48 protein-coding genes (2 of these 48 cut by a window edge) are annotated in these 57,671 nt (G+C 58.3%); 28 read left to right on the forward strand and 20 right to left on the reverse strand.

Features of this window, described 5'->3' with window-relative positions:
* Positions 1-967, reverse strand: partial view of a glycerol-3-phosphate dehydrogenase gene (gene glpD / locus QLG07_RS21230; RefSeq protein WP_048917709.1) — the 5' portion only. It extends 545 nt beyond the left edge of the window; only the first 967 of its 1,512 coding nucleotides appear in the window; its start codon is at positions 965-967; its stop codon lies off the left edge, out of view.
* A gap of 239 nt (positions 968-1,206) precedes the next feature.
* On the opposite strand from glpD, the gene glpE reads away from it, so the two are divergent.
* The 3 genes from glpE to QLG07_RS21245 all read left to right on the forward strand — a co-directional run bounded on the left by glpE (position 1,207) and on the right by QLG07_RS21245 (position 3,215).
* Positions 1,207-1,530 (forward strand): thiosulfate sulfurtransferase GlpE, encoded by a 324-nt coding sequence (glpE, locus tag QLG07_RS21235; protein WP_187497916.1) that lies wholly within the window; start codon positions 1,207-1,209, stop codon positions 1,528-1,530.
* Between the two features lie 99 nt (positions 1,531-1,629).
* A complete protein-coding gene (glpG, locus tag QLG07_RS21240) occupies positions 1,630-2,460 on the forward strand; it encodes a rhomboid family intramembrane serine protease GlpG (protein WP_048917707.1) in 831 nt (276 codons plus the stop codon).
* Entirely contained in the window at positions 2,457-3,215 is a 759-nt protein-coding gene (locus QLG07_RS21245; RefSeq protein ID WP_048917706.1) for a DeoR/GlpR family transcriptional regulator, read from the forward strand. The genes glpG and QLG07_RS21245 overlap by 4 nt, the downstream gene beginning before the upstream one ends.
* Positions 3,216-3,315: 100 nt before the next feature.
* Here QLG07_RS21245 and malT read toward each other — a convergent pair whose 3' ends face one another.
* Entirely contained in the window at positions 3,316-6,033 is a 2,718-nt protein-coding gene (gene malT, locus QLG07_RS21250) for an HTH-type transcriptional regulator MalT (RefSeq protein ID WP_282470119.1), read from the reverse strand.
* A 514-nt stretch (positions 6,034-6,547) separates the two neighbouring features.
* On the opposite strand from malT, the gene malP reads away from it, so the two are divergent.
* Together malP and malQ are read left to right on the forward strand one after the other, a co-directional pair.
* Positions 6,548-8,950: a maltodextrin phosphorylase gene (gene malP, locus QLG07_RS21255; RefSeq protein WP_282470120.1), complete on the forward strand. Its 2,403-nt coding sequence runs from the start codon at positions 6,548-6,550 to the stop codon at positions 8,948-8,950.
* Positions 8,951-8,960: 10 nt separating this feature from the next.
* The gene (gene malQ / locus QLG07_RS21260) at positions 8,961-11,030 is read left to right on the forward strand and encodes a 4-alpha-glucanotransferase (RefSeq protein ID WP_282470121.1); all 2,070 of its coding nucleotides are present in this window, start codon (positions 8,961-8,963) and stop codon (positions 11,028-11,030) included.
* Positions 11,031-11,139: 109 nt separating this feature from the next.
* On the opposite strand, the gene fabF is transcribed toward malQ, so the two are convergent.
* The 3 genes from fabF to gntX all read right to left on the reverse strand — a co-directional run bounded on the left by fabF (position 11,140) and on the right by gntX (position 13,906).
* Entirely contained in the window at positions 11,140-12,423 is a 1,284-nt protein-coding gene (gene fabF / locus QLG07_RS21265; RefSeq protein ID WP_282470122.1) for a beta-ketoacyl-ACP synthase II, read from the reverse strand.
* Positions 12,424-12,588: 165 nt separating this feature from the next.
* Positions 12,589-13,164 carry a Fe-S biogenesis protein NfuA gene (gene nfuA, locus QLG07_RS21270; protein ID WP_048917701.1) on the reverse strand — a complete coding sequence of 192 codons (576 nt, stop codon included), beginning with the start codon at positions 13,162-13,164 and terminating at the stop codon, positions 12,589-12,591.
* 58 nt (positions 13,165-13,222) lie between these two features.
* Positions 13,223-13,906 (reverse strand): DNA utilization protein GntX, encoded by a 684-nt coding sequence (gntX, locus tag QLG07_RS21275; protein ID WP_099753507.1) that lies wholly within the window; start codon positions 13,904-13,906, stop codon positions 13,223-13,225.
* Between the two features lie 34 nt (positions 13,907-13,940).
* Between gntX and bioH the strand changes: the two genes are divergently transcribed.
* Together bioH and QLG07_RS21285 are read left to right on the forward strand one after the other, a co-directional pair.
* Complete coding sequence (bioH, locus tag QLG07_RS21280; protein WP_282470123.1) at positions 13,941-14,714, forward strand: pimeloyl-ACP methyl ester esterase BioH; 774 nt, start codon at positions 13,941-13,943, stop codon at positions 14,712-14,714.
* A gap of 133 nt (positions 14,715-14,847) precedes the next feature.
* Positions 14,848-15,114 carry a DUF1471 domain-containing protein gene (locus QLG07_RS21285; RefSeq protein WP_282470124.1) on the forward strand — a complete coding sequence of 89 codons (267 nt, stop codon included), beginning with the start codon at positions 14,848-14,850 and terminating at the stop codon, positions 15,112-15,114.
* A 33-nt stretch (positions 15,115-15,147) separates the two neighbouring features.
* Here the strand turns inward: QLG07_RS21285 and QLG07_RS21290 are convergent, their stop codons facing one another.
* The 5 genes from QLG07_RS21290 to greB all read right to left on the reverse strand — a co-directional run bounded on the left by QLG07_RS21290 (position 15,148) and on the right by greB (position 22,638).
* Positions 15,148-16,836: an alpha-amylase family glycosyl hydrolase gene (locus tag QLG07_RS21290; protein ID WP_282470125.1), complete on the reverse strand. Its 1,689-nt coding sequence runs from the start codon at positions 16,834-16,836 to the stop codon at positions 15,148-15,150.
* 81 nt (positions 16,837-16,917) lie between these two features.
* On the reverse strand, positions 16,918-19,221 hold the full coding sequence (feoB, locus tag QLG07_RS21295) for a Fe(2+) transporter permease subunit FeoB (RefSeq protein WP_282470126.1): 2,304 nt from the start codon (positions 19,219-19,221) through the stop codon (positions 16,918-16,920).
* A complete protein-coding gene (feoA, locus tag QLG07_RS21300) occupies positions 19,221-19,460 on the reverse strand; it encodes a ferrous iron transporter A (protein WP_048917691.1) in 240 nt (79 codons plus the stop codon). The genes feoB and feoA overlap by 1 nt, the downstream gene beginning before the upstream one ends.
* 152 nt (positions 19,461-19,612) lie before the next feature.
* A complete protein-coding gene (locus QLG07_RS21305) occupies positions 19,613-21,946 on the reverse strand; it encodes a Tex family protein (RefSeq protein WP_282470127.1) in 2,334 nt (777 codons plus the stop codon).
* A 212-nt stretch (positions 21,947-22,158) separates the two neighbouring features.
* A complete protein-coding gene (gene greB, locus QLG07_RS21310; protein WP_048917689.1) occupies positions 22,159-22,638 on the reverse strand; it encodes a transcription elongation factor GreB in 480 nt (159 codons plus the stop codon).
* 290 nt (positions 22,639-22,928) lie between these two features.
* On the opposite strand from greB, the gene ompR reads away from it, so the two are divergent.
* Together ompR and envZ are read left to right on the forward strand one after the other, a co-directional pair.
* A complete protein-coding gene (gene ompR, locus QLG07_RS21315; protein ID WP_001157751.1) occupies positions 22,929-23,648 on the forward strand; it encodes a two-component system response regulator OmpR in 720 nt (239 codons plus the stop codon).
* Positions 23,645-24,991: a two-component system sensor histidine kinase EnvZ gene (envZ, locus tag QLG07_RS21320; protein ID WP_099753504.1), complete on the forward strand. Its 1,347-nt coding sequence runs from the start codon at positions 23,645-23,647 to the stop codon at positions 24,989-24,991. Before ompR ends, envZ begins: the two co-directional genes overlap by 4 nt.
* 81 nt (positions 24,992-25,072) lie before the next feature.
* On the opposite strand, the gene kch is transcribed toward envZ, so the two are convergent.
* From kch to QLG07_RS21345, 5 genes are all read right to left on the reverse strand, one after another.
* Positions 25,073-26,248 carry a voltage-gated potassium channel protein gene (gene kch / locus QLG07_RS21325; RefSeq protein WP_282470128.1) on the reverse strand — a complete coding sequence of 392 codons (1,176 nt, stop codon included), beginning with the start codon at positions 26,246-26,248 and terminating at the stop codon, positions 25,073-25,075.
* 188 nt (positions 26,249-26,436) lie between these two features.
* Positions 26,437-28,056, reverse strand: a complete 1,620-nt coding sequence (gene pckA / locus QLG07_RS21330; protein WP_048917686.1) for a phosphoenolpyruvate carboxykinase (ATP) — start codon at positions 28,054-28,056, stop codon at positions 26,437-26,439.
* Between the two features lie 373 nt (positions 28,057-28,429).
* The gene (hslO, locus tag QLG07_RS21335) at positions 28,430-29,308 is read right to left on the reverse strand and encodes an Hsp33 family molecular chaperone HslO (RefSeq protein ID WP_282470129.1); all 879 of its coding nucleotides are present in this window, start codon (positions 29,306-29,308) and stop codon (positions 28,430-28,432) included.
* A gap of 25 nt (positions 29,309-29,333) precedes the next feature.
* Positions 29,334-29,735 carry a ribosome-associated heat shock protein Hsp15 gene (hslR, locus tag QLG07_RS21340; protein ID WP_048917684.1) on the reverse strand — a complete coding sequence of 134 codons (402 nt, stop codon included), beginning with the start codon at positions 29,733-29,735 and terminating at the stop codon, positions 29,334-29,336.
* A 144-nt stretch (positions 29,736-29,879) separates the two neighbouring features.
* Complete coding sequence (locus tag QLG07_RS21345; RefSeq protein ID WP_048917683.1) at positions 29,880-32,015, reverse strand: intracellular growth attenuator family protein; 2,136 nt, start codon at positions 32,013-32,015, stop codon at positions 29,880-29,882.
* A gap of 403 nt (positions 32,016-32,418) precedes the next feature.
* On the opposite strand from QLG07_RS21345, the gene nudE reads away from it, so the two are divergent.
* Complete coding sequence (gene nudE / locus QLG07_RS21350; RefSeq protein ID WP_099753502.1) at positions 32,419-32,985, forward strand: ADP compounds hydrolase NudE; 567 nt, start codon at positions 32,419-32,421, stop codon at positions 32,983-32,985.
* Positions 32,986-33,018: 33 nt separating this feature from the next.
* Here nudE and mrcA read toward each other — a convergent pair whose 3' ends face one another.
* Entirely contained in the window at positions 33,019-35,568 is a 2,550-nt protein-coding gene (gene mrcA, locus QLG07_RS21355; protein WP_282470130.1) for a peptidoglycan glycosyltransferase/peptidoglycan DD-transpeptidase MrcA, read from the reverse strand.
* A 117-nt stretch (positions 35,569-35,685) separates the two neighbouring features.
* On the opposite strand from mrcA, the gene pilM reads away from it, so the two are divergent.
* The 13 genes from pilM to QLG07_RS21420 all read left to right on the forward strand — a co-directional run bounded on the left by pilM (position 35,686) and on the right by QLG07_RS21420 (position 47,016).
* The gene (pilM, locus tag QLG07_RS21360; RefSeq protein ID WP_048917680.1) at positions 35,686-36,513 is read left to right on the forward strand and encodes a pilus assembly protein PilM; all 828 of its coding nucleotides are present in this window, start codon (positions 35,686-35,688) and stop codon (positions 36,511-36,513) included.
* Positions 36,513-37,061, forward strand: coding sequence for a PilN domain-containing protein (locus tag QLG07_RS21365; RefSeq protein WP_282470131.1), 549 nt, complete (start codon positions 36,513-36,515; stop codon positions 37,059-37,061). Before pilM ends, QLG07_RS21365 begins: the two co-directional genes overlap by 1 nt.
* Positions 37,054-37,551, forward strand: coding sequence for a hypothetical protein (locus QLG07_RS21370; RefSeq protein WP_282470132.1), 498 nt, complete (start codon positions 37,054-37,056; stop codon positions 37,549-37,551). Before QLG07_RS21365 ends, QLG07_RS21370 begins: the two co-directional genes overlap by 8 nt.
* The gene (locus tag QLG07_RS21375; RefSeq protein ID WP_282470133.1) at positions 37,541-37,945 is read left to right on the forward strand and encodes a DUF2531 domain-containing protein; all 405 of its coding nucleotides are present in this window, start codon (positions 37,541-37,543) and stop codon (positions 37,943-37,945) included. The genes QLG07_RS21370 and QLG07_RS21375 overlap by 11 nt, the downstream gene beginning before the upstream one ends.
* Positions 37,863-39,107 carry a DNA uptake porin HofQ gene (gene hofQ, locus QLG07_RS21380; protein WP_048917676.1) on the forward strand — a complete coding sequence of 415 codons (1,245 nt, stop codon included), beginning with the start codon at positions 37,863-37,865 and terminating at the stop codon, positions 39,105-39,107. The genes QLG07_RS21375 and hofQ overlap by 83 nt, the downstream gene beginning before the upstream one ends.
* Before the next feature lie 394 nt (positions 39,108-39,501).
* On the forward strand, positions 39,502-40,023 hold the full coding sequence (gene aroK, locus QLG07_RS21385) for a shikimate kinase AroK (RefSeq protein WP_048917675.1): 522 nt from the start codon (positions 39,502-39,504) through the stop codon (positions 40,021-40,023).
* Positions 40,024-40,075: 52 nt separating this feature from the next.
* Positions 40,076-41,164 carry a 3-dehydroquinate synthase gene (gene aroB, locus QLG07_RS21390; RefSeq protein WP_282470134.1) on the forward strand — a complete coding sequence of 363 codons (1,089 nt, stop codon included), beginning with the start codon at positions 40,076-40,078 and terminating at the stop codon, positions 41,162-41,164.
* 93 nt (positions 41,165-41,257) lie between these two features.
* The gene (locus QLG07_RS21395; RefSeq protein WP_230050296.1) at positions 41,258-42,247 is read left to right on the forward strand and encodes an SPOR domain-containing protein; all 990 of its coding nucleotides are present in this window, start codon (positions 41,258-41,260) and stop codon (positions 42,245-42,247) included.
* Positions 42,248-42,373: 126 nt separating this feature from the next.
* A complete protein-coding gene (dam, locus tag QLG07_RS21400) occupies positions 42,374-43,195 on the forward strand; it encodes an adenine-specific DNA-methyltransferase (RefSeq protein ID WP_048917696.1) in 822 nt (273 codons plus the stop codon).
* A 37-nt stretch (positions 43,196-43,232) separates the two neighbouring features.
* Positions 43,233-43,919 (forward strand): ribulose-phosphate 3-epimerase, encoded by a 687-nt coding sequence (rpe, locus tag QLG07_RS21405; protein WP_048917672.1) that lies wholly within the window; start codon positions 43,233-43,235, stop codon positions 43,917-43,919.
* A complete protein-coding gene (locus QLG07_RS21410) occupies positions 43,903-44,580 on the forward strand; it encodes a phosphoglycolate phosphatase (RefSeq protein WP_048917671.1) in 678 nt (225 codons plus the stop codon). The genes rpe and QLG07_RS21410 overlap by 17 nt, the downstream gene beginning before the upstream one ends.
* Positions 44,581-44,597: 17 nt before the next feature.
* Positions 44,598-45,602, forward strand: coding sequence for a tryptophan--tRNA ligase (gene trpS, locus QLG07_RS21415; protein ID WP_048917670.1), 1,005 nt, complete (start codon positions 44,598-44,600; stop codon positions 45,600-45,602).
* A 136-nt stretch (positions 45,603-45,738) separates the two neighbouring features.
* Positions 45,739-47,016 (forward strand): cytosine deaminase, encoded by a 1,278-nt coding sequence (locus tag QLG07_RS21420; RefSeq protein WP_191150258.1) that lies wholly within the window; start codon positions 45,739-45,741, stop codon positions 47,014-47,016.
* 87 nt (positions 47,017-47,103) lie between these two features.
* Here the strand turns inward: QLG07_RS21420 and tsgA are convergent, their stop codons facing one another.
* A complete protein-coding gene (tsgA, locus tag QLG07_RS21425; RefSeq protein ID WP_048917668.1) occupies positions 47,104-48,288 on the reverse strand; it encodes an MFS transporter TsgA in 1,185 nt (394 codons plus the stop codon).
* A gap of 274 nt (positions 48,289-48,562) precedes the next feature.
* Between tsgA and ppiA the strand changes: the two genes are divergently transcribed.
* From ppiA to QLG07_RS21440, 3 genes are all read left to right on the forward strand, one after another.
* Positions 48,563-49,135, forward strand: a complete 573-nt coding sequence (ppiA, locus tag QLG07_RS21430; protein WP_048917667.1) for a peptidylprolyl isomerase A — start codon at positions 48,563-48,565, stop codon at positions 49,133-49,135.
* Between the two features lie 82 nt (positions 49,136-49,217).
* Positions 49,218-49,787, forward strand: a complete 570-nt coding sequence (locus QLG07_RS21435; protein WP_048917666.1) for an aminodeoxychorismate synthase component II — start codon at positions 49,218-49,220, stop codon at positions 49,785-49,787.
* Positions 49,788-49,873: 86 nt separating this feature from the next.
* Positions 49,874-51,091 (forward strand): aspartate aminotransferase family protein, encoded by a 1,218-nt coding sequence (locus QLG07_RS21440; protein WP_048917665.1) that lies wholly within the window; start codon positions 49,874-49,876, stop codon positions 51,089-51,091.
* A 98-nt stretch (positions 51,092-51,189) separates the two neighbouring features.
* Here the strand turns inward: QLG07_RS21440 and QLG07_RS21445 are convergent, their stop codons facing one another.
* Both QLG07_RS21445 and crp read right to left on the reverse strand, forming a co-directional pair.
* Positions 51,190-53,271, reverse strand: a complete 2,082-nt coding sequence (locus QLG07_RS21445) for a YccS/YhfK family putative transporter (RefSeq protein WP_282470135.1) — start codon at positions 53,269-53,271, stop codon at positions 51,190-51,192.
* 58 nt (positions 53,272-53,329) lie between these two features.
* Positions 53,330-53,962: a cAMP-activated global transcriptional regulator CRP gene (gene crp / locus QLG07_RS21450; protein ID WP_048917664.1), complete on the reverse strand. Its 633-nt coding sequence runs from the start codon at positions 53,960-53,962 to the stop codon at positions 53,330-53,332.
* A gap of 501 nt (positions 53,963-54,463) precedes the next feature.
* On the opposite strand from crp, the gene QLG07_RS21455 reads away from it, so the two are divergent.
* Both QLG07_RS21455 and QLG07_RS21460 read left to right on the forward strand, forming a co-directional pair.
* Entirely contained in the window at positions 54,464-55,666 is a 1,203-nt protein-coding gene (locus tag QLG07_RS21455; RefSeq protein ID WP_253537684.1) for an MFS transporter, read from the forward strand.
* The gene (locus QLG07_RS21460; protein WP_282470136.1) at positions 55,663-56,835 is read left to right on the forward strand and encodes an amidohydrolase; all 1,173 of its coding nucleotides are present in this window, start codon (positions 55,663-55,665) and stop codon (positions 56,833-56,835) included. The genes QLG07_RS21455 and QLG07_RS21460 overlap by 4 nt, the downstream gene beginning before the upstream one ends.
* A gap of 16 nt (positions 56,836-56,851) precedes the next feature.
* Here the strand turns inward: QLG07_RS21460 and QLG07_RS21465 are convergent, their stop codons facing one another.
* Positions 56,852-57,671: the 3' portion of a phosphoribulokinase gene (locus QLG07_RS21465; protein ID WP_048917662.1), read on the reverse strand. The gene runs 50 nt beyond the window's last position; 820 of the gene's 870 nt are visible here — the last part of the coding sequence; its start codon lies off the right edge, out of view; it ends in the stop codon at positions 56,852-56,854.

A 57,671-nucleotide genomic window follows, 5' to 3' on the forward strand; every position in this document is an offset into this window, starting at 1 on the left:
CATCATCACACAGCGGACGCACGCCGGAGTAAGTCCAGACGATATCGTCTTTCACCAGGTCCTGTTTGAAGTGCGCGTTAAACACCTTGAGCAAATAGTCGATCTCGTTATCGTCAATCTTCACGCTCTGCGGGTCGCCCTGGTATTCAACGTCGGTGGTGCCGATAATCGAGAACTCGTCCATCCACGGGATAACAAACACAATACGGTTATCTTCATTTTGCAGAATATACGCCTGCTTCTGAGTATGCACGCGCGGCACCACAATGTGGCTGCCTTTGATCAGGCGGATACCGTAAGGGGATTTCAGCTTCAGGCTGTCATCAAACAGCTGCTTCACCCACGGGCCGGCGGCATTCACCAGGCCTTTAGCCTGCCAGGTGAAGGTTTTGCCGCTGTCGACGTCTTCAGCTTCCACCTTCCACAGGCCGTTTTCACGCCATGCGCGCGTTACGCGGGTGCGGGTACGTACTTCGCCGCCGCGCTTTTCAATTTCCTGCGCGTTGAGCACCACCAGGCGCGCATCATCCACCCAGCAGTCGGAATATTCGAAACCGCGCACGATTTCAGGTTTTAATACCGAATCTGAGCCAAAGCGCAAACTTTTACTGCCCGGCAGGCTGGTGCGTTTGCCCAGGTGATCGTACATAAACAGACCCACGCGGATCATCCACGCCGGGCGCAGGTGCGGGCGGTGCGGCAGGCGGAATCGCATCGGGAAGGCAATATGCGGCGCCATTTTCAGCAGTACTTCACGTTCGGCCAGCGCTTCGCTCACCAGACGGAATTCGTAATGTTCCAGATAGCGCAGGCCACCGTGGATCAGTTTAGAACTGGCAGAAGAGGTGGCGCAGGCGAGGTCTTGCGCCTCCAGCATCAGCACCGACAGTCCGCGCCCGGCAGCATCAGCCGCAATACCGGCACCGTTAATACCGCCGCCGATTACGATCAGATCTTTGGTTTCCACGTCATCTCCTCCGATGTTCGGAATCTTTCAATAATGTTCGTTTTCGAGCATTATATTAGTCGGAAACCAACATTGATGCCAGCGTTAACCTAATAAAAACATTTATGCGTGATGCAGGTAACATTATTAACCCAAGAAAAAGGCTTTCTCCCCGATCACTGCCGGGTTATTGTGCGCCGCCTTCGGGCTACAATGGGAACTTATTCGCTCCCTTTTTTAGCTTGTGACGAGAACCCACCATGGAACAATTTGAGTGCATCAGCGTGCAGCAGGCACAGCAGAAACTGGCAGACGGCAGCGCGCTGCTGGTCGATATTCGTGACCCACAAAGTTACGCAGCCGGGCATGCTAGTGGCGCATTTCACCTGACGAATGACTCCCTGCCCGCCTTCCTTGCCCGGGCTGAATCTGCCCCGGCAGTGCTGGTGATGTGCTACCACGGCAACAGCAGCAAAGGGGCCGCGCAGTACCTGCTGACCCAGGGTTTTGCCGAGGCTTACAGCATTGACGGCGGTTTCGATGCCTGGCGCAGCACCTTCCCCCAGCAGGTAGACGCGCAATAACGCGCATTTTGGCTCGCGGCGTTACCCCTGCAACTTGTCGGGTGAAAAAGCTATACTGCCGCCTTTGTTTGCTCAGGATTAAAGGAAGCCGTCCTAACTATGCGCATTACTCACTTTACGCATCTGCGCCCGGCCCAGGCGTTCGTTGACTATATGGCCACGCGCGGCGTTACGCTGCGCATTGAGCACGACAGCGGCTATACGCTGTGGCTGGATGACGAATCGCAGCTGAATGTGGTCGAAAACGAACTTAACCTGTTTATCCGCGACCCTAACCATGTGCGCTACCAGGCGGCGAGCTGGCAGAGCGGCACCACCGACAGCGGCATTCAGTATCAGCATACCTCCCTGATGGCCAACGTGCGCGACCGCGCCGGGCCGTTAACCCTGCTGATCATGGGCGCCTCGATTCTGGTGTTTATCCTGATGCAGATTTTTGGCGACGAGGCGGTGATGCGGGTGCTGTCGTGGCCGGATGTCGATCAGCATCTGGAGCTGTGGCGCTGGTTCAGCCACGCGCTGCTGCACTTCTCGATGCTGCATATCCTGTTTAACCTGATGTGGTTCTGGTATCTCGGTGGCGCGGTGGAAAAACGCCTCGGCAGCGGTAAGCTGTTGGTGATCGCCCTGATTTCGGCGCTGCTGAGCGGCTGGATGCAGGCGAAGTTCAGCGGCGTGCTATTTGGCGGCCTTTCCGGCGTGGTGTATGCACTGATGGGCTACAGCTGGCTGCGCGGGGAACGTGACCCGGAAAGTGGGATTGAACTGCAGCGCGGCCTGATGGCGTTCGCCGTCCTTTGGCTGCTGGTGGGATATTTCGGCTGGTTTGGCCTGTCGATTGCCAATGCCGCACACGTGACCGGCCTGCTGGTCGGGCTGGCAATGGCATTTGTCGATACGCGACAGTTAAAGAAGAGGGGACGCGAGTGAAGCAGACACAACGACATGACGCCATCATCGAACTGGTGCGTCGTCAGGGCTATGTCAGTACCGAAGAGCTGGTGGAGCATTTTGAAGTCAGCCCGCAGACTATTCGCCGCGACCTGAACGACCTGGCGGAGCAGAATAAGATCCAGCGCCATCACGGCGGTGCGGCGCTGCCTTCCAGCTCGGAAAACAGCGCGTGGCAGGATCGTAAGATGATGTGGTCAGCGGAAAAAGCGCGCATCGCCCAGCGCGTTGCCAGCCAGATCCCGGACGGTGCCTCGCTGTTTATCGATATCGGCACCACGCCGGAAGCCGTGGCGCACGCGCTGATGAACCACAACAATCTGCGCATTGTGACCAATAATCTCAACGTGGCGGTACTGCTGATGGCGAAGCCGGATTTCCGGCTGATCCTCGCGGGTGGAGAAGTGCGCACCCGCGACGGGGGAATTATGGGGGAAGCAACGCTCGACTATATTTCTCAGTTCCGCCTCGACTACGGCATTCTTGGCATCAGCGGCATCGACCTTGACGGCTCGCTGCTCGACTTCGACTATCATGAAGTGCGCACCAAGCGCGCCATTATTGAAAACTCGCGCTGCGTGATGCTGGTCGCCGACCATTCAAAGTTTGGCCGCAATGCCATGGTTAACCTCGGGAATATGAGTCTGATCGACTATCTGTTTACCGATGAAGCTCCGCCGCCAAGCGTGATGAAAACCATCGAACAGCACGAAGTGCATCTGGAGCTGTGTTAACCCGTTATGATGCGTTACGCGTAGGGGCTGACCCTGTGTTTCGGTCAGCCCGACGGGTCGACCAGAAAAGCGGTCGACCCCTACAAACGTGGTCGACCCGTCAATTCACACCCATCCCCATCAAATGCAGCAGCTGCTGCGCCTGCTGTACCGCTTCCTGACGGTGAACCACGCCGAGCTTCTGATACAGATTACGAATATGCGTTTTGATCGTGGTGGCCGCCACATCCAGCTCGCCAGCGATCTGATCGTTGCTGTAGCCGGAATAAATCAGCCCCAGCACCTGCCACTCGCGCAGCGTCAGCGGGCTGGTACGGATCAGCTCCGGCACCTGCGGATGCGTCAGCAGGCGGGTGACAAAGGTTTCGTCAAAATGGGCAAATTTGTGGCGATGATGCTGATTGATGTCGCGCAGGATGCGCTGCGCCCGGCGCTGTTCCATCTCCGGCAGCGTGTGTAGCTGGATAAGCTGACGCAGCTGCTGCGCCATCGCTTCGCCCTCCACCACAAAATGGCTGATAAAGCCGGTGCGGTTCGCCAGCGTCAGCGCCTCAATCAGCGCCTGCTGAGCCTCGCCTTTGCGCCCGGCCTGCCAGTAAAGCGCATTGGCCAGCAGCAGGTTGCGGTTGAGGTCGCTGGTAAGCTGAAGGCGGCGCGCATTGTCATTCAGCTCGTCCAGCACCACTTCCGCCTCGTCAAGCTGCCCCAGCATAATCTGGGCGCGGGCGATATTGCGCCACTGCCCCTGCAGGAAATGGTTATCGGCGTCCGCCGGTTTCTGCGTCAGCCGCAGCCAGTTGGCGGCGGCGCTGCGGTCCTCGTTCATCTGCCAGTAAATCACCCGCGCTTCATCGGCGTTGGTTACCCAGTCGCTGTGATAGTGGCCGTTGCTGAGCAGATTTTCACAGCGCGTCAGGTAGCGGCGGGCATTATCGAGATCGCCACGTGCCAGCGCGCATTTCGCCAGCACCGAAAGGCACTGCAGCTGCTGCTGCGGGTGGAAGTTTTCCAGCACCTTCAGCCCGGCGCGCGCGGATTTCTCCGCCTCGTCAAGATTGGCCCACGACAGCAGCAGCTGGGCGCGGATGCGCAGCAAAAACTCGTGCATCGGCAGCTGCTCCAGACCTTCCTCGGCGATCAGCCGGAAAGCCTGCTCCTGGGTATCCCAGGCGGTTTGCAGATAGCCCTGAGCAATAAGGATTTCGCTCTGCTGCAGCAGTGCCCACAAAGCATAATGGCAGACGCCCTGCTGTCGGGCCATCTGCGCGGTCTGCTGCATCATCGCCAGCGCCTGCGCCAGCTCGCCGCGGCAGTGCAGCACTTCGCCGCGCACCGAGGTCGCCACTATGCGGCTGAAGTCGCAGGAGAGCGGCAGCGTATCGAGCGCCAGCGTGGCGAGGCGGTCGGCCTCATCCGGGCGCCCGGCGTTGATCGCCACCTGGGCGCGCAGGGCATTGAACTCGGCGCTGAGCAGCGCATCAACCGTCACCTTTTCCTGCGCCATCTCCTGTTCGGCGCGCGCCAAAAGCAGGTCAACTTCATCGTAGCGATGCTGGCTTTGCGCCAGCCATGCCTGCAGCAGGATCAGGCGCGGATGGTCGACCAGCTGACGCCACGGCAGCGCCTTCAGCCCTTTTTCCAGCAGCGTCAGTTCGCTGTGGTTGAACAGCGTCCAGGCGTGACGCAGCAGGATATCGCGCAGCAGGGCGGTATCTTCCGCCGCCAGCGCGTGGTGAATCGCTTCGCCGGCATAGCCCAGCGCCATCCAGCCCTCGGCGGCGGCGCGGTGAATGGTGTGCAGTTCGCTGCCCAACTCCCACTGGCAGCGCTGACGCAGGAAGGAGGCAAACAGCGGGTGGAAGTTAAACCACTCGCCGCTCTCATCCATGCGCTGTAAAAATAGCCCCTGGCGCTCCGTCTCTTCCAGCCGCCGCTGGCCGTTCTCTTCGCCGGTCAGGCGGGCGATCAGCGCATCGTTCATTGAGCGCAGCACCGAGCTACGCAGCAGGAAATTACGCGTGCCTTCGTCAACGCAGTCCAGCACCTCGTCGACCAGATAGTCGGAAAGGTGGCTGGCGTTAATCCCGGCCAGCCGCTGTGCCGACTGATGCGCCGGGGTGTTTGACTGGCGTGCCGACAGCGCAATCAGCTGCAGGGCGGTCGCCCAGCCAGCCACTTCATCGCACAGGCGCTGCGAATCAACTTCAGCAATGGGCTGCTGCAGGCGAGCGGCAAAAAAGGCGCCGGTTTCCTGATGCGTAAACGCCAGCGACTGGCTGTTGATCTCCAGCAGCTGATCGCGCACGCGCAGGTTGGCAATACCCAGCGAGGGCAGGTTGCGCGACAGGATCACCAGCGTCAGGTTCTCGGGCTGATGACGGATAAAGAAGCGCATCGCCTGGTGAATGGCGTCATTGGTCAGCAGATGGTAGTCGTCAATCACGATCGACAGCGGGCGCTGCCATTCGGACAGCTCAATAAACAGCTGAGCGAACAGCCCGTTGAGGCTGGCGTACTGACGTTTTTGCGCCAGCGCTTCGCTGCGCACGCAGTGGCCGTCCGTTGCCTGCTGTACCGCGGCCATAAAATAGCTGGCGAAGCGCTCAGGATAGTTGTCGCTGTCGTCGAGGGAGTACCAGCCCAGGCCACTCTTTTCTGCCGCCCACTGGGCGATGAGTGTGGTTTTGCCATAGCCAGCCGGGCTGGTCACCAGTACCAGCCGATAAAGGTTGCTGTTGGACAGCCGGGCGATCAGGCGATCGCGCAGCAGCGTGTTCTCTAACCTTAGGGGTCTGCTTAGTTTTGCTGGTATCAACATGAGTTACACTTCATTGTGTGATGATACATCGTGAAATAATGGGAATTATTTTACAGCGCGTAATTAAGACACCATTGACCATCAACCCGGTTATTGCAAGACAGAGCGATCGCGGATGCTCGGTAAGTTGCACCTCATCACATTTCCTGACGTAATTTTTACTGCGCGCGACGCTGGCGCGATCAATTGAATCACCCATAATTACATCAGCAGCACGCTTCCTCCCCCATCTTGCTATCCGGGCGTGCAGTCACACCTGCACCCCCTGACCGTGCGCTTTTCCGGGCTGCCCGCCCGGCAGGTTGAGTCCCTCTAGTTGCTTTTTTTGATTTATTTTTGGCTCATCGCATGATGCGGTGAGCTTTTTTTCGGTTTGCCGTCTTAACTCTATTCTGGGGCTAAATTTTCAGCTACGCCCTGTCACTCCTCCCTGATAAAAAATGCCGGAGGAGGATGTTCTGTCATTCCGCAACGTTAGCATGTGCGCATAAGTAACTAATTTAAGAGGGACGGTATGTCGCAACAGAAATTCAATAAGGCACGTTTCGACGCTGCCTTGACGCGTCAATGGCAGCATTTAGGGTACTCCTCTGCCAGTGAGATGACCTCCCACCAGTGGTGGCAGGCGATAAGCGGGGCGCTGGCGGAACTGCTGGCCGCGCAGCCGGTGGTGAAAAGCGGCAGGACACAGCGCCATGTGAACTACATCTCCATGGAGTTTCTGATTGGCCGCCTGACCGGTAATAACCTGCTGAACCTCGGCTGGTATGACGAAGTGAAGGCGGCACTGGCAGAGCATCAGCGCGACCTGAGCGAACTGCTGGAAGAGGAAGTGGATCCGGCGCTGGGCAATGGCGGTCTGGGGCGCCTTGCCGCCTGCTATCTCGACTCGATGGCGACCGTCGGCCAGTCGGCAACCGGCTACGGTCTTAACTATCAGTACGGTCTGTTCCGCCAGTCGTTCAATGACGGCAAGCAGATTGAAGCCCCCGATGACTGGTATCGTGCCAGCTATCCGTGGTTCCGCCATAACGCGGCGCTGGATGTGAACGTCGGTATCGGCGGTAAAGTGGTGAAAACCGGCAATGGCGGCTTGCGCTGGGAGCCGGACTTCACCCTGCGCGGTGAAGCCTGGGATCTGCCGGTTACCGGCTATCGCAACGGCGTGGTGCAGCCGCTGCGCCTGTGGCAGGCGGTGCATGCTCATCCTTTCGACCTGACGCTGTTTAACGAGGGGAAATTCCTGAAGGCGGAGCAGCAGGGCATTGATGCGGCGAAGCTGACTAAAGTGCTGTATCCCAACGACAACCATCAGGAAGGCAAGCGCCTGCGCCTGATGCAGCAGTATTTCCAGTGCGCCTGCTCAGTGGCGGATATTCTGCGCCGTCACCACCTGGCCGGGCGCAGCATCCATCAGCTGCCCGACTTTGAAGTTATCCAGCTGAATGATACTCACCCCACCATCGCCATTCCGGAAATGCTGCGCGTGCTGCTGGATGAGCATCAGCTGAGCTGGGATGACGCCTGGGCCATCACCAGCCGCACCTTCGCTTACACTAACCACACGCTGATGCCGGAAGCGCTGGAGCGTTGGGATGAGAAGCTGCTACGCAGCCTGCTGCCGCGCCACTTTACGCTGATCAAAGAGATCGACCGCCGCTTTAAAAAGTTGGTCGATAAGCAGTGGCCGGGCGATGAGAAAGTGTGGGCGAAGCTGGCGATTGTGCATCAGAAACAGGTGCGCATGGCCAACCTCTGCGTGGTCAGCGGCTTTGCCGTTAACGGCGTGGCGGCGCTGCACTCGCAGCTGGTGGTGAAGGATCTGTTCCCGGAATATCACCAGCTGTGGCCGGAAAAATTCCACAACGTCACCAACGGCATCACGCCGCGCCGCTGGCTGAAGCAGTGTAATCCGGCGCTGGCCGGGCTGATTGACGACACGCTGAAGGTAGAGTGGGCCAACGATCTTGCTGCCCTGCAGGGGCTGGAGAAGTTTGCCGACGATAAGGCATTTCGGAAAAAATATCGCCAGATTAAACACGATAACAAGCTGCGGCTGGCGGCTTACATCGAGCAGCGCACCGGCATTGTGGTCAATCCCAACGCGCTGTTTGATGTGCAGATCAAGCGCCTGCATGAGTACAAACGCCAGCACCTCGGGCTGATGCATATCCTCTCGCTGTATAAGCGGCTGCGCGACAATCCCCAGCTCGACGTGGTGCCGCGCGTGTTCCTGTTCGGTGCCAAAGCTGCGCCGGGCTACTACCTGGCAAAAAATATTATCTACGCCATCAACAAAGTGGCGGAGAAGATTAACCAGGATCCGCTGATCGGCGACAAGCTGAAAGTGGTGTTTATCCCCGATTACCGCATCACCGCCGCGGAGCTGATGATCCCGGCAGCGGACCTGTCGGAGCAGATCTCGACCGCCGGTTATGAAGCCTCCGGTACCGGCAATATGAAGCTGGCGCTGAACGGTGCGCTGACCGTGGGAACGCTGGACGGCGCCAACGTCGAGATCGCCGAGCAGGTGGGTGAAGAGAATATCTTTATCTTTGGCAACACCGTCGATGAGGTGAAGGCGCTGAAAGCGGGCGGCTATGACCCGATCAAGCTGCGTAAAAAAGATAAGCACCTCGACAGCCTGCTGAAAGAGCTGGAGAAAGGCTTCTTTAGCGATGGCGACAAGCACGCCTTCGATATGATGCTGCACAGCCTCGGCAAGGGGGGCGATCCCTGGCTGGTGCTGGCCGATTTTGCTGAATACTGCGCGGCGCAGCTGCAGGTGGAAGCGCTCTATCGTGACCAGGAAGCCTGGACGCGTGCGGCCATTCTTAACACAGCCCGCACCGGGATGTTCAGCTCGGACCGTTCGGTACGCGACTACCAGCAGCGTATCTGGCAGGCAAAGCGCTAAGGAGCGGCTTATGGATGCAAAGAAGTTTGAGCAGGCCGCTGCGGCGGCCGGTATTTCAGCCAAATATATTAACGCCTTCGGCCAGCCGGAAGCGGTCAGCCGGGAGACGCGTGAGAAGCTGCTGGCGGCGATGAGTGAGCCGCTGAAAAGTGAGGATGCGCCGCTGCCGCCCTGCAAAGTTTTGTTGAAAAAGCGCGAGCAGCGGCTGGAGATTGGCGGCAAAGGGCGCTTTCAGTGGTGTTTTACCAGTGAAAAAGGACGCGAGTTTTACGGCGAGGTGAACGGCGGCGAGCAGATTCGCCTGCCGCAGAATCTGCCCAACGGCTACCATCAGCTGCTGCTGCGTCAGGGCAAAAAACAGTGGCCGTGCCGGATTATTATCGCACCCAGGCGCTGTTATGAGCCGGCAGAACTCAAGCGCGGGCAGAAACTGTGGGGCGCCACCGTGCAGCTCTACACCCTGCGCTCGCAGCACAACTGGGGGATGGGGGATTTCAGCGATCTGAAACGCATGGTGACTGATATTGCGCAGCGCGGGGGGGCATTTATCGGCCTCAACCCGGTGCATGCGCTCTATCCGGCGATGCCGGAAAACGCCAGCCCTTACAGCCCGTCATCACGCCGCTGGCTTAACGTGATGTATATCGACGTCGCGGCAGTGCCTGATTTCCAGCACAGCGCTGCCGCCCAGCGCTGGTGGCAGCAGAAAAATACCCAGCAGGCGTTAAAAAAGGCGCGCGACACCGAGTGGGTGGATTACGCCACGGTGGGCGAGCTGAAGCTGCAAGGGCTGCGTCACGCCTGGCAATCTTTCCGCCAGCGCGATGAGCAGGATGCCACCCGCCAGCATTTCGCGCAGTTTGTTGCCGTTGGCGGCGAGAGCCTGTTTTCGCAGGCGACCTACGATGCTTTGCACGCGGCGATGCTGAAGGAAGATGCCAGCCGCTGGGGCTGGCCGGTGTGGCCCGCCGACTATCAGCACGGCCAGAGTGAGGCGGTGCAGCAGTTCAGCCGCGATAACCCTGATGAGGTGCAGTTCTGGCTGTGGCTGCAGTGGCTGGCGAATCGCCAGTTCGATGAGTGCTGGCAGCAGTGCCAGCAGCAGCAGATGCCGATTGGCCTGTATCGCGATTTAGCGGTCGGCGTGGCGGAGGGGGGCGCGGAGACCTGGAGCGATCGCGAGCTCTATCGCCTGAAGGCTTCGGTCGGTGCACCGCCGGATATCCTCGGTCCGCTGGGTCAGAACTGGGGCTTGCCGCCGATGGATCCGCACGTGATGACGGCACGCGGCTATCAGCCGTTTATCGATCTGCTGCGCGCCAATATGGCAAGCTGCGGCGCGCTGCGTATCGATCATGTGATGTCGCTGCTGCGCCTGTGGTGGATCCCCTACGGCGAGACCGCTAACTTCGGCGCCTACGTCTACTATCCGGTTGACGATCTGATGGCGATCCTCGCGCTGGAAAGCGAGCGCCATCAGTGCATGGTGATCGGCGAAGATCTCGGCACGGTGCCGGTGGAAATTGTCAGCAAGCTGCGCGATAACGGGGTTTATTCGTGGAAGGTGCTCTATTTCGAGCAGGAGGGGATGGACCGCTACCGTTCTCCAGCGGCGTGGCCACGTCAGTCGATGGCGAGTGCGACCACGCACGACCTGCCGACGCTGCGCGGCTTCTGGAGCGCCGGGGATCTCACTCTCGGCGAAACCCTGGGCCTCTATCCGGATAAGGTGGTGCTGAGCAAGCTGTACGCTGACCGTACGCGGCAGAAGCAGGCGTTGTTAAACGCGCTGCACCGCTACGGCTGCGTGCCGAAAAGCTGCGGTAGCCAGGCGGCGAAAATGGCGATGACGGCAACGCTTAATCGCGGCATGCAGCGCTTTATCGCCGACAGCAATAGCGCCTTACTGGGGTTACAGCCGGAGGACTGGCTGGATATGGAAAAACCGGTCAATGTGCCGGGCACCACCGATCAATACCCGAACTGGCGGCGCAAGCTGAGCGTGAGTCAGGAGGCGATGTTTGCCGACCCGAGAGTCAACCGCTTGATTAAGGATTTGGATAAGCGGCGTAAAAGCTGAACACGGGACGACCGGAACAGAAGGTCTTCATCCTGACCGTTGCAAACCCTCAACACGGGACGACCGAAACAGAAGGTCGTCCCCTACCGCTGTTTCGGTCCGCCCTGGTTTAAGGCGTAAAGGCTTTAAATATCACCGAGCCATTCACCCCGCCGAAGCCAAACCCGTTCACCAGCGCGCTGCCGATCGGCATCCGGCGCGCCTCATTCTGCACCACGTTTAACCCTTCAGCACCGCTGTCGAGCTGGGAAATATTCAGCGATGGCGGGGCAATACCGTCGCGCATTGCCAGCAGTGAGAAGATGGCGCCCACTGCACCCGCCGCACCCAGCAGGTGACCGGTGGCGGATTTGGTGGAGGAGATTGCGGTTTTCGCCCCGTCACCGAGCACGCGGCGTAGCGCATTCATCTCCGCCAGGTCGCCGACCGGGGTGGAGGTCGAGTGCGCATTGATATAATCGATATCGCTGCCCGTCATCCCCGCCTGCTGCAGCGCAATGCTCATTGCCCTGGCTGCGCCTTCACCATCTTCCGGCCCGGCAGTGATGTGGTATGCATCCGACGTGGTGCCGTAGCCGACCACTTCCGCCAGAATAGTGGCGCCGCGCTGCTGTGCGCTGCTCAGCTCTTCCAGCACCAGCATGCCGGCGCCTTCACCCATCACAAAACCGTCGCGGCGCTGATCGAACGGTCGCGAGGCCTGCTCTGGATGGTGGTTAAAGGCGGTTGAGAGGGCGCGTGCCGCCTGGAAGCCGCCGAGCGATACCGGGTTAATGCAGGACTCACTGCCGCCAACCACGGCGATATCCGCCTCATCATAGCGAATAGCGCGGAAACCATCGCCGATGCTCTGAATGCTGGCCGCACAGGCAGAAACTGGCGTGCCTAAGATGCCTTTAAAGCCGTATTTGATCGCCACATGCGACGAGGCAAGGTTGGCGATAAATGAGGGAATAGTAAACGGTGACAGCCTGCGACTGCCTTTTTCCGCCACGGTTTTCACCGCATTATTGATGGCGTGAAAGCCACCAATGCCGGTGGCAATAATCGTCGCGGTGCGCAGTTTTGCCGCTTCCGCCAGAGTGTGCAGCCCCGCCTGGCTTATCGCTTCTTCAGCGGCGGCCAGCGCCAGATGGATAAAGCGGTCAGCTTTACGCTGCTCCTTTGGGGGAATTAACGCATCGATATCAAAGCCGTACTCGGGGTCCTGAGCGACAGACTGAACCTGCCCGCCCACGCGAATGGCGGTGTCACCGTGCGCCTCTTCATCGAGATGACGAATGCCGGACTGCCCGGCGATCAGCCGCTGCCAGCTGCCTGCCACGCCGTTGCCCAATGGGCCAATCAGACCCATGCCGGTGATAACAACTCTTCTGCCAGTATTATTCAACATGATGACCTGTAGGTTAGGGAAACTGATTTCAGTGTACACGTGTAAGCTGAAAGATCCACACTCAATCGCAGCGGGGGTAGGCGCGCTGAGACGGAAAAAGGGTCAGGATGAGGGGAATGGAGTGTAGGGGATGGGCAGGCCCATCCCGCTAGATAACGAGGTCAATCAGTAGAAGGAGTGCTCGCCGCGCTGGTGCTCGGTGAGGTCACGCACGCCCTTCAGCTCAGGGAAGGCGGCCAACATCTCTTTTTCGATGCCCTCTTTCAGGGTCACGTCGACCATGGAACAGCCGTTACAGCCGCCGCCAAACTGCAGGATGGCGAAGCCTTCATCGGTGATTTCCATCAGCGAGACTTTACCGCCGTGGCTGGCGAGCTGCGGGTTAATCTGGGCCTGCAGCAGGTACTCAACGCGCTCGACCAACGGCGCGTCGTCGTTCACTTTACGCATTTTGGCGTTTGGCGCTTTCAGCGTCAGCTGTGAACCCAGGTTATCGGTGACGAAGTCGATTTCCGCGTCTTCCAGATAAGGGGCGCTGAGCGCGTCAACGAAGGCGGATAGCTTCTCGAACTTCAGTTCGGTATCCGTCGCTTCGACTGCATCGGGCGGGCAGTAGGAGACGCCGCACTCTGCGGTCGGCGTACCCGGATTAATCACGAATACGCGAATTTGGGTGCCATCTTCCTGCTTTGACAGCAATTTTGCGAAGTGCTCTTGTGCAGAGTCGGTAATTAGGATCATGGCGATTGCTCAATAGTTGACTAATTTCGTTGGTTATAATACGCCCATCACCGACGCTCTACAAGGTTCGGCACAGGCACCATATCTGTATGCTGGCCGCGCCCTGGGCCAGTAAAATGCGGCTGATCTCAGCCACGGTACTGCCGGTGGTGACCACATCGTCCAGTAAGGCGATATGGTGACCGCGCACCTGCGTTTCAAGCCGAAACGCACCGCGCAGGTTTTTTCGCCGGGCGAGAGCCCCCAGGCGATGCTGCACTTTTCCAGCGCGCACCCGCGTTAGCGCATGCGGCAGATATTGGCACGGCGTCCAGCGCGCCAGCGCGCGGGCGATATCCTCTAACTGATTATAGCCACGCCGCCATGCCCGGTGATGATGCAGCGGCACGCTCAGCAGCAGGGAGGGGCGCATCAGCCCGTGGTCCCGCCGCCGCATTAACCAGCTTAGCAGTATTAGCCGCGCCAGCATTACCGCCTGTGCGGTGCCGTGATAAAACTTCAGGCGATTCACCAGCTGGCTGAGTGGCGGTTGCCAGGGCGTGACCGCAAGCAGCGCTCCCCAGGGCGGCGGGCGGCGCAGGCAGCGGCCACACTCGTGCAGGCCGCCATGGTGGCCTAATCCGCAGCGCGGGCAGCAGTGACGGCGCAGCGGTAACCCCCGCAGACAAATGCTGCAGATCCCGTGGGCGGCCACAGCGAGCGGCATCTGGCATAGCCAACAGACAGCCGGCATTGGTAGCATAGCGACCTCATAAGCAAAAACAGGACCCTAACTCATGACGGCACTGCACTGGGAGACAATTGGACAGGGAGATCGCCATCTTGTGCTGCTGCACGGATGGGGGCTGAATGCGGGCGTGTGGCATTGCATCAGCGAGCGGCTCAGCGCACATTTTTGCCTGCACCTCGTTGACCTGCCGGGCTATGGACGCAGCCGGAATTTTCCGGCGATGACGCTGGATGAGATGGTCGCAACGATTCTGCCGCAGGCACCTGAACGCGCTATGTGGCTCGGCTGGTCACTGGGTGGACTGGTGGCGAGCCAGCTGGCGCTGAGCCACCCTGAGCGCGTCAGCGGATTGATTAGCGTGGCTTCCTCCCCCTGCTTCAGCGCACAGCCGCAGTGGCCGGGCATCAGGCCGGAAACCCTGAGCGGCTTCCAGCATCAGCTCAGCGAAGATTTCCAGCGCACCGTGGAGCGTTTTCTGGCGCTGCAAACCCTGGGCACCGAGAGCGCGCGCCAGGATGCACGCCTGCTGAAAGGCGTGGTGCTGGAACAGCCGATGCCGACGCCGCAGGTGTTAAACGGCGGGCTGGAGATCCTGCGTACCGCCGATCTGCGCGCAGCGATGAGCGTGCTGCAAATGCCGCTGCTCAGGCTGTACGGCGCACTCGATGGGCTGGTGCCGCGTAAGATTGCCGCGCTGCTGGATGAGCGCTGGCCGCACAGCCGCAGTCACATTATCACCAAAGCTGCCCATGCACCCTTTATCTCCCATCCGGATGATTTTTGTCGTGAAGTGCTGGAGTTTGCGTCGCCAATACGTTGATAAACGTTGCAATAGTTACTACTTGCAACAATTATGTCAGTTGCCGCACTTGGCGACAGCAACAATACTGTTTAGCGGCAGCGCACGGCGCTGTCAGACAAACCGAAGTTTTGGCCTAAGGAGAGGATCCAGGATGAAAAAGATTATTGCTATCACCACTCTGCTCATCACCGCCGCATTCACCTTCAACGCCAGCGCTGCGCAAGAGATTTCGCGCGAAAAAGCGGCTGAGATGAAGCTGGAAAAAGTCGGCACCGTGACCACCAACTCAACGCTCGATCCGATGGATGCGAAAAAACACCTGTCAAAAAAGGCCGATGAGAAGGGCGGCAAGTATTTCGTGATTATCGCCGCAGATGAAGGCGACCATACTCACGCCCTGGCTGAAGTGTACAAGTAATCGATCTCCTGCCCACCGCGGGTGGGCAGTATTTTAGATTTTCAGCCAGCGAAAGCTCCACGGCGCCAGTTCCAGCCCCTGATGCCCATCCACCCGCTCATCATTCGCCACATCGCGATACCAGCGCGCTTCCGGCAGGGTATAGCTTACCGTTTTGCCACTCAGGTTGTAGACACACCACAGGCTCTCTTTTTCGTCCCGCGCCTGGCGCTGCATCACCAGCAGTGAATTATCGCTGTCGGCGATATGCATCGGGTTATCCGGATGGAATGCGGGCTGGCGTTTACGCACCTGCACCAGCTGGCTGAGCGCATACCACACCCGGTAGCGCAGGGAATCAGTCTCGCTCAGCGCCTGCTCAATGTCGCTGACGGCGTATTTCTGCCGGTTAATCGCCCGGTTATGCCCTGCTGCTTTTACCCCCTCCATGTCATTGCGCGAGCCGAGAATGCTCTGGATATAAATCGCCGGCACGCCGGGGAAGGCCAGCAGCAGGGCATGCGCCAGCAGGAAGCGCTGCAGGCGGGTATCGTCATCGTCATCCCGTTGGTTCAGCGCATCCATATAGGTGACGTTGATTTCATACGGGCTGGTGCTGCCGTCAGGGTTATTTTTATAGGAGATCAGCGCGCCTTCCATCGCCAGATCGCGCACCAGCGAGACAATTTCGGTTTCCGGCAGGATGCCGCGCAGCGGGTTCAGGCCGATGCCGTCGTGCGAAGCGAGGAAGTTGAAAAAGGTGGTGCTGCCACCGCTGCTGTCGAGCGAGGCCGCCCACTGGCGCAGTGCGCGCGCGGAGCCGTAGTGAATAGCGTGCAGCACCAGCGGCGGCAGGGAAAACTGGTACACCATCTGCGCTTCATCGCGGCCGTTGCCGAAGTAGCTGATGTTGTCTTTGTGCGGCACGTTGGTTTCCGTTACCACCACGGTGCCTGGGGCGACTTCGTTGGCAATGGCGCGGAACAGTTTCACCAGCTGGTGGGTTTTCTCCAGATGGATGCAGGAGGTGCCGGGGGTTTTCCACATATAGCCGACGGCATCCAGCCGCACATAGTCGGCACCTTTTTTCAGGTAGTCGAGCAGCACGTTAACCATAGCGATCAGCACTTGCGGATTGGCGAAGTTCAGGTCGATCTGGTCCGCGCTAAAGGTGGTCCAGATATAGCGCGTTTCGCCGTCGGCCATGGTAAACGGCGTCAGCAGCGGCGAGGTGCGTGGGCGGGTCACGGCTGTTAAATCGGTGGCGGGGGGCATGCTGATAAAGAAGTCATCCCAGCCGGGATCCTGCGCCAGATAGTGCGCGAACCAGGCGCTGTGCGCGGACATATGATTGCAGACAAAATCGAACATCAGGCGCGTGTGCTGGTGCAGCTCGGCGATCTCCTGCCAGCTGCCGCACCGGGGATTAACCTGGTGATAATCTATCACCGAGAAGCCGTCGTCGGATGAATACGGGAAAAAGGGCAGCAGGTGAACCAGGTTAAAACTGGACTGTAAATGCTGCTGATAGAAGCGCGAGAAGGTGTTCAGGGTAGGGGTATCGTCCTGATGAAACTGGTCGGCATAGGCGATCAGCACCACATCGTTTTCATCCCAGTGGGCTTTTCGCTGCTGATGAATCTGCGCCCGCGCCTCGTCAATCAGCGTATGCAGGCGCTGCAGGTACGATGGCGGAAAAGCGTATTCGTAGATCTTATCTATTAAGTTATTGATAATATCCATTTTTATTTCGGCTGCCACCGCAGGTGAAAAATCAGGCGTTATTTTTCACTGTAGACGCTGGTCACAAAATCGCAACTTACATCAGTGGCAATTGTCGCTTTTTGCGCAACCAGAGCAGCCGCTCACCCCATTTTTTACCGGGATTAGCCCCGGCCGGATGCGGATGCGTCGCAGGACTAGCAGCAGTAACGCATTAATCAGTATCACACTGGCGATGATCAGCAGGCTGCTGCGCGGGTGCTGGTCAAAACGGGCAAGTTGATAGAACAGGGCAGAGAGTGAGTACGCCAGATCGATGCCCCACACGACAGAGAAGAGCATCCAGCGGGCGCTGCTTTCGCGCGCGATGGCTCCCATCACCGAGACGCAAGGGACATACAGCAGCACAAAGATCAGGTAGCTGTAGGCGGCGGCATCGCTGGCAAATTTACTGTGCATGGTACCCATCGCACCGCTGGCCATTTCGGCATCACCTTTGCTGGCTTCAATCGGGTTCGCCAGCACGCTGAGGCTGAACGTCGCCCGCACGCTCTGCCAGGTTTGCACGGCGGCCTCCTTGAGCTGATCGATCAGGCTAAACTGCGCCGCGTCAAACGGCTGCCGCTGCAGCGCTTCTGCGGTGTAGAGCGTGTTGAGCGTGCCGACCACCACCTCCTTCGCCATTGCCCCGGTCAGCAGCCCGACGGTCGCCTGCCAGTTATCGCGTTGCACGCCAATCGGCGACAGCAGCGGGGTCAGCGTGCGGCTGACGCTGGCGAGGGCCGAGTCGTTGAGGTTACTGACCGGCTGACCGCTGAAGGTAAAACTGTTCAGCCCGCCAATCACGACGCTGACCAGCACAATCACTTTGCCCGCGCGCAGCGCAAAGCCGCGCAGACGCTGCCACGTCTGTAACAGCAGACTTTTAAGGTGCGGAACGTGCCATGTGGGCAGCTCCATCACAAACGGGCTGGCCGCGCCGCGCATCAGCGTATGCTTGAGCAGCAGGCCGGTCGCGATAGCGGCACCCATGCCGAGCAGATAAAGGCTGAATACAACCAGCGCCCCGCGCTGACCAAAGAACGCTGCCGCAAACACCGCGAAGATAGCCAGGCGTGCACCGCAGGAGATAAACGGCGCCATCAGCACGGTAATCAGGCGCTCACGCGGGGCATCAAGCGTGCGCGCACCCATGACTGACGGGACATTGCAGCCAAAGCCGACAATCAGCGGCACGAAAGATTTCCCCGGCAGGCCGAGCGCCTGCATCAAGCGGTCCATCACAAAGGCGGCACGCGCCATATAGCCAGAATCTTCCAGCAGTGAGAGAAACAGGTACATCATGCCGATCTGGGGGATAAGCGGCATCACCGTATTGATACCACCGCCAATCCCCTGCGCCAGAAACAGCGTCAGCCATTCTGGCAGGTGCAGCGTGATGCCCAGCCACTGCGTACCCTGAATAAACAGCGCCGCCGACCCGAGGTCGAACAGCGGCTGTAGTGCACCGCCGAGATTAATGGCGAGGAAAAACATCAGGTACATCACCAGCAGGAAGAAGGGCAGGCCAAGCCAGCGGTTCATCGTCAGGCGGTCGAGATGCTGTGACACCCCCTTGCGCGTTCCCTGCTGCTGAATGGCCTGGCAGCACAGGGTTTCAATCGTCTGATAGCGGCTGCTGACGATGCTTTGCGCCACGTCTGCTGCTGCCTGCCGGGATACGGCGGGCAGCAGCCGGGCGGCATCCACGGCCTGCTGCTGGCTCCAGATATCCCCTTCCAGCATTTGCAGCGCCAGCCACTTTTTTTGCGCCGGCGAGAGGGGGGCCGCCATGGCCGCAGCCAGCTGTGCTACCGCCTGTTGCACCGCAGCAGGGTAGGCGACAGCGATCTGCGCGCAGCGAGGTGGGTAATGATCAATGGCCTGTTTCAGCCGATCAATCCCGCGCCCGCGTGTGGAGACCAGCGGTACTACCGGGCATCCCAGCGCCTGCTCCAGCGCTGCAATGTCTATTCTGAGCTGCTGGCTTTCGGCCATGTCCAGCATGTTGAGCGCGATGATGCAAGGTAGCCCCATCTCCAGCAGCTGCAGCGTAAGGTAGAGGTTGCGCTCCAGATTGCTGGCATCCACCACGTTGATCACCAGCGAAGCCTCCATGCTCAGCAGGTACTGACAGGCGATCTGCTCATCCAGCGAGGCCTGCTCCGAGAGGGTGGTCAGCGAGTAACAGCCGGGCAGATCGACCAGCTTCACCTGATGCTGTGCGGTGGTAAAGCGCCCCTCTTTACGCTCAACCGTGACGCCCGCCCAGTTGCCGACGCGCTGGCGAGCGCCGGTCAGCTGATTAAACAGGGTGGTTTTGCCAACGTTTGGGTTACCGGTCAGGGCGAGAGTCGTGTTTTTCATTAAGCTCCCTCCCCGGCTTCAATGGCTTCAAGCAGCAGCAGGGAAAGCTCTTTGCGGCGCAGCATCAGGCTGGTACGGCGGGTTTCGATATGCAGCGGGTCGCCGAGCGGCGCTACGCGCACCAGGGTAAAGCAGGTGCCGGGCAGCAGGCCCTGCGCCATCAGTTTCTGACGAAAAGCCGCGCTGAGCGTGGGAGAAAAACCGGTAATCCGGTAGCTGTGCTGGGGGATCAGTTGCATTGTCCTGGCCTGCTGACATGTTGGACGCGAGAGTGAGACAATGAATTTTAATGAGAATGATTATTGCTCACATTGATATTGAGCAAGGTTATAGCGGAGAACGGGAGCGGTTTTTTGCAAAAAAGGGCGGGCCTGGCAGCCCGCCCTGAGGTTTAGCTCTTTTTACCAAACGCGGCGGCGAGGGCATCGCCCATCGCGCTGTTACCGGCGGGCTGCGTGGCTGGGCGCGGCTTGCTGCCTTTTGCCGGGCGCGCATTGTCACGGCCGTTAGCCGCGCTGCTACCGCCGCCACGACGCGCGTTGGTTTCACCCGGCTGCTCGTCCAGGCGCATGGTCAGGGCGATACGCTTGCGCTGCAGATCCACTTCCATCACCTTTACTTTGACGATATCCCCGGCTTTCACCACTTTATGCGGATCATCAACAAACTTGTCGGAGAGGGAGGAGATATGTACCAGGCCGTCCTGATGCACGCCGACATCGACGAACGCGCCGAAGTTGGTGACGTTGGTGACGGAGCCTTCCAGCACCATGCCCGGCAGCAGATCGTTCATGGTATCAATGCCGTCGGCAAACTGGGCAGTTTTGAACTCTGGACGCGGATCGCGCCCCGGTTTTTCCAGCTCTTTGATGATATCGCTGACGGTTGGCACGCCGAAACGCTCGTCGGTGAAATCGACCGCGCGCAGGTCGCGCAGCACGGACGGGTTCCCCATCAGCTCATTCAGCGCCTGTTCGGTGGCGGCGAGAATGCGCTCCACCACCGGGTACGCTTCCGGGTGCACCGTGGAGGCATCCAGCGGGTTATCGCCCTGTGAGATGCGCAGGAAGCCCGCGCACTGCTCAAAGGCTTTCGGTCCAAGGCGGCCCACTTTCAGCAGCTGCTGGCGGTTCTGGAAGCGGCCGTTCTCATCACGCCAGCTGACAATATTCTGGGCGATCATTTTGCTCAGGCCGGCCACGCGGGTCAGCAGCGGCACTGAAGCGGTGTTCAGATCCACGCCTACGCCGTTTACGCAGTCTTCCACTACCGCATCCAGCTTCTTCGCCAGCTGGCTCTGACTCACGTCATGCTGGTACTGGCCCACGCCGATGGATTTAGGGTCGATCTTCACCAGTTCGGAGAGCGGATCCTGCAGACGGCGGGCAATGGATACCGCACCACGAATCGAAACGTCCAGGTCCGGGAACTCCAGCGCCGCCAGTTCAGAGGCGGAATAAACCGACGCGCCCGCCTCGCTGACGATCACTTTCTCGCCTTTCACCTGCGGGAACTGCTTCTGCACCTCAATGTAGAAACGCTCGGTTTCGCGTGAGGCGGTGCCGTTACCGATAGCCACCAGCTCAACGTTATGTTTGGTGCACAGCGCGGCCACTGTCGCCGCCGCTTTGGCGGTCTGCCCGGTGTGCGGGTAGATGGTATCGGTGGCAACCAGCTTGCCGGTCGCATCCACTACCGCTACTTTCACGCCGGTACGCAGGCCCGGATCGAGACCCATAGTGGCGCGCATCCCGGCCGGGGCCGCCATCAGCAGGTCATGCAGGTTGCGGGCAAACACGTTAATCGCTTCGTCTTCCGCCCGCTCGCGCACCGTGCCCATCAGCTCGGTTTCGAGGTGCAGCAGCACTTTGATGCGCCAGGTCCAGCTCACCACGGCTTTACGCCAGGCATCGGCCGGAGCGTTGTTGAGACGCAGGTTGAGGTGCTCGGTAATAATCTGTTCGCCGTGGCTTTCACGCGGCGGCTCGTCAAACTGCGGGTCGGCATTCAGCGACAGCTGCAGGATGCCTTCGTTGCGGCCACGGAACATGGCCAGTGCGCGGTGGGAAGGCACGCCGGACAGGGCTTCGTGATGGTCAAAGTAGTCGCGGAATTTCGCGCCTTCTTCCTGCTTGCCGTCAACCACGCGGGAGACGAGGTGAGCATTTTTCCACAGGTATTCACGCACTTTTGCCAGCAGGCTGGCGTCTTCGGCAAAGCGCTCCATCAGGATATAGCGCGCGCCATCCAGCGCCGCTTTGCTGTCGGCAACGCCTTTATCGGCGTCAACATAGCCCGCAGCCAGCTGCTCAGGATCGTGTTTTGGCTCCTGCCACAGCGTGTTGGCCAGCGGTTCCAGACCGGCTTCAATGGCGATCTGCCCGCGCGTGCGGCGCTTCTGTTTATACGGCAGGTAGAGATCTTCGAGCTCGGTTTTGCTCAGCGTGGCGTTAATCGCCGCGGCCAGCTCGTCGGTCAGTTTGCCCTGATCGGCGATGGATTTCAGAATGGACTGGCGGCGGTCAGCGAGTTCGCGCAGGTAGCCAAGGCGGGTTTCCAGCTGGCGCAGCTGGGTGTCGTCCAGCCCGCCGGTCACTTCCTTACGATAACGTGCGATAAACGGCACGGTATTACCTTCGTCCAGCAGGCGAACAGCGGCTTCAACCTGTTCAGCTCGGGCCTGCAGTTCACTTGCAATCAGGCGGCTCAGCGAATCTTTCATCATTGGGATACTTTAATGGCTTAAGAAATTGGCAACAGTTATACGGATTGCAGCGGCAGAATGCTACTTTACCCTTCATACTTCAAGCCGCAGGCGCGTTGGCTACATTCGTTCACCCGAATCACTTACTTATGTAAGCTCATCGGGATTCGCTCATTTGCCGCCTTCCTGCACCTCGAATTATTTTGGGTAAGAACAGGCCGCCGCGGTGCGGATTAGGATTCTTTAACGTAGCGGATGTCGTTGACGTACCACAGCGCTTCACCGACCGGCGTTTGCACGGTGGCGGCATCGCCGACCTCCTTCTTCAGCAGGGCGCGCGCCATCGGTGAGTCGATGGAGATGTAATCGTTACGGCCAAAAATTTCGTCATAGCCGACGATGCGAAAACGCTTGATCTCTCCGTCGTCATTCTCCACTTCCACCCAGGCGCCAAAGAACACTTTGCCATCCTGCTGCGGACTGTAATCGACGATGCGCAGCTGCTCCAGGCACTTGGTCAGGTAGCGCACGCGGCGGTCAATTTCCCGCAGGCGCTTCTTGTTGTACTGATAGTCGGCGTTTTCACTGCGGTCGCCAAGGCTGGCCGCCCAGGTCACCTTCTTCGTCACTTCCGGGCGCTCTTCGCGCCAGAGAAAATCCAGCTCTTTCTTCAGCAGATTGTAGCCTTCACGGGTAATCAGTTTTGTTTTCATCGTTCAGCCATCATCGTCGCGGTTTGCCCGCTATTCTGTGATGCCCGGCGTGCGGATGCAAATCACGCATTGCGAATTATCCCCGAACGTTACTGCTTGTTTGTTCTGACAAATACCGCGCGTGAACTTTGTGCTTCAGCCGTGGTTTTTTGCCAGAATTTCAAGATAAGCTGCTGTTTAATATGCTTTGTAACAATTTCGGCTACAATATAAACCATTATTGACTGTTACATTCAGGCATCTTTTTTGAAAATACCAGCTCAGGCAATAGCGCCTTTGGGAGTCACTCAATGCAAGAAAATTACAAAATCCTGGTGGTCGATGATGACATGCGTTTACGTGCGCTACTGGAACGCTATCTGACCGAACAGGGTTTCCAGGTGCGTAGCGTGGCAAATGCCGAGCAGATGGACCGTCTGCTGACGCGTGAATCCTTCCATCTGATGGTGCTGGACCTGATGTTGCCGGGCGAAGATGGCCTGTCGATCTGCCGCCGTCTGCGCAGCCAGAGTAACCCGATGCCGATCATTATGGTGACCGCGAAAGGTGAAGAAGTGGACCGTATCGTCGGGCTGGAAATCGGCGCGGATGACTACATTCCGAAGCCTTTCAACCCGCGTGAGCTGCTGGCGCGTATCCGTGCCGTGCTGCGCCGTCAGGCCAATGAGCTGCCGGGCGCCCCTTCGCAGGAAGAGGCGGTGATTGCCTTTGGTAAGTTCAAGCTGAACCTCGGCACGCGTGAGATGTTCCGTGAAGATGAGCCTATGCCACTGACCAGCGGTGAGTTTGCGGTACTGAAAGCGCTGGTCAGCCACCCGCGTGAACCGTTGTCGCGTGACAAGCTGATGAACCTGGCGCGTGGCCGCGAGTACAGTGCGATGGAGCGTTCTATCGACGTGCAGATCTCCCGCCTGCGCCGCATGGTGGAAGAAGATCCGGCCCATCCGCGCTACATCCAGACCGTCTGGGGCCTGGGTTATGTCTTCGTGCCGGACGGCAGTAAGGCATGAGGCGACTCCGCTTCTCTCCCCGCAGTTCATTTGCCCGCACGCTACTGTTGATCGTTACCTTGCTGTTTGTCAGCCTGGTAACGACCTATCTGGTGGTGCTTAACTTTGCCATACTGCCCAGCCTGCAGCAGTTTAACAAAGTGCTGGCGTATGAAGTGCGTATGTTGATGACCGACCGGCTGCAGCTGGAAGATGGCACGCAGCTGGAAGTGCCGCCGGCATTTCGCCGTGAGATATACCGCGAGTTGGGCATTTCGCTGTATACCAACGCGGCGGCGGAAGAGAGCGGATTACGCTGGGCGCAACACTACGAATTCCTCAGCCAGCAGATGGCGCAGCAGCTCGGTGGCCCGACCGATGTGCGCGTCGAGGTGAATAAAAACTCACCGGTGGTCTGGCTGAAAACCTGGCTGTCGCCCGATATCTGGGTGCGCGTGCCGCTGACTGAAATCCATCAGGGCGATTTCTCGCCGCTGTTCCGCTACACGCTGGCGATCATGCTGCTGGCGATTGGCGGTGCGTGGTTGTTTATCCGCATCCAGAACCGACCCCTGGTGGAGCTGGAGCACGCTGCGCTGCAGGTGGGTAAAGGGATTATTCCGCCGCCGCTGCGCGAGTATGGCGCGTCCGAGGTGCGTTCAGTTACCCGGGCTTTTAACCAGATGGCTTCCGGCGTTAAGCAGCTGGCCGATGACCGAACCCTGCTGATGGCCGGGGTCAGTCACGATCTGCGCACGCCGCTGACGCGTATCCGTCTGGCGACCGAGATGATGTCGGAGCAGGACGGCTACCTTGCGGAGTCGATTAACAAAGATATCGAAGAGTGTAATGCGATTATCGAACAGTTTATCGACTACCTGCGCACCGGCCAGGAGATGCAGTTTGAGCGTGCCGACCTCAACAGCGTGCTGGGCGAAGTGGTGGCCGCAGAGAGCGGCTACGAGCGTGAAATTGAAAATGCGGTGATGTCCGCCGAGCTGATGCTGGATATCAACCCGCTGGCCATCAAACGTGCCGTGGCGAATATGGTGGTTAACGCTGCCCGTTACGGTAACGGCTGGATTAAAGTCAGCTCCGGACGCGAGTTGCAGCGCGGTTGGTTCCAGGTGGAAGATGACGGCCCGGGCATTGAGCCGGACCAGCTGAAGCATCTGTTCCAGCCGTTTGTGCGCGGCGATAGCGCGCGCAGTACCAGCGGCACCGGCCTCGGCCTGGCGATTGTGCAACGTATTATCGATGCGCATCAGGGAACGCTGGAGATCGGCAAGAGCGATAAAGGCGGTCTGCGCATTCGAGCTTACCTGCCGCTGCCTCCGGCCAGCCTGCCCAGCCCGGTGGCGTAAAACGGGTCGACCGGAAAGGAAGGTCGACCCCTGCATGATGGCGGGCGTTCCAGGGGGCGATCCTTTACTCCGAACGACCCGCTATTGTTCGTTAACGTGACCAAAAAACAGCTCGGCAATCTTCGCATTGTCGATCGTCTCCCCGCTTAACGTCCGCACCAGGAACTCACTGCCCAGCAGCTGCAAAGAGATCACAATATCGGGCTGCACGCGCTTAATCTTCTGCAGATGCTGACTGTCGTTCACCAGGCAGATGGTGCGCGTTGCGCTACCGCCCGCCTCTTTTGCCGCCAGCACGATAAACGCATTCTCCGAATCATCGTTGCGCAGAGCGAGGATAAACTTCGCGTGTGCCGATCCCGCCTCCGTTAACACTTCCGAGCTGGAAGGATCGCCGATGACCAGGTCAGTTTCCGGCGGATACTGGTGCGCCAGCCCTTCCGGTACAATCACCGTTAACGCTTCCCCGCGCTGCTTCAGGCCGAGATAGACGCTGTGCGCCAGCGGCGTGGCACCGGCGATAATAAAATGATTTTTACGCATCACGCGGGTAAACCTCCCTTTGATAATTCTTTTCATATTGCCGCCCAGCACCGGGCCGATAATTACGCTGACCGACGTGGCAAACACGGTGATGCCCAGCAGAATAATGGAGACGGTAAACAGGCGCGCATGGGGGGTGAGCGGCACGATATCGCCAAAGCCTGCCGTCGACATACTGACGATTGAATAGTAGAACGCCATGGTGAGATCGCTGATGTGTGGCCGGAACTCTTCACCGAGGTACAGCGAGCCTAGTACGCCATACAGCAGCAGCGAGGTGATGCTGAGCAGGGCAAACAGGCTGCCTGCGGCCAGGCTGGCATGATGAAAGCGCCGCCACAACCACAGCAGCAGCAGGGTGTTGCCGAGCGTGGCGTACAGCAGCAGGTGCCGCGTATGCGGGTTGTTAAGTTCAAACAGCATCATCGCCAGCAGCAGCAGCAGTGAGAAAGCCCAGGCGATGCGCGCGCGCAGCAGTAAACCACAGCCGATAATCATCAGGCTCAGGCCGAGCATAAAGCGCGGGATCTCCAGCAGGCCAAACACCAGCAGGGCATTTTTCCAGGTGGTAAAACCGTCAATCACACCGGGCACGGAGTGCCATGCGTGGTGCAGGGAAGGGTGCAGAAAAAGATAGCCATTTATCGTCACCAGGCAGGCCAGCAGGTGAACGGGGTTAAACAGATAAAGCGTGTGGTGCAGCAGGCGTTTCACGTCACTGTGTTTCCAGAGCCAGGTCGGGATCCTATTTTAGCAGTTTGTCAGGTCGGACAATGAGTAATGTGCGGTAGGAGGCTGCTGGGCTTAAGTCAAAATGGGTCGACCGGAAAAAAGGGTCGACCCCTACGGCATTCTTGCAGTTGTAGGGGCAGACCTGTTTTTCGGTCGCCCCGTGATTATTTTTAGAGAGCAGGTCCGGCCTTCACCAGCGCCTCACCGGCATGCGTGTCGGTGAACTTATCGAAGTTGCTGATAAAGCGTTGCGCCAGGTCGCGGGCTTTCACTTCCCAGTCGGCGGCGCTGGCGTAGGTGTTGCGCGGATCGAGCAGGTGGCTGTCGACGCCCGGCAGCGCCAGCGGTATCTCAAGGTTGAAAATCGGCAACGTTGCCGTCTCCGAATGGGCGATTTCACCGCTGAGGATCGCGTTGATGATGGCGCGGGTATCCTTCAGCGAGATGCGCTTGCCGCTGCCGTTCCAGCCGGTATTCACCAGCCAGGCTTCCGCTCCCGCGGCCTGCATGCGCTTCACCAGCACTTCAGCGTACCGGGTAGGGTGCAGCGTCAGGAACGCGGCGCCAAAGCAGGCGGAGAAAGTTGGGGTGGGCTCGGTCACGCCGCGCTCGGTGCCCGCCAGTTTGGCGGTAAAGCCGGACAGGAAGTGATACTGCGTCTGTTCTGGCGTCAGGCGCGACACCGGCGGCAGCACGCCAAAAGCATCGGCGGTCAGGAAGATCACTTTCTTCGCATGGCCTGCTTTCGATACCGGTTTAACAATGTTGTCGATGTGGTAGATCGGGTAGGAAACGCGGGTGTTTTCGGTTTTGCTGCCGTCGTCGTAATCCACCGTTCCATCGGCGCGCACCACCACATTTTCCAGCAGCGCGTCGCGGCGGATAGCGTGATAGATCTCGGGTTCAGCCTGCTCGGACAGTTTGATGGTTTTGGCGTAGCAGCCGCCTTCAAAGTTAAACACGCCGTCGTCGTCCCAGCCATGCTCGTCATCACCAATCAGCTGGCGCTGCGGGTCGGTCGACAGGGTGGTTTTGCCAGTGCCGGACAGGCCAAAGAACACCGCCACATCGCCTTTTTCACCGACGTTGGCCGAACAGTGCATTGCGGCAATGCCCTTAAGCGGCAGCAGGTAGTTCATGATGGCGAACAGCCCCTTTTTCATCTCGCCGCCGTACCAGGTACCGCCAATCAGCTGGATTTTCTCCGTCAGGTTAAACGCCACAAAGTTTTCTGAATGCAGCCCCTGAGCCTGCCAGTCCGGGTTGGTGCATTTCGCCCCGTTCATCACCACAAAGTCAGGCTTAAAGTCAGCCAGGCCTTGCGCATCCGGGCGGATAAACATGTTTTTGACGAAGTGGGCCTGCCAGGCGACTTCGGTAATAAAGCGCACGCTCAGGCGGCTGTCCGGGTTGGCGCCGCACCAGGTATCGACCACAAATAAGCGCTTACCAGAGAGCTGGGTGGTGACGAGGTTTTTCAGCGACTGCCAGTTCTCCTGCGACAGCGGCTGATTGTCATTCTTGCCTTTACCCTGGTCATTCCACCACAGCGTGTCGCGCGTGACGTCATCGCGCACGATATATTTATCTTTTGGCGAGCGGCCGGTAAAAATACCGGTATCGACGGCAACCGCGCCTGATTGGGTCACTATTCCGCGTTCAAAACCCTGTAAACCGGGCTGGGTTTCTTCCTTAAACAGCGTGTCATAATCGGGGTTATGAACTACCTCAACCGTATCAGTGATGCCATAAGCAACGAGGTCCTGCTTGGTCAGGTCGTTAGCGCGCATGTTACTGCTCCTTTGTCGGTTTTTTGTACTGCTGCAGATGTAGGGGTGTTTCGACGATTTTGCCGTAATGCCTGGCACATTCGGGCGGCTGGCACCGTGACGATCGCGCGCAGTTTACACCTGTCAGACGACAGAGAAAGAGGCAAAAGGAAGAAATGAGAGGCGACACGCGATTCGCTGTAAAGCGGCGTGATTTGTTTCATTTATTAACTAAAGTAAGTGCGATAAGCCAGTGATAAATATCGTGGAATTGCGCATGAAATGGTTGAAAACTCGGCATGTTGGCGATAGAAAGTATCGCATTTTTTTGCTACGAGAAGTTTGTTATGCACAGCATGAGAGTGCAGGGCCAGGAAGACCTGGCCCGAAGGGATTAGTGAACCTGTTGGTCACCGGCAGCTGAATCATTACGGATGGCCGCGATGTCTACGCTGTCAAAGACGTAATGGTTGCCGCAGTAGTCACAGTGCATGTCGATCTCACCGTCTTCCTGCAGGATCTGATCCACTTCTTCCGGCGGCAGCGTGCTCAGCACATCACCACAGCGCTCGCGCGAGCAGGTGCATTTAAAGCAGACGTTTTGCGGCTCGAACAGCGTGACTTCTTCCTCGTGGAACAGGCGCCACAGCACCTCGTTCGCCGGCAGGTCCAGCAGCTCTTCGGTCTTGATGGTTTCCGTCAGCGTCGCCAGATGGTTGAACTCATCCAGGCTGGCATCCTGCGCGGGCAGCACCTGCAGCAGAATGCCGCCTGCGCCCGCTTGGCCTTCACTTTCGCCGGTGCGGATAAACAGACGGGTTGGCAGCTGCTCAGAGCGCATGAAGTAGTCCTCAAGACACTCTGCCAGCGTTTCGCCTTCCAGCCCAACCACGCCCTGATAGCGCTCACCCTCTTTTGGCGAGATGGTGATCACCAGGTAGCCGTTACCGACCATCTCTTTCAGGCTGCTGCCGTCAGCAATCTCGCCCTGCATACGGGCCACACCGCGCATCTCCTGCTGATTATTACCGTTAATAACCGCCATATTCAGTGCGCCATCACCCTGCAGCTGGACCGTGATGTCGCCGTCAAACTTCAGGGTGGCGGTCAGCAGGCTGGTCGCTACCAGCAGTTCGCCAAGCACCTGCTGCACCGGCTGTGGGTAGTCGTGGCCGTCGATAATCTCGCGCCAGGTCTGGGAAATACCTACCAGTTCGCCACGCACGGCGTGATTTTCAAACAGGAAGCGGTGCATCTGGTCTTGCTGGGACATAAGTTTTTCTCTCTTTAATGGCGCGTTATTCGTCGCCAGAATTTTTAAATTTCATCAGGTCGCGACGCTCCTTTTTATCCGGGCGTCGGTCCGGGTGCGGCATACTGAGCGCATTCATCTTGCGTGCCTGCGCGACCTTTTCCCGTTTTTCAATACTTTCTGCCGTCTCGCGATACAGCTGCTGGGCAATCGCTGCCGGACCGCGCTTATCACTGACGCCTTCGATCACCACGGTGCGCTGGTCATTACCCTGGCGCAGCACCAGCTCAGCATCGACTTCAACCAGCTTGCTGGGTTTGCTGCGCTGGCCGTTGTAATGCACCTTGCCGCCTTCAATCATCTCGCGTGCCGCAGCACGGGTTTTATAAAAGCGGGCGGCCCAGAGCCATTTATCAAGCCGCACCCCTTCTGTGGGTTTCTCTTTCATCGCTGGGTTCCTTTTTGGATTCACCTTATATATGGGGCTAACGCCATAAATCAAGGCGCGCTGCGGCGGATACTCACGCGCAACGTGTTCAGGCAGGTAAAGCGGAGAGTCTCAGCCTTAAAAATAGCACAGATGCGGCGATGCTCAGAACATCGGCCGCACGGTCTGGATGTCGCTTAGCGAGTGGTTAAAGCACTTCTCATAATACTGATGAATTTCCATCAGGCGCACGCGGTGGCGATGCATGCGGCGCAGCGCCAGCAGGCTGTTAATCACCAGGCTCAGCGCCAGCACCAGCAGTAACAGACTGCTGGCAAGATAGCGCCACAGGGTGAGGCTATCCGGTTCACTGTGCAGAGCGATGTGGCGCGTGCCGTTGGCATCGGTGGTGATGCTGGTAATAATGCCGCTGGCGCTAAACGGAGTGTGCAGCAGCATGCCGGAGAGCCGCTGCAGTTCCGGCCACTGGTCCGGCGCATTGTAATCAAACAGTGAGACCGCCGGTGCTGGCTGATTGACGAACTGACGGCCCTCATCGCTGAGGATCAGGAAGCCACCCGGGGGAGGGCTGTTCAGCGCTTCTGCCGCACGACGCGTTTCGCGGTAGAAGAAGGAGGAGGTGGCGGTATTGACCAGATTTTCCAGCGCCTCTGCACTGACCGGGCGCAGCAGCACGTTCATGCCGTTCAGCGCGCCGGAGTTAGCGCGGTGCACCAGCGTTTGCCAGTCTTTCGCGTTCCCCAGGTTGACCAGCGCATTTTTCAGGCGCACACAGTCCTGCTCCTGGCTGCACAGATCCTGGGTTTTCTGCACGATATCGGAGAAGTCATCCAGCAGGATCATGCCCGACTTCTGAATGGCAGTCGCCAGCTGCGGGTTAAGTTTCGGGTCGGTACTGGACTGCGGGTGCAGCTGCATGCTGGTGGTGTCCAGCAGCGCCGTTGCCTTATCGATAATATCGGACTGCGGCAGCGGCAGCGGTTCCGCATTGTTCCAGTACATGGCCGAACAGTCGAACGGCATAAACGCATAGCTGCGGTTGCCCTGGTAGGTCGCCGGGATCGAACACATTCCGCTGCCGTTTACCTTCAGGCTGTCACCGACGTGCAGCGGGGCTTTTTCCAACTCGCTGACCTGGGTAACCTGCAAACTTTCCGTGCCTTTGATCCACGCCAGGCTAAGTTTCAGCGGCATGCTGAGCGGGATCCAGCTTATCAGCAGCGCCAGCAGGATCAGCGAACCCACCGCCAGCACGACATTTTTACGCCAGCGCTGGACAGGGAAGTTGCGCACCTCATCCTGTAGCGAGAGGAAGCGCCCCTGGCGCACCACCTGACGGTTGAGGTAGATATCAATTTCGGTGGTCTGGCCAAGATCCTGGGCGACATAGGGTTGCCAGTGCGGCGGGTAGATTAAGTCGATAATGCCGAGCGAGATATTGCTGGCCTGCCCCTGATTAGATTCGCCAAACAGTCCCCAGCGCTTCGGCGCGCCGCGCAGGCAGTGAATTTCGCGCAGATCATTTTCGCCAGGGCGGCGATAGATAAACCAGGCACTGACCGCGATGATGGCAACGCCCGCCAGGATCAGCCAGGGCATCAACACTATTGGCCCGACCAGGCTGATAAAGAACAGCAGCAGCGCGATACAGATAGCGACCGCTTCACGCGTGCCGTCAGGTCGGCTTAGCGCGTACTCTTCTGCACTCTCTTTGCGCACGCTCAGCAGCTCAATATTTTCGCCCTCTTCCTTACGGATAGAGGCATTCTGCCCGGTAGCGCGCACCATTGGCGTCAGCGCGGGCGCTTCCCAGCTGTACTGCGTCAGCGAGTGACCATTAAGTGAGATCACCAGCGGAATGGTTTGCGTTTTGATCAGCTCAACGTAGTTCTCTTCCGCGATATGTTGTTCCCACAGCGGCGGCAAATGCACTTCGACGGCATCAAGGTAGTAGCGCCATTTGTGGGGTTCATCGGTAGAGAGGCCGTAGCGGGTAATCGAGCGGGTGACGGGGTAGACATTGTTGCTTTGCGAGGTGAGCACCAGCTGATCGGGCGAACTGCTGGCTCCGCTGGGCAGAGTCTGATTTTGGCTGCCCAACTGCGCCACGTAGCGTTCAACCGCCGCGCGCTCTTCGTTGCTCAGCTTGCGATAGGGGGGACTGATAAATGGCAGTGGTTTCGCCAACGGCGGGCGATGCCGCATAGCGTACCAAAAGAAACAACCTGCCGTTACCGAGCAGGCCAGCATTACAGCCAATATGATGACTATTGTGCTCATGCTTCCCTCATTCCTGCCACAATGCTCCTGTCGACGTTCTCGCGTAAGACTGTGTCATATCTAACCCAATTGTGGCGAGTTTAAACAGTGCTGGCTGTCAGCTGTGTGATTAAAAATAGCGCTAAAAATCATAAAATTAGAATAATTGTATACCATGGCCGATGTAGATGTTACCAGGCATTTGGCCACTTAAGTATCGGCATATTCCTATTTATTAGTCTGATAATTGACATTCTTTAAAAGATTTTTCTCATGTTTACAATGATTTGTTATAAATAAGTAAAATGATTCATGCGATGATTGGTTTCCTGCGGCGGCTACCGCACAATGGACAATAACACGGTCAGCACCTGAATTCGCCGGGTGGATGACGCTCACTTTTTGGCTTTTCGCTGGGGCCCTTATGACCAGACAATTACAAAAACCTGCCATCCTTAATGTTGAGGTCGCAGCGCGATCGAAACTGTTCACGGTGGAATCGGTCGACCTTGAGTTCAGCAACGGCCAGCGCCGGGTCTATGAGCGCATGCGATCTTCAGGCCGGGAAGCGGTGCTCATCGTGCCGATTATTGATGATCATCTGATCCTGATCCAGGAGTACGCGGTCGGGCTGGAGAGCTACGAACTGGGCTTCCCGAAAGGGTTGATCGACCCGGGTGAAACACCGTTTGACGCCGCTAACCGCGAGCTGAAAGAAGAGGCGGGCTTTGGCGCGCATCAGCTGGAGCAGCTGGGTAAACTGACCATGGCGCCGTCTTATTTCTCCAGTCAGATGAATATCGTGGTGGCAGAAGGGCTATATCCGGAAAAGCTGGAGGGTGACGAGCCTGAACCGCTGCCGCAGATGCGCTGGCCGCTGAACAATCTGCTGGCGCTGCTGGAGGAGCCGGATTTCCGCGAGGCGCGCAACGTCAGCGCGCTGTTCCTGGTGCGCGAGTGGCTGGTGAAGCAGGGCAGGGTAACGTATTAAAAAAATGCCGGGCGATTGCCCGGCATTTTTGTATCAGAACAGCTCGTGGCTTTCGCCGTTATCCATCAGCGTGGTGCCGACGTCATGCACTGAATACTCCGTCGGCTGGGTGCCGTTGATAAAGTATTCGTCGCGGGTATTGCCGCCGCCGTTCGCCAGCTTGCCGGTGCTGCGATCAATCTTCACCGTCACCACCCCTTCCGGCGGCGTCAGCGGCTGCAGCGGAACGCCGTCCAGCGCCGCTTTCATGTAATCATCCCAGGCTGGCTGTGCGCTCTTGGCGCCGCCTTCATAGCCGGAGATCTGATCTTTAATCGCTCCGGAAGCCGTGGTGCGCCCCAGATCGCGGCGGTGGTCGTCAAAGCCGATCCACACGGATGTCACCACCCCAGGACCGTATCCGGAGAACCAGGCATCCTTCGAGCTGTTAGTGGTACCGGTTTTACCGCCGATATCATTACGCTTAAGGTCACGCCCGGCGCGCCAGCCGGTACCCATCCAGCCCGGTTCGCCGAAGATGTTGGAGTTCATCGCGCTCTTGATCAGGAACGACAGCGGCGTGTTAATCACGTGCGGCGCATACTCCGGCTGTTCGTCCTGCTTATGCTGAGGAACCTGCTCCAGCTCCGGTCTCGGCACGACAGGGTTAGTGCCTTCCTGCGAAACTGCGACGTTTTCCACGCTGTCTTCACTCAGCGCCACCGCTTTTTTGGTTTCGCCGTAGATCACCGGCAAATTGCACTCCGGGCAGGCCACTTTTGGCTTCGCTTCAAAGACTTTATTCCCCTCTTCATCCTCGATGCGGGTAATAAAGTACGGGTCTACCAGGAAGCCGCCGTTAGCCATCACCGAGTACCCGCGCACCATCTGCAGCGGCGTAAAGGCCGCCGAGCCGAGCGCCAGCGATTCGGTGTGCACGATGTTCTGAGCCGGGAAGCCAAAGCGCTGTAAATATTCCGCGGCGTAGTCGACGCCCATGGCGCGCATGGCGCGCACCATCACCACGTTCTTCGACTCACCCAGCCCCTGACGCAGGCGAATCGGGCCGGCGTAGCTGTTAGGCGAGTTTTTTGGGCGCCAGTCGGCACCGGCACCGGCATCCCAGCGGGAAATCGGCACATCGTTGAGGATCGACGCCAGCGTCAGGCCACGATCCATGGCGGCGGTGTAGAGGAACGGTTTGATATTTGAACCGACCTGGCGCAGCGCCTGGGTTGCGCGGTTGAACTTGCTCAGGTTGAAGTCGAAACCGCCAACCAGTGCGCGTACTGCGCCGTCGTGCGGGTCGAGCGATACCAGCGAAGAGTTGACGTCCGGCACCTGAGCCAGCTGCCAGTCGTTGTCGACCTTGCGTACCCAGATCTGCTGGCCCGGCTGCAATACCTGGCTAACCGAGCGCGGAGTGGCGCCCTGTAAGGTGTCGGACTTGTATGGACGCGCCCAGCGCACCGCAGCCAGATTGAGCGCGATGTTGCTGCCGTCACGCATCGCCACGGTAGCTTCATCACTGCTGCTGGCGGTCACTACCGCCGGGAACAGCGGGCCGTAAACCGGCAGCGCTTTCAGCGTTTTCAGGATTTGAGCGTGATCCCACGCTGGCTGGCCGGCTTTCCACAGTTCGCTGGACGGGCCGCGATAGCCGTGGCGCATATCATAGGCAATGACGTTGTCCTGCACCGAGTCCTGCGCCGCCAGTTGCAGCTTGCGGGTCACGGTGGTGTAAACCTTGTAGCCGTCGTTATAGGCGTTTTCGCCATAACGTTTAATCATCTCCTGGCGCACCATTTCGGTCAGGTACGGAGCGGAGAAAGCGATTTCCGGCGCGTGATAGTTCGCCACCAGCGGCGTGTTGCGCGCTTCTGTGTACTGCGCCTGGCTGATGTAATGCTGGTCAAGCATGCGCGCCAGCACGGTGTTGCGGCGCTGTACGGCACGATCGTGCGAGTAAAGTGGGTTAAAGGTCGACGGCGCTTTAGGCAGGCCGGCGATCATCGCCATTTCACTCAACGACAGCTGATCAACATTCTTACCAAAGTAAACCTGTGCTGCAGCCCCCACGCCGTAAGCGCGATAGCCGAGGTAGATTTTGTTCAGATACAGCTCAAGGATCTCGTCTTTACTCATCATCTGCTCAATGCGGATGGCGAGGAAAGCCTCCTTGATCTTACGCATCAGCGTGCGTTCGGGGCTGAGGAAGAAGTTACGCGCCAGCTGCTGAGTGATGGTACTGGCACCCTGCGAAGCATGGCCGGAAACCAGTGCAATACTGGCGGCACGGAAGATGCCGATCGGATCGACGCCGTGATGCTCGTAGAAGCGGCTATCTTCGGTCGCGATGAAGGCTTTCACCATCTGCGGCGGGATTTCCTGCAGGGTCAGGGGAATACGGCGTTTCTCACCGTACTGCGCGATAAGCTCGTTATCGGCACTGTAAACCTGCATAGGCGTCTGCAGACGCACATCTTTCAGCGTGGCGACATCGGGCAGCTGCGGCTCTATATATTTGTATAAACCATAGATCGAGCCTGCTCCCAGCAAAATGCAACACACTGCAAGGATCAATAAATACTTTACGAACTTCACCTGATATTTCCCATTTAAAGTCGATTGGGCAGTTTATAAACAATCGCGCGGTAGTATAAAGGCAAGCCAGTACCTTGGATACGTCCTTTTGTAACTGACGATAAGGAGATCGCGTCAATGGCTTTTCAGACATGGCAAGTTGGGTTGGATATTCAAAACGGGCAGTTGTGCGCCCTCGGCATCCAGCGCCGTCGAAACGGCTGGCAGCTGCGCCACTGGTGGCAGCATACGTTGCCGCAAGATACGTTAAGTCATGGCCTGGTGCAACGGCAGGACATTCTGGTCGCACTGCTGCAGCGCTGGCGCAGGCAACTCCCTTCCCGTATCTCACTGCGCGTCGGTTTCCCGCCACAGCTGGTGATGCAGCGCCAGCTGGCTCTTCCCACCACGCAATTACGCGAGCCAGAGCGTAGCAGCTACATCACGGCGGCGGCGAGGCGATTTTTCCCAATTGCACCGGAGGCGCTGGCGCTCGATTACCGCCGCGGGTGGGGAACCGATGCGCCTGTCTACCTGACGGCAGCGCGCCAGGAGGCGCTGCACAGCTGGCAAAACTGCCTGCAGCTGGCGGGCCTGACTCCGCAGGTGCTGGAGCTGACCCCGGCCGCCCTGTTCGCGCTGGCGGACAATTTACGGCTCGATCCTGCCGCCGCGCTGGTACATCGCCTCAGCGACCACTGGCTGTGGTTCGCACCGCAGCATCGCGAGCAGCCCTGGGGCTGGTGCCCGCTGGACGATGCCCCGGACTTCGCCACCCTGCAGCAGCGTTATCTGCAGGAGAGCAGCACGCTGTGGTACAGCTCGGCGCTGGCGGAGAGCTGCCCGCCCGGCACTCAGCTACTTACCCCTTTAAGCGTGCTGCAGAGCTATCAGCCCCCGATGCCGGCGTGTGAAGGCGCGTTTGCTCTGGCGACCGGGCTGGCGCTGCGCCCGGAGGATTGCTGATGGTATGGGTAAATCTGTTGCCCTGGCGACAGGCCGCGCTGCGGCAGCGCAAGCGGTTGTGGGGCCTGCTTGCCCTGGGGGCCGTGCTGATGCTGGTGGGGTTACTGCTGGGCGGAGTGGCGCAGCGCCGCCTCAACCAGCAGCAGATGGAGGGGCTGGCAATATGGCGAACCGGGCTTAATCTGGCCACGCAGCTGAAGGCCCGCAGCGTGGCGGCACAGCAGCAGTTTGCCCTGCTACAAAGTCGGCAGGCTGAGCGGCAGCAGCGTCTGCAGCGTCTGGCGCGCTGGCAGCAGTTTGCCAATGCGCTCGGCGCGGCATTCCCTGCCGATCTCTGGCTGCAGCAGATGGTGAAAGGCGAGCATAGCCTTGAGATTAACGGCTTCGGTCGCCGCATCGAAAGCCTGCATCAGCTGCGCCAGCAGCTGGAGAATATGCCGATCTTTCGCCAGGTGACGCTGGGGCAGATACAGCGTAGCCGCGATCGTGCACTGGAATTCACCCTGCAGGCGCAGCTTCCTGGCGCTAAGGAACGCGCGGATGACTAACCGCTGGCTGACCGGCTGGCTGCAGGCTGAGCCCTGGCTGCGGGTGGTGAGCTTTACGCTCGCGGCACTGCTGCTGGCAGGCCTACTGTGGCTGTGCTGGCTGCATCCGGCGCAGCGGCAGCTGCAGACGCTGGAGCAGCAGCAGCGTCTGCAGGCGCGGCGTTACTCCAGTCAGATCTCCGCGCTGCGTTTGCAACCCGCGTTGCGCACAGTGCAGCAGCAGATTGCCCAACTCCAGCAGCAGAGCGAACCCGCTAAGGCGCATCTCTTTTCACTCCCCAGGCTGCTGGCGCACAGCGGGGCGGTGCTTGAGCACTGGCACCCCACGCCGCACGGCGGAGAGCTGGCCCTGACGCTAAGCTGGGCGCAGTTTGGCGCTCTGCTGGGCTATCTCACCACCCTGCAACCGAGCGTAGAAATACCCCGCTTTCGCCTGAAGCGGGCGGGGGCGCAGCTGCATCTGGTGCTGGAGCTAAACGATGCTTCCTAAGCTAGCGCTGCTGCTGTTACTGCTGGCGAGCGGCAGCCACGCGCGCGACCCTTTCTTTTTGCAGGAGAGCCGCTGCCAGCCAGCGACCGGTGATGCGCCCGCGGGCTGGCGTCTGCTCGGCATCGTTGGCCGACCGGGCCACTACCACGCCTGGCTGCGTTCACCGCTGGGCAGCACGCTGCACGGCCAGATCGGCGACGCGCTGCCAGCGACCGCGTGGCAGCTTGCCGCTATCGACTGGCTCAGCGCCTCGCTTTCCCCCTCACAGGATTGCCCGCCCGTCATAAAGCTGACGTTAAAAGGACAACAAAATGCACAGGATGCTCTTCCTCTGGCTGGTGCTGATCAGCCCGCTCTCACTGGCGCAGGCGCCTCTGTCACTGGCGTTCGATGACGCGCCCATCGGCCAGGTGTTACAGGCGCTGGCGGACTATCAGCAGCTGAATCTGGTGGTGGCCCCCGGCGTGGAGGGCAACCTCTCGCTGCGGTTGAAAGGGGTGCCGTGGCAGCAGGCGCTGTCTCTGGTGATGAAAATGGGGCGGCTGACCACGCAGCAGCAGGGCAACGTGCTGCTGGTGTTTCCCGAAAGCTGGCAGCAGGAGGAGCAGCGCAAAGCCGATGCCCGTCGTGAGGAACAACAGCAAAATCTGCCGCTGCACAACCTGACGCTGACGTTGCAGCACGCGGATGCGGCAGCGGTCAACGCCAGCCTGCAAAATGAGCGCGCCCGGCTGATGACGGCGCGCGGCAGCATTACGCTGGATAGCCGCACCAACAGCCTGCTGCTGCGCGATACCGATCGCGCACTGCAAGAGGCTGAACGCTGGGTGCGCCAGCTGGATGTGCCGCTGGAGCAGATTGAGCTGGCGGCGCAGATTGTCACCATCAGCGAAGAGAACCTGCGCGAGCTGGGCGTGAACTGGGGGCTGAGCGGAGAAGAGCAGGTAGCGAGCGCGCTGCGCACCAGCCAGCTGCGGGTCGATCTCGGGGTGCCTCATCCGGCCGGGCGCGTGGGCTTCACGCTGGCCAGGCTCGACGGTCGCCTGCTGGATCTTGAGCTGAGCGCGCTGGAGAGTGAACATCAGGCGGATATTATTGCCAGCCCGCGCTTATTTACTTCGCATCAGCAGACGGCCAGCATTAAGCAGGGCACGGAGATCCCCTATGAGGTGGCGACCGGCAACAGCGGCTCTACCACCATGGAATTTAAAGAAGCGATGCTGGGAATGGAAGTGACGCCGGTGGTGCAGGCCAATGGTCGGATTTTGCTGAAACTGCACATTTCGCAAAATATGCCGGGGCGCAACATGCGCAGCGGCGTTAATGAGGTGCTCACCATCGATAAACAGGAGATCGACACGCAGGTGATCCTGAAGGATGGTCAGACGCTGGCGCTGGGCGGCATATTCCAGCAGCAGAGCGCGACAGGGCGCAGTAAAGTGCCGGTACTTGGCGATATTCCGCTGCTCGGTGGCCTTTTCCGCCATGACGTGCGTGAGCAAAAAAGGCGCGAACTGGTGATCTTTATCACGCCGAGATTAGTGCGTAGTGACTAATGCGCTTTTTGGCGGCAAACGACAGAACCTGCATGTTTTTTCCCGAATTGGTCACAGTTGCGTTTGACGCAAGGGCGGAATTAGCTTACAAGGTTTAGCGATTTTGAATTATGGGCCAGGTGCCCGCAGCAGCGAATGCTTTTTAACCGTTTTTTATCGTGCGCAAGCGGCGTAGCCGATGCAACCACATCCGGCTGATAAATGAAGCGGACTGAAACGCGCCAAAATATTGCGTGCAATGGGCAAGGTAAATTTAATCGGTTGCCAAAACACCTTCAGTGTTGAGATAATTTTTAGTCTGACTCTCGCACTATCGCTCATGAGGTTTCAGTTCATGTCCTGCCTGGTTTAAGGCGGGGTATCATCAACGAATTGTCTTAGTAATACCGAAAAAATGGCAGAGAAACGCAATATCTTTCTGGTTGGGCCTATGGGTGCCGGCAAAAGCACTATTGGGCGTCAGTTAGCTCAACAACTCAATATGGAATTTTTCGATTCCGATCAAGAAATTGAGCGACGTACCGGAGCGGATGTGGGCTGGGTTTTTGACGTCGAAGGCGAAGAAGGCTTCCGCGATCGCGAAGAAAAAATCATCAATGAACTCACTGAAAAGCAGGGCATTGTGCTGGCGACTGGTGGCGGTTCCGTCAAGTCGCGCGAAACGCGCAATCGTCTCTCCGCCCGTGGCGTAGTGGTGTATCTTGAAACGACTATCGAAAAGCAACTGGCACGTACCCAGCGCGACAAAAAACGTCCGCTGCTGCAGGTGGATTCTCCACCACGCGAAGTGCTGGAAGCATTAGCTGATGAACGCAATCCGATGTATGAAGAGATTGCCGACGTCACCATTCGCACTGACGATCAGAGTGCGAAAGTGGTCGCTAATCAGATTATCAATATGTTGGAAAAGAGCTGAGTAACGCTCTGATGGCCCCGCGTGGGCGCAGCAAAAAAGGTGATACAGCGTCATGGAGAGGATTACCGTAACTCTTGGGGAGCGCAGTTACCCCATTACTATCGCCGCCGGGTTGTTTGCAGATCCGGCTTCTTTTTGGCCGCTTAAAGCGGGCGATCAGGCCATGCTGGTGACCAACCAGACGCTGGCTCCTCTCTATCTTGACGCGCTGCGTTCCCGCCTCGAAAGCGTGGGCGTGGTGGTAGACCAGGTGATTTTACCGGACGGCGAGCAGTTTAAGACGCTGGCGGTAATGGACCAGGTATTTACTGCACTTCTGGCAAAGCCACACGGCCGAGATACCACCCTGATTGCTTTAGGTGGCGGTGTGATCGGCGATTTAACCGGCTTTGCCGCGGCCAGCTACCAGCGTGGCGTACGCTTTATTCAGGTGCCCACTACGCTGCTGTCGCAGGTCGACTCTTCCGTTGGTGGCAAAACTGCCGTCAACCATCCGCTCGGCAAAAATATGATTGGCGCGTTTTATCAGCCAGCGTCGGTGGTGGTCGATCTCGACTGCCTCAATACGCTGCCTGCACGCGAACTCTCTTCAGGCCTGGCGGAAGTGATCAAATACGGCATTATTCTTGACGGTGAGTTCTTCAACTGGCTGGAGCAGAATCTTGATGCTCTGCTGGCGCTGGACGGCGCAGCGATGGCGTACTGTATTCGCCGCTGCTGCGAACTGAAAGCCGAAGTCGTGGCTGCTGATGAACATGAACAGGGTCTGCGTGCGCTGCTCAATCTTGGCCATACTTACGGCCATGCGATTGAAGCACACATGGGCTACGGTAAGTGGCTGCACGGTGAAGCGGTTGCCGCCGGGATGGTGATGGCAGCACGCAACGCCGAGCGTCTTGGGCAGTTCAGCTCACAGGATACCGACCGTATTATCGCGCTGCTGCAGCGTGCCGGTTTACCGGTGAACGGACCAGAAAGCATGGCGGCGGAAGATTATCTGCCGCACATGATGCGCGATAAAAAGGTGCTGGCTGGTAAACTGCGCCTGGTACTGCCACTGGCAATCGGCAAAGCCGAAGTGCGTAGCGGTGTGCCACATGATATGGTGCTGGCATCCATTCAGGATTGCCAAAAGTCCTGATAACAATGTGCAAGCCAGCCACTGGCAACACTGACAGATGTATCACCGTCCACAGGGTTTGGACGGCAACGCCGCTCTATGGGAGGAGGTTAAATGGACGAGTTTAAACCGGAAGACGAGTTAAAACCTGACACCAGCGACCGCCGCCCGACGCGGCCGCGCAAAGCGTCTTCTGCGCCTAAAGTGCCAGTTTCCCGCCAGCATATGATGATGGGCATCGGGATCCTGGTGCTGCTGCTGTTAGTGCTGGGCATCGGCTCGGCGCTGAAATCACCGGACAGCGGCAGTGAGAAGAGTGCGCAGCAGCCTGCGGCTCCGGCCACCAGCGGCGGCGAGAAAAATATCGATCTGTCTGGCTCCTCTTCCATGAGCGGGCAATCCGGTCAGCCGGCCACGACGGAGAACAGTGCGTCAGCCGCGGGCCAGCCTGCTGCACCGCAGGACGTCAGCGTGCCACCTATCTCCCCAACGCCAACCGATGCGCCGCAGATGCAGACGCCTGCCAACCAGCAGCGTGTCGAATTGCCTGGCGATCTGAACAACGCGCTGAGCAATCAGCAGGGTCAGGTCGATGCAGCGGCGCAGGCCGGGCAGGGCGGTTCGTCTCTGCCTACCGGTGCTGCAACGGTGGCACCCGGTGGTGAAACCCCGCGCCAGGTAACCAACAAACCGTCAGCGGCGAGCCATCAGCCTGCACGCCAGACAACGCATGCCGCCGCGGCCCATGACAGCAAAGCGGCAACGGCGCACAAACCGACCGCCAGCAAGCCCGCAGTGAAAGAGAACAAGCCAGCGGCAACGGCCAGCCACAGTGGCGGCACGCCAGGCGGCAACTTCACGCTGCAGCTGAGCAGTGCTTCACGCTCAGACACGCTGAATGCGTGGGCGAAAAAACAGAATTTATCCGGCTACCATGTGTACCAGACAACGCGCAACGGTCAGCCGTGGTACGTGCTGGTCAGTGGCTCTTATGGCACCTCGGCCGAGGCTAAGCGTGCTGTTGCTTCGCTGCCCGCTGAAGTTCGCGCCCAGAACCCATGGGTGAAACCGGTCAGTCAGGTTAAAAAAGAAGCCGGTAAGTAATATTTTGCCGGGGTAACCCGGCATTTCCTCAAGTGTGTGAGCGTGCCAAAAGCACGTCGATCATTTAAAGCGCAGATATGCTGTCGGTGTAACCACAGCCTGATGAGTAAAGTAATAAACGACGGCATGAAAAAAAATCGCGCTTTTTTGAAGTGGGCTGGTGGCAAGTACCCGTTACTCGATGATATTCGACGCCATCTCCCGGAGGGGGATTGCCTGATCGAGCCGTTTGTCGGTGCCGGCTCAGTCTTCCTCAATACCCAATATTCCCGCTACATTCTGGCTGACATTAACAGCGACCTGATCAACCTCTATAACATCGTTAAAGAGCGTGCGGATGAGTTCGTTGCCGATGCGCGCGTGCTGTTTACGCCGCAGGGGAATGACTCCGAGGTCTATTATGCCTGTCGCCAGGAGTTCAATCAGTGTACTGATGCCTATCGCCGCGCGGTGCTGTTTCTCTACCTCAACCGCCACTGCTATAACGGGCTGTGCCGCTACAACCTGAGCGGTGAGTTCAACGTGCCGTTTGGCCGCTACCGCAAGCCCTACTTCCCGGAAGATGAGCTTTACTGGTTTGCCGAGCGTGCACAACATGCGACCTTTGTCTGCGAATCTTACGATGTTACGCTGGGGAAAGCGCGGCAGGGGGCAGTGGTGTATTGCGACCCACCCTATGCGCCTCTGTCGGCCACGGCCAACTTTACCGCGTACCACACCAACAGTTTCACCATGCGCGAGCAGCAGCATCTGGCCGAACTGGCCACTATGCTGGCGCAGGAGAACAGCATTACCGTGCTGATCTCCAACCATGACACTCCGCTAACGCGCGAGTGGTATCAGGCGGCGACCAAGCTGCACGAAATCAAAGTGCGCCGCTCAATCAGCAGTATTGGCGGAAGTCGCCTAAAGGTTAATGAACTGCTGGCGCTGTATACTGGCCGGTGATGAGAGCCTGACGTCAGGCACAACCAGGGAGAAACGGATGAAACAGTTTTTAATTGCCCCATCAATTCTTTCCGCAGACTTTGCCCGCCTGGGCGAAGACACCGCTAAAGCACTGGCTGCCGGTGGTGATGTGGTGCATTTCGATGTGATGGATAATCATTACGTTCCGAACCTTACAATGGGCCCGATGGTCCTGAAAGCCCTGCGCGATTACGGCGTGACTGCCCCTATTGACGTGCATCTGATGGTGAAACCCGTTGATCGCCTGGTGCCTGACTTTGCTAAAGCCGGTGCCAGCTATATCACCTTCCATCCTGAAGCCTCCGAACACGTTGACCGCACGTTACAGCTGATCAAAGAACACGGCTGTAAAGCGGGCCTGGTGCTGAATCCGGCCACGCCGCTCAGCATTCTGGATTATGTGATGGATAAGCTTGATGTGATCCTGCTGATGTCGGTTAACCCCGGGTTTGGCGGCCAGTCGTTTATTCCCGGCACGCTGAACAAACTGCGTCAGGTGCGTAAACTTATCGACCAGAGCGGCTACGACATTCGTCTGGAAGTGGACGGCGGCGTCAAAGTCGACAACATTGGCGCGATCGCAGAAGCGGGCGCCGATATGTTTGTCGCCGGTTCGGCGATTTTTGGTCATCCCGATTACAAAAAAGTGATCGACGATATGCGGACAGAACTGGAGAAATCTCGTCATGGGGCATTTCACTAATATCCGGGCGCTGGCCTTCGATCTCGATGGCACGCTGACCGACAGCGCACCGGGGCTGACCAGCGCGGTGGATGGGGCGCTCAGCGCACTGAACCTGCCGGCAGCCGGGATTGCGCGCGTTTCGACCTGGATTGGCAACGGTGCCGATATTCTGATTGAGCGGGCGTTGACCTGGGCGCTGGGCCACGCGCCTTCGCCTGCGCTGATCGGTGACGCACGCGTGCTGCTGGACCAGCACTACGCCTCGCACGTTGACGGCGGCAGCCTGCTCTATCCGCAGGTTAAAGAGACGCTGGCCGCTCTGGCTAAACACAATCTGCCTATGGCGCTGGTGACCAACAAGCCGACCCCGTTTGTCGCGCCGCTGCTGGCTTCACTGGGCATTGCTGACTATTTTTCGCTGATTATCGGCGGCGACGATGTCGTGGCTAAGAAGCCGCATCCGGCACCGCTGTTCCTGGTGCTGGGCACGTTTGGCCTGCTGCCGGGCGAGTTAGTGTTTGTCGGTGACTCGCGCAATGATATTCTGGCGGCGCAGGCGGCAGGATGTCCCTGCATCGGCCTGACCTACGGCTACAACTATGGCGAGCCCATCGCCACCAGCCAGCCTGACGTCACGCTCGATCACTTTAACGATTTGTTGCCCGCACTCGGGCTGTAATTATTCAGGACGGAAACATGAGCAAACCCATCGTATTTAGCGGCGCACAGCCTTCAGGTGAACTGACCATCGGTAACTATATGGGTGCGCTGCGTCAGTGGGTCCAGATGCAGGATGACTATCACTGTATCTACTGCATCGTTGATTTGCATGCCATCACCGTGCGCCAGGATCCGGTCGCGCTGCGCAAAGCGACGCTGGATACGCTGGCACTCTACCTCGCCTGCGGGATTGACCCGCAGAAGAGCACCATCTTCGTTCAGTCGCATGTGCCGGAACACACCCAGCTGGGTTGGATCCTCAACTGCTACACCTACTTCGGTGAGCTGAGCCGCATGACTCAGTTCAAGGACAAGTCCGCGCGCTATGAAGAGAATATCAACGCCGGCCTGTTTGATTACCCGGTGCTGATGGCGGCCGATATCCTGCTGTACCAGACCACGCAGGTACCGGTCGGTGAAGACCAGAAGCAGCATCTGGAGCTGAGCCGCGATGTCGCTTCGCGCTTCAATGCGCTGTACGGTGAAATCTTCAAAGTGCCTGAGCCGTTTATTCCGAAATCCGGCGCGCGCGTGATGTCGCTGCTGGAGCCGACCAAGAAGATGTCCAAGTCTGACGATAACCGCAATAACGTTATCGGCCTGCTGGAAGATCCGAAGTCGGTGGTGAAGAAGATTAAACGTGCGATGACCGACGGCGATGAGCCACCGGTGGTGCGCTACGATGTGAAAGAGAAGCCGGGCGTGTCAAACCTGCTGGATATCCTGTCAGGCGTGACCGGTAAGCCGGTTGCCGAGCTGGAAGCTGAATTCGCGGGCCAGATGTATGGTCACCTGAAGGGGGCAGTGGCGGATGCGGTATCGCAGATGCTGGGCGAGCTGCAGGAGCGCTATCACCGCTTCCGCAACGATGAAGCGTTCCTCGACCAGGTGATGCGTGACGGTGCGGCAAAAGCCCGTGCTCAGGCGCAGGAAACGCTGAAGAAAGTGTATGAGGCCGTCGGCTTCGTGGCACAGCCGTAATATCGTTCCGTGGGTCGGGCATGCCCGACCCCTACGCCAGATCCCGCCCCCGATAAATTCCTTTCCCGAAGATTTCCTGCTCCCGCCGTGAACAGTGATATGGTTAAAAGCATATCGTTGATAACGGAGGGTTTCCATGCAAGCCGAATTACAGTGGATTAACAACGTGCGCCTGCCGTGGCGTGAAGGGCTGTGGCAGATTGAGATCCAGCAGGGCAAAATCGCCCGCGTTGCGCCGCAGCCACAAAACATCGCAGGCGGGGCCGCGCTGGATGCCGAAGGCGGCCTGGCCATTCCCCCCTTTATTGAACCGCATATCCATCTTGATACCACCCAGACGGCGGGAGAACCGGCGTGGAACCAGTCCGGCACCCTGTTTGAAGGAATTGAGCGCTGGGCGGAGCGTAAGGCGCTGTTGACCCATGAGGATGTTAAACAGCGCGCCCGTCAGACGCTGAAGTGGCAGATTGCTAATGGCATTCAGCACGTGCGTACCCATATCGATGTTTCCGACCCGACGCTGACCGCGCTGAAAGCGATGCTGGAAGTTAAGCAGGAGATGGCGCCGTGGGTAGAGATTCAGCTGGTGGCGTTCCCGCAGGAGGGGATCCTCTCTTATCCTGATGGTGAAGCTCTGCTGGAACAGGCACTGCAGCTGGGCGCGGACGTGGTTGGTGCCATCCCGCATTTTGAGTTTACCCGCGAATACGGCGTCGAATCGCTGCATAAGACCTTTGCGCTGGCGCAGAAGTATCAGCGCATGGTGGACGTACACTGTGATGAAATCGACGACGAGCAGTCGCGCTTTGTTGAAACCGTGGCGGCCCTGGCCCACCGCGAGAAGATGGGCGCGCGCGTCACTGCCAGCCATACCACCGCGATGCACTCCTATAACGGAGCTTATACTTCACGGCTGTTTCGCCTGTTGAAGCTCTCCGGGATCAACTTTGTGGCTAATCCGCTGGTGAATATCCATCTGCAGGGGCGCTTTGACAGCTATCCAAAGCGCCGGGGGATTACGCGGGTGAAGGAGATGCTGGAAGCCGGTATCAACGTCTGTTTTGGCCATGACGATGTGTATGACCCCTGGTATCCGCTGGGTACAGCCAGCATGCTGCAGGTGCTGCATATGGGGCTGCACGTCTGCCAGCTGATGGGTTACGACCAGCTGGACTCCGGCATCAAGCTTATCACCACTAACAGCGCCAGAGCGCTACAGCTGCCGGATTACGGCATTCAGAGCGGTAACAGCGCTAACCTGGTGATCCTGCCTGCCGACAGTGGCTTCGATGCCCTGCGCCGTCAGGTGCCGGTGCGCTACTCTATCCGTCACGGCAAGGTTATCGCCGAGACCGTGCCTGCCGCCAGCACCATTCATCTTGCTGAGAGCGAGAAGGTGGATTTCAGGCGTTAAGCAATAAAAAGGGGAGGAACAAGTTCCTCCCCAGCGTTTAATACCCTTTCCGCCAGGGGCGAGGCATGCCTCGCCCGGGGCACGGGATTAATGCGAACCCATATGTCCGTGCAGCTTGTGCTTGCTGACGAAGCCGAGCAGCAGACACATAACAAACACCACGGCGTACAGGCCGTTTGCGGTTGCCAGCGCGGCGTGCGGGCCGTGGCTGTCTACGATAGGGCCGGTAACCACGAAGGTCAGCATTGTGCCAACGGTACCGCAGGTGAGGATAAAGTTGACCAGCTTAGGCGAGGCCACTTTGGTCTGCAGCGAGCCGAGGGTAATGATGGTGGTGTAGATAGCGCTGGAGAAGAAGCCCAGGCTCATCATGATCCACTTCAGCATTGAGGCGTCAGTTTCGCTGATAAACCAGTACATCAGTGCGGTCGCTGCCAGCGCCAGAACGGTCAGGATACGCTGCGGGTCGAAGAAGCGCAGAATGGCGCTGAAGGCCCACATGCCGATCATATAGGCGGTCCAGAAGTTGCCTACCAGGCTACCGGCCTGGCCGATATCCATGCCCATATTTTTGGTGGCGTACAGCGGCACCCAACCGATAAAGCCCAGCTGGCCGAGGATGTAGCACAGGGCAGCAATGGCGAGGAAACCCACGCCGACGCCCCATTTCTCTTTGTTGACTGGCGCGCCGCTGGCGGTTTTCTTTCCGAGAACCGGGAATTCAAAGCACAGCGCCAGAACGAAGATCGCCACGTAGATTACGCCGATGCAGGCATAAACCCAGTACCACGGCAGGGAGCGGGCAAGGATAGCCGCGGCAATGATCGGGAAAATCGTTCCGGCCATGCTAAAGAAGGAGTCGGTAAACAGCAGGCGTGAACCGCGCTGGCGCCCTTCATACAGGTGAGTGATCAGGAAAGTACCAATCGACATGGTAATCCCGCTTACCACGCCCAGCACGAACATACACAGCGAGAAGACGGTGAGGCTGTGGCTGGTCATCAGGCCCAGCACCGCCAGTACCATCAACACGAAGCCGAAGATCAGCTGGCGCTTCAGCGGCACGATCTCCATCAGCCAGGCATTCAGGAATACCGCCAGCAAGATCCCGGCGTTAAGGAAGGTGAAGGTGTTGCTCATCTGAGCCACGGGCAGCTGGAAGTAAGCAGCGATATTCTCCAGCACCATACCGGTAACGATAACCACTGCACCGGTCAGCGCGTAAGAGAAGAAGCTGATCCAGGTAAGCCCAATTCGATCGCGATTTGTCATAGTGGAAACCTGTTGATAAAGAAGGTCACCGGCGGAGTGCCCGTGATAAACGGGAGAAGTTTAACCAGATTCGTGATCTGCTTAAATCTTTACTGAAACAAATATTTTCATATTTCATTCATAACGTGATCTTAATCACTAATTTTCCCTCTGCGGAAGCGGTTGCGTCATAAGATTAATGAGTAAATAAAGGTAAAACGCTGGCGCGTTGGTAAGTGCCTCTTTACAATCAGCAGAGTTTTTTTGGTTTGTTGCCCTCAGTAAGGAATTTTTCATGTTGAAACGTACTTTGACCGCGCTGGCGACAGTTCTCGCACTGTCTACTGTCTCTGCCGCCGCTGTTGCCGCGAAGGGGGACACGCATGTGCTGCTGACCACTTCAGCAGGCAGTATTGAACTGGAACTGAATAACCAGAAAGCACCGGTATCGGTGGCTAATTTTGTGGATTACGTGAACAGTGGTTTTTATAACAACACCATTTTTCACCGCGTGATCCCAGGCTTCATGCTGCAGGGCGGCGGTTTCACTGCCGATATGCAGCAGAAACAGCCAAAACCGCCCATCAAGAATGAGGCGGATAACGGCCTGCTAAACAAGCGCGGCACTATCTCTATGGCCCGCACTGCGGATAAAGACAGCGCCACCAGCCAGTTCTTTATCAACGTGGCGGATAACGCTTTCCTCGACCACGGTCAGCGCGATTTTGGCTACGCAGTATTTGGTAAAGTGGTTAAAGGTATGGACGTTGCCGATAAGATTGCTCAGGTACCGACCAAAACCTTCGGTCCGTACCAGAATGTGCCGGAAAAACCGGTCGTCATCCTCTCTGCCAAAGTGCTGCCATAATTATCTGACGGTCAGCTTTGCCCGGGCCGCCTGCTGGCGGCCCAGCTATTTTCCTTCTGCTATTTTCTCCTGGGGATCCCCCATGCTGCTGCTTATCGACAACTACGACTCCTTTACCTGGAACCTTTACCAATATTTTTCAGAACTGGGGGCGGAGGTGCTGGTGCGGCGCAATGACGACATCACCCTGGCTGAAATCAGCGCGCTGTCACCGCAACGGCTGGTCATCTCCCCCGGACCCTGCACACCGGATGATGCCGGGATCTCCCTTGAGGCTATTCGCCACTTTGCGGGCCAGCTGCCGATACTCGGGGTATGCCTGGGGCATCAGGCCATCGCCCAGGCATTTGGTGCTCGCGTGGTGCGCGCCCGCCAGGTGATGCACGGCAAAACCTGCGCGATTGAGCATAACGATGGCGGCGTGTTTGCCGGGCTTAATCATCCGCTGACCGTTACCCGCTACCATTCGCTGATCGTTGAGAGCCTGCCCGCGCAGTTTGAACTGACCGCGTGGACGCTGCGCGACGGCCAGCCGGATGAGATCATGGGCTTTCGTCACCGTACCCTGCCGCTGGAAGGCGTACAGTTTCACCCGGAGAGCATCCTCAGCGAGCAGGGGCATCAGCTACTGGCTAATTTCCTCAAAGGCTGATTAATGGTTGCCTTGTTGTGATTTTTTATGCATATTTTATGACTATAATTTCACATTCCTGAAATGACTCAATGGCGAGGTAGTGAATGGCAGCGGAAAAATTAGCGGTAACGCGGGCGACATTTGATGAGGTGATTTTGCCTGTTTATGCACCAGCGCAGTTTGTGCCGGTGAAAGGCAAAGGCAGCCGCGTCTGGGACCAGCAGGGCAAAGAGTATATCGACTTCTCCGGCGGCATCGCGGTGACCGCGCTGGGCCACTGTCATCCTGCGCTGGTGGAGGCGTTAAAAACCCAGGGGGAAACCCTGTGGCACACCAGCAACGTGTTTACCAACGAGCCGGCGCTGCGCCTGGCCTCTAAGCTGATCAACGCCACCTTTGCCGAGCGCGTGTTCTTTGCCAACTCCGGTGCGGAAGCCAACGAAGCGGCATTCAAACTGGCGCGCTACTACGCCACCAAGCGCCATAGCCCGTTCAAAAGCAAAATCATCGCCTTCCATAACGCCTTCCACGGCCGCACGCTATTCACCGTATCGGTCGGCGGGCAGCCGAAATATTCCGATGGCTTCGGGCCGAAACCGGCGGATATCGTCCATGTGCCGTTCAACGATCTGGCGGCGGTGAAAGCGGTGATCGACGATCATACCTGCGCGATTGTCGTTGAGCCAATCCAGGGTGAGGGTGGCGTGATGCCTGCGACCCAGGAGTTTCTACAGGGGCTGCGTCAGCTGTGTGACGAGCATCAGGCACTGCTGGTGCTGGATGAAGTGCAGAGCGGCATGGGGCGCAGTGGCAAGCTGTTTGCCCATGAGCACTACGGCGTGAAGCCGGATATCGTCACCACAGCCAAGGCGCTGGGCGGCGGTTTCCCGGTGAGCGCAATGCTGACCACCAACGAGATTGCTTCGGTGATGGCCCCCGGCGTACACGGCACCACCTATGGCGGCAACCCGCTGGCCTGTGCGGTGGCGGAAGCGGCGCTGGATATTATCAATACGCCGGAAGTGCTCAACGGGGTCGCCGAACGCCGCCAGCTGTTTGTCGAGCAGTTAAAAGCGCTGGATGCCCGCTTCGATCTGTTTAGCGATATCCGCGGGCAGGGGCTGTTAATTGGTGCCGCGCTTAAGCCGCAGCATGCGGGCAAAGCGCGCGATATCCTCAATGCCGCCGCAGCTGAAGGGGTGATGGTACTGGTTGCCGGCACCGACGTGATGCGTTTTGCGCCGTCGTTGGTCATTGAACCGGCCGATATCGCCGAAGGCATGGCGCGGTTTGCCACGGCGATAGAAAAGGTGCTGAGGTGATCGCTTGATCGTAGGGGGCGACCTTTTTTCCGGTCGCCCCTTGCTGATGATGGGCATGCTGCTGGCGGGCGGACCGGAACAAAGGGTCCGCCCCTACGTTATTTTGAGGATTTCCTCAGGCGGCGTGACAGCCAGCGGCCATGATGCGGGCGCTGGCTCCAGGTCAGTGATGAAATGGTATACATCACGCCAAGATGCCCCAGAATGCGCTTCACATGGCGCTCCATAATGGTCACCGGCCCCTGATGAAAATCTTCCGGTACCTCCAGCACGTTAGTCTCTGAACTCGGCCCGTCATACTCCAGCCGCTGCTGACAGCGCTGCAGCGCAATCTCACACGACTGTAAATAGCGCTCCGCCAGCGTCGGCGTCAGCATGGTGTGTTCGCGTGCCAGGATAGTCATGGCGTTGATATGTTCGACAATAAACTGGCTGTGCGTCACCCACAGCTGCATATCGGACAGATAGCTGGAGTTAAAGCCCGGCTCCTGCATCGCCTGATGCAGCGAGTTAAACAGCGCATTGTGCGCCTGGTTTACCTCCATGCGCTGATACGCCAGCTTCACCGCATCCTGTTCGTTGCCCAGCAGTAGCTGTAACGCGCTCTGGTAGGTCTCCAGCGCATCGTGCGCATTCTGGCGCAGCAGCCCGCTCTGCCACTGCGGCCACAGCCAGATCATGCCGCCAAAGGCAATCAGGCAGCCCATCAGCGTATCCATCAGGCGCGGCAGCAGGAACTGCGCGCCGTTCAGCGACAGCAGCTGCAGCGTGTACACCGCCGTGACGGTAAAGCCTACCGTGGCCCAGCCATAAAACTTGCGGATAAACAGATAGCTCACCAGGGTAATCACCAGCATGATGCTCAGTATCCACGGCTCCGGCACGTGCATGCCCAGCGTCCCGGCGGCAACCGCCAGCCCGGCCAGCGTGCCGAGCGCTCGGTGCTGAATGCGCACGCGGGTGGCGCTATAGCCGTTCAGGCTGACGAACATCACGGTCATCAGGATCCAGTACGGTTTCGGCAGGTTGAAGAACAGCGCCAGCGAACTGGCAAAGGTCAGCATCACCGCGAAGCGCGCAGCGGTGCGCAGCGCTGACGATTTCAGCGACAGATAGCTCTTCAGCGCCCGCAGCAGCGGCAGGCGGCGCTGACGGTCGGCCATCAGGTCGCGGCGATAGAGCGGGTGCTGAGTGCGCAGTACGCGGCCAATGCGGCTGAAGTGGTAGTAGCAGAAGTTACCGACCGGGTTATCCGGGTGCTGGCGGGCGATCTTCTCCAGCGCCTGCAGCTGTTTATCCATGGTGAAACGCTCGGCGAAGCGATGGTAGAGAATATCATCGGCCAGTACCCGCAGCCGCGCAGCAATGGTCTGCGCATTCCAGCGGATCACCGCCTCGGCGTGGCTTTTCTCCACCAGTTTCTGCACCTCTTCCGGCTGATGCAGGCTGACGGCAATGTGCTCCTGTAAATCCAGCGCCACCTGAAAAGCCCGCGTCAGGCGCTGATAATGGCTGTCGCGGTTGGCAGAAAGCATATGCATCTGCTGGTAGCAGGTGTTGATCAGATCGACCGCTTTTTGCTGACGTGCCAGCAGGGGAGGCAGGGCGGTTTGTGGATCGGTGAGTTTGGTCAGCAGGGTATATTTTGCTTCGCAGTAGTCAGCCAGCTCGCGATACAGCAGGCTGAGCGTTTCACGCATCGGCTGCTCTTTCCACAGCCAGAACCAGAACCAGTTAAACGCGCCGTACCAGACGGTGCCGAGGATATACAGCAGCGGGGGTTCCCACATCGGCATGCGCCCGGCGAGGCTGAGGGTGAAGATGGCGGCAATCAGCGAAGCAGGCAGCAGGCGGGCGTGCAGCGGACTGATCTCCCCGGTGACGCCAAGCAGCAGCGCCATCACCAGCAGGATCGCCGGCAGCGGAACGCCTTCAGCGCCCGCAAACTGGATCAGGAAACTGCTGAAGGCAAACAGGCTGCCGCCAACGATCAGGCGTTTGAAGAAGCGTTTATGGGGGGTATCGAGACCGGCGTTGTTGCAGCAGGCGGGCACTAAAGAGAACAGCAGGCCGCGTTGCAGGTCGCCCAGCAGCCAGCCAATCGCCACCGGCAGACACAGCACCAGCGTCTGTCTCAAGGCATAGTTTACTTCGGGGTGATAGATGATTCTCCGCCACATGCGCTGCACCAAATAAAAAAGGCGCGACAGGGATGTCGCGCCGTGAGTTCAGAGCCGGTTAGCGTGTGCCGTAAACGACGATAGTCTTACCGTGTGCAGAGATCAGGTTTTGATCTTCCAGCATTTTCAGAATACGGCCGACGGTCTCACGAGAGCAGCCGACAATCTGGCCAATCTCCTGGCGGGTAATCTTAATCTGCATGCCATCCGGGTGGGTCATGGCATCCGGCTGTTTCGCCAGGTTCAGCAGCGTCTGCGCAATGCGGCCCGTCACGTCGAGGAAAGCTAAGTTGCCCACTTTCTCAGACGTCACCTGCAGGCGACGCGCCATCTGTGATGAGAGGCGCATCAGGATGTCAGGATTCACCTGAATCAGCTGACGGAATTTTTTATAAGATATTTCAGCCACTTCACAGGCGCTCTTCGCACGTACCCACGCGCTACGCTCCTGACCCTCTTCAAAGAGGCCCAGTTCACCGATGAAATCACCCTGATTGAGGTAAGAGAGGATCATCTCTTTGCCTTCTTCATCCTTGATCAGCACCGCTACCGCGCCTTTGACGATGTAGTAGAGGGTTTCCGCTTTTTCACCTTGATGGATTAGCGTGCTTTTGGATGGATATTTGTGAATATGGCAATGTGACAGGAACCATTCGAGAGTCGGGTCTGTTTGCGGTTTGCCGAGAACCATTCGCTATTATCCTCTGTTGTAATCGAGCCTAATGTCACCCGTCATTTTGCAATGCTTAGGGTGCACAGGGGGGTATTCCCTGTCAGGCGTAGAAATATTCAAGCGTTCCCATAGGAAAATTTTTTCCGGGCCTCTGATCAGAGCTTGGCTCGTTTTGTCGTCCCGTATTTCTCGTGCATCGAAGTGCCGACGAAATATTACAGCTTTGTTTGTAGCACAGCTTGCACGCACTGTCTTCTGTTGTCTCGCTTCAGCATAGTGGGAAAAAGTTCTGAAAGGGGACCTGGCTGCGCAACAGCATGCGGCAATATACCAATAAATTATTGATATTAATCATAAAGAAAAGATTAATTTTCAGAATTTATGCCGGTGTGTGCGTGAAAAAAATGTTATCAGCATGTTAAGTACAACGATGGATGAATTGCTATGGTTCAATTTATAACCGATTGTGGAATTCAAATCTAACAGATTGATTCTTCAGATTTATTACAGGATCGCGTTATGAAAGTGACTTCGCATGCATTAATGCTCTGCCTGCTGTTTATGGGCTATGTCCTTGTCTATCTGGATAAAACGGTGATGGGCTTTGTGCTATTACCCCTTCGCCAGGAGTTCCATCTCGCGCCGCAGCAGGTGGGATATATCGGTGGCATCTTCTTCCTCGCTTATGCGCTGTTTCAGTTTCCCGCCGGCTGGTTAAACGATCGCATAGGCTACCGGCGCATGCTGGTGCTCTCGCTGTCGTTGCTTGGGCTGTGTGCGCTGCTGTTTGGCTGGCTCGGTGTCACCTTTGCTCTGCTGCTGAGCTTTCGTTTTATGGCGGGGATCGGCCACTCGGGTTATCCAAGCGCCAGCGCGAAAGCCGTAAGTGCCAATTTTGCGCTGCATCACCGCACCTTCGCCCAGTCGCTGCTGCTCTCCTCCTCCGGGCTGGCGATGGCCATCGGGCCGCTGCTGGCGGTATGGGCGCTGGATAAAATGAACTGGCATCACGCCTATATGATCCTGGCCGTGCTGGTGCTGATGGTAGCCGCGAGCATGGTGCTGCTGTTGCCGCGCTCGCCGCGGGTGATCCTCATTCCAGCTGGCGAAGTCGGCCTGCACAGTGCGCTACGCCAGCCGCTTTTATGGCAGCTGTTCTGCACTAACTTTCTGCTGAATGTGCCGGTTTACGGCCTGGTGAGCTGGCTGCCCAGCTTTCTCACTCATCGCGGACTGCCGCTCTCCGCCGTCGGGCAGATGATGAGCATTTCCGGGGTTGGTAGCGCACTGACATCGGTGGCTGGCGGCTGGCTGGTGGGGCGTTATCTGGCCGGGCGTGAACCCTGGGTAATCTGCCTGGCGTCGCTGATTGCGGCGGCGGGGATGCTGATGATTTACCTCTCCTCCAGCGTGCTGATGAGCACAATCGGCCTCTGTATTACCAATGCGGCCCTTATCGGCACCTTTATCACCACCTTTACGCTGCCGATGAAGCGTTTTTCGCTCGCGGTGACCGGCTCGATTATCGGTTTACTGAATGCCGGAGGAGTACTGGGCGGCTTCGTCGGGCCGATTGTGATGGGCTATTTAGTGGCCGCTGGCCATGGCACTTACCTTGGTGCCTTTCTGTTTCTGATGATAGCGATACTGCTGGCGGGACTGGCTCTTCTGCCGGGCAGCCGGCGTGCTTACCTCTCTTCCTTAAACCCGGAGTTATCATGAACACTGAAACGTTAAACAAGGAAATCACCGACAAAGTGCTGGTGTGGCGGCGTCATATTCATGCCAATGCCGAACTCTCATTCCATGAGCATGGCACCGCAGATTATGTCGCTGCTGAACTGGCGAAGTTTGGCCCGTTAAAAATTAAACGGCCAACGCCAACCAGCGTGGTGGCGGAACTGCCGGGCGCGCGCAGCGGCCCATGCGTCGCGCTGCGTGCCGATATGGATGCGCTGCCGATTACCGAACTCAACAATGAACCCTTTACCTCGCACAACAAAGGGGTGATGCACGCCTGCGGGCACGATGCGCATACCGCCATGCTGCTCGGTGCGGCCTGGGTGCTGTGCCATCAGCAGGCGCAGCTAAGCGGCACCGTGCGCTTTATCTTCCAACACGCGGAAGAAGTGCCGCCGGGTGGCGCGCAGGAGCTGATCAAACACGGCGTGCTCAACGGCGTTGAGAAGATCTTCGGGCTGCACGTCATGCCGAATTTCCCCACCGGGACGGCCGGACTGACCGAAGGCGTTTTCAGCGCCGCCAGCGATAATTTCGATTTAGTGATTCAGGGGAAAGGTTCACATGCCGCGCTGCCGCAGGAGAGCGTCGACCCGGTGGTGCTGGCATCCGGCGTGGTACAGGCGCTACAGCAGATCGTGTCGCGCAGGCTGGATCCCAACGATCGGGCGGTGCTGAGCGTGGCGAGCTTTATCGCTGATGGTGGCTATAACGTCATTCCCGACAGTGCCCACCTGCGCGGCACGCTGCGCACGCTAAGCGACCGTGCGCGTAATGAAATCCCGCAGATGATGGAGAAAATGATCGAGGGCATCACCGCCGCAGCCGGAGGAAGCTTTGCGCTGAAATGGACGCCGGGCTACGCCATTGGCGTCAATCATCCGGAGGCCACGCGCATTGCCCGCGATACGGTGGTCGGCACGCTGGGCGATGAGGCGTTAAAAATCCTGCCGCATCCGATGTTCGGCTGTGAGGATTTTTCCGCGTATCAGAAGGTGGTGCCGGGCTGTTTTGTCTGGGTCGGTAGCGGTAATAAGGCAAAAGGGGCGATATGGAATCTGCATAACCCGCACTTCCGCCTCGATGAGGACGTGCTGGCAATAGGCGTGCGCCTGCACGTTGGCTTTATCCATCAGATATTAATGCAGTAACGCCTGCCGGGGCCGCTCAAACGATCTTTTTACCTTCCATCAAACGTTTAACCAGCGGCCCCATTATCAGCTCCATCGCCAGCCCCATTTTGCCGCCCGGCACCACCAGAGTCTTAATGTGTGAGATAAACGACCCCTGTAACATGCTCAGCAGGTAGGGGAAGTCGATATCTTCCAGCCCCTGAAAGTGGATCACCACAAAGCTCTCGTCAAGCGAGGGGATGCCGCGTGCGGCAAACGGGTTTGAAGTATCCACCGTCGGCACGCGCTGGAAGTTAATATGGGTGCGGGAGAACTGCGGCGTGATGAAGTTGATGTAGTCCTCCATCGAGCGTACCACCGAGTCCATCACCGCTTCGCGCGAGTGGCCGCGTTCGCCGGTGTCGCGCACCAGTTTCTGGATCCACTCCAGGTTGACGATCGGCACCACGCCGACCAGCAGGTCCACTTTATCCGCCACGTTGTGCTGCGGAGTGACGACGCCGCCGTGCAATCCTTCATAGAACAGCACATCGGTTGGGCCAGGCAGCGGCTGCCAGGGCGTGAAGGTGCCCGGAACCTGGTTCCACGGCACGGCTTCATCGTAGGTGTGCAGATACTTGCGCGACTGACCTGTACCGCTGAGGCCATACTCGGTAAACGTCTGCTCCAGCAGGCCAAAGTCGTTGGCCTCCGGGCCAAAATAGCTGACGTGTTTGCCCATATCGCGCGCTTTGCGGATCGCCATGTCCATTTCCGGACGGGTAAAACGGTGGAAGCTGTCGCCTTCAACTTCGGCAGCGCGCAGGTCAAGCTGCTGGAAGATCTTCCTGAAGGCCAGGCTGGTGGTGGTGGTT

The organism is Erwinia sp. V90_4 (genome assembly GCF_029967685.1).
Classification (GTDB): domain Bacteria; phylum Pseudomonadota; class Gammaproteobacteria; order Enterobacterales; family Enterobacteriaceae; genus Erwinia; species Erwinia aphidicola.

What these genes read in the sequence shown, in the direction of transcription:
- QLG07_RS21420 (WP_191150258.1), top strand. Translation starts at nt 45,739, where the DNA reads ATGCAAGCCGAATTACAGTGGATTAACAACGTGCGCCTGCCGTGGCGT.
- pilM (WP_048917680.1), top strand. Translation starts at nt 35,686, where the DNA reads ATGGCTTTTCAGACATGGCAAGTTGGGTTGGATATTCAAAACGGGCAG.
- nfuA (WP_048917701.1), bottom strand. Translation starts at nt 13,164, where the DNA reads ATGATCCTAATTACCGACTCTGCACAAGAGCACTTCGCAAAATTGCTG.
- QLG07_RS21345 (WP_048917683.1), bottom strand. Translation starts at nt 32,015, where the DNA reads ATGAGCACAATAGTCATCATATTGGCTGTAATGCTGGCCTGCTCGGTA.
- nudE (WP_099753502.1), top strand. Translation starts at nt 32,419, where the DNA reads ATGACCAGACAATTACAAAAACCTGCCATCCTTAATGTTGAGGTCGCA.
- QLG07_RS21440 (WP_048917665.1), top strand. Translation starts at nt 49,874, where the DNA reads ATGGCAGCGGAAAAATTAGCGGTAACGCGGGCGACATTTGATGAGGTG.
- glpG (WP_048917707.1), top strand. Translation starts at nt 1,630, where the DNA reads ATGCGCATTACTCACTTTACGCATCTGCGCCCGGCCCAGGCGTTCGTT.
- hslO (WP_282470129.1), bottom strand. Translation starts at nt 29,308, where the DNA reads ATGTCCCAGCAAGACCAGATGCACCGCTTCCTGTTTGAAAATCACGCC.
- QLG07_RS21305 (WP_282470127.1), bottom strand. Translation starts at nt 21,946, where the DNA reads ATGATGAAAGATTCGCTGAGCCGCCTGATTGCAAGTGAACTGCAGGCC.
- dam (WP_048917696.1), top strand. Translation starts at nt 42,374, where the DNA reads ATGAAAAAAAATCGCGCTTTTTTGAAGTGGGCTGGTGGCAAGTACCCG.
- aroK (WP_048917675.1), top strand. Translation starts at nt 39,502, where the DNA reads ATGGCAGAGAAACGCAATATCTTTCTGGTTGGGCCTATGGGTGCCGGC.
- envZ (WP_099753504.1), top strand. Translation starts at nt 23,645, where the DNA reads ATGAGGCGACTCCGCTTCTCTCCCCGCAGTTCATTTGCCCGCACGCTA.
- QLG07_RS21375 (WP_282470133.1), top strand. Translation starts at nt 37,541, where the DNA reads ATGCTTCCTAAGCTAGCGCTGCTGCTGTTACTGCTGGCGAGCGGCAGC.
- bioH (WP_282470123.1), top strand. Translation starts at nt 13,941, where the DNA reads ATGACGGCACTGCACTGGGAGACAATTGGACAGGGAGATCGCCATCTT.
- QLG07_RS21365 (WP_282470131.1), top strand. Translation starts at nt 36,513, where the DNA reads ATGGTATGGGTAAATCTGTTGCCCTGGCGACAGGCCGCGCTGCGGCAG.
- greB (WP_048917689.1), bottom strand. Translation starts at nt 22,638, where the DNA reads ATGAAAACAAAACTGATTACCCGTGAAGGCTACAATCTGCTGAAGAAA.
- malP (WP_282470120.1), top strand. Translation starts at nt 6,548, where the DNA reads ATGTCGCAACAGAAATTCAATAAGGCACGTTTCGACGCTGCCTTGACG.
- feoA (WP_048917691.1), bottom strand. Translation starts at nt 19,460, where the DNA reads ATGCAACTGATCCCCCAGCACAGCTACCGGATTACCGGTTTTTCTCCC.
- QLG07_RS21290 (WP_282470125.1), bottom strand. Translation starts at nt 16,836, where the DNA reads ATGGATATTATCAATAACTTAATAGATAAGATCTACGAATACGCTTTT.
- QLG07_RS21455 (WP_253537684.1), top strand. Translation starts at nt 54,464, where the DNA reads ATGAAAGTGACTTCGCATGCATTAATGCTCTGCCTGCTGTTTATGGGC.
- rpe (WP_048917672.1), top strand. Translation starts at nt 43,233, where the DNA reads ATGAAACAGTTTTTAATTGCCCCATCAATTCTTTCCGCAGACTTTGCC.
- QLG07_RS21410 (WP_048917671.1), top strand. Translation starts at nt 43,903, where the DNA reads ATGGGGCATTTCACTAATATCCGGGCGCTGGCCTTCGATCTCGATGGC.
- trpS (WP_048917670.1), top strand. Translation starts at nt 44,598, where the DNA reads ATGAGCAAACCCATCGTATTTAGCGGCGCACAGCCTTCAGGTGAACTG.
- QLG07_RS21395 (WP_230050296.1), top strand. Translation starts at nt 41,258, where the DNA reads ATGGACGAGTTTAAACCGGAAGACGAGTTAAAACCTGACACCAGCGAC.
- QLG07_RS21445 (WP_282470135.1), bottom strand. Translation starts at nt 53,271, where the DNA reads ATGTGGCGGAGAATCATCTATCACCCCGAAGTAAACTATGCCTTGAGA.
- malT (WP_282470119.1), bottom strand. Translation starts at nt 6,033, where the DNA reads ATGTTGATACCAGCAAAACTAAGCAGACCCCTAAGGTTAGAGAACACG.
- tsgA (WP_048917668.1), bottom strand. Translation starts at nt 48,288, where the DNA reads ATGACAAATCGCGATCGAATTGGGCTTACCTGGATCAGCTTCTTCTCT.
- hofQ (WP_048917676.1), top strand. Translation starts at nt 37,863, where the DNA reads ATGCACAGGATGCTCTTCCTCTGGCTGGTGCTGATCAGCCCGCTCTCA.
- crp (WP_048917664.1), bottom strand. Translation starts at nt 53,962, where the DNA reads ATGGTTCTCGGCAAACCGCAAACAGACCCGACTCTCGAATGGTTCCTG.
- QLG07_RS21370 (WP_282470132.1), top strand. Translation starts at nt 37,054, where the DNA reads ATGACTAACCGCTGGCTGACCGGCTGGCTGCAGGCTGAGCCCTGGCTG.
- aroB (WP_282470134.1), top strand. Translation starts at nt 40,076, where the DNA reads ATGGAGAGGATTACCGTAACTCTTGGGGAGCGCAGTTACCCCATTACT.
- malQ (WP_282470121.1), top strand. Translation starts at nt 8,961, where the DNA reads ATGGATGCAAAGAAGTTTGAGCAGGCCGCTGCGGCGGCCGGTATTTCA.
- QLG07_RS21460 (WP_282470136.1), top strand. Translation starts at nt 55,663, where the DNA reads ATGAACACTGAAACGTTAAACAAGGAAATCACCGACAAAGTGCTGGTG.
- ppiA (WP_048917667.1), top strand. Translation starts at nt 48,563, where the DNA reads ATGTTGAAACGTACTTTGACCGCGCTGGCGACAGTTCTCGCACTGTCT.
- feoB (WP_282470126.1), bottom strand. Translation starts at nt 19,221, where the DNA reads ATGAAAAACACGACTCTCGCCCTGACCGGTAACCCAAACGTTGGCAAA.
- glpE (WP_187497916.1), top strand. Translation starts at nt 1,207, where the DNA reads ATGGAACAATTTGAGTGCATCAGCGTGCAGCAGGCACAGCAGAAACTG.
- QLG07_RS21285 (WP_282470124.1), top strand. Translation starts at nt 14,848, where the DNA reads ATGAAAAAGATTATTGCTATCACCACTCTGCTCATCACCGCCGCATTC.
- pckA (WP_048917686.1), bottom strand. Translation starts at nt 28,056, where the DNA reads ATGCGCGCTAACGACCTGACCAAGCAGGACCTCGTTGCTTATGGCATC.
- fabF (WP_282470122.1), bottom strand. Translation starts at nt 12,423, where the DNA reads ATGTTGAATAATACTGGCAGAAGAGTTGTTATCACCGGCATGGGTCTG.
- gntX (WP_099753507.1), bottom strand. Translation starts at nt 13,906, where the DNA reads ATGCTACCAATGCCGGCTGTCTGTTGGCTATGCCAGATGCCGCTCGCT.
- hslR (WP_048917684.1), bottom strand. Translation starts at nt 29,735, where the DNA reads ATGAAAGAGAAACCCACAGAAGGGGTGCGGCTTGATAAATGGCTCTGG.
- QLG07_RS21435 (WP_048917666.1), top strand. Translation starts at nt 49,218, where the DNA reads ATGCTGCTGCTTATCGACAACTACGACTCCTTTACCTGGAACCTTTAC.
- ompR (WP_001157751.1), top strand. Translation starts at nt 22,929, where the DNA reads ATGCAAGAAAATTACAAAATCCTGGTGGTCGATGATGACATGCGTTTA.